A 57,671-nucleotide genomic window follows, 5' to 3' on the forward strand; every position below is an offset into this window, starting at 1 on the left:
AAATAAAACAATACATCACTTATTACAACAACGACAGAATACGATTAAATCTAAATGGAAAGAGCCCGGTACAGTACCGAACTCTTTTCTTTAATAATTTTGTCTAAACTTTTGGGTGCAGTCTAAAATGATGGGTTTTATTTATTGCAAGAGATTTGTTTTAATATCCTTCAGCTGAATATCCATCATTAATTAAGGCTAAAGCGGAAGAAGTTCCGATTCGTTTAACACCCATTGTAATCATTTTCTCGGCATCATCGGGAGTTCTTACTCCACCTGCAGCTTTTACGGGAAGTTTTCCTGCATTATCAAGCATTATTTTGATTCCTTCATAAGTTGCTCCGTTAGGCTTTCCGTTTTCAGTTTCAAAAAATCCCGTTGAAGATTTTATAAAAATATTTTTTAAATCCTTTTCATTGAAATTCTCCTCCGCCCAAGTAGAAATATACTGAGTGATATCTGCAATTTGCTGATCTGTCATTGCAGCAATTTCAATAATCCATTTAGCAACTTTCTGATGATGAATGCACAGTTCAGTACATTTTAGAAATTCTTCTTTTATCAAATCTAAATCTCCTTTTAGATAAGCTTCATAATTGATTACGAAATCTAATTCATCTGCTCCATCATGAATTGCTTTTTCAGCTTCGGCCAATTTTTCTTCAACAGAGTAAGTTCCTTCATGAAAACCAATTACAGTTCCCAGCACAACATGGGATTTTTTTTCATTAAAAAACTTTTTAATTTCTGAGACAAAATCAGGACGAATCATCACGGCGAAAATTTTATGATCGATTGCTTCTTGAGCTAAATCTTTTACCTTCTGTAATGTCTCTTTTTCGGATAAGCCCGATTGATGTGGTGTTTTTAAATAAGTTGAATCTAAGTATTGTGCAATGTTCATGGTAATTATACTTTCAGTTGTCTATAGATACCTTGTTCCAAAGATATGAAAGTTTCGGTTCTTGTTACGCCTTTCAGCTTTTGAAGTTTGCTTAAAATCTGCATTAAGTGATCATTGTCTTTACATAATACCTTCAGAAAAATTGTGTAATTTCCTGTAGTGTAATGTGCTTCCACAACTTCATTCACTTCTTTTAAAGATTTAACAACATCATTATAATGACTTGGCTGATCTAAAAACATTCCAATGTATGAAACTACTTTATATCCTATTTTTCTTGGGTTCAGAAATGATATCGAATTTTCAATGACACCGGCTTGTTCCAGTTTTTTGATTCTTTGGTGCACAGCTGTTGTAGAAATTCCTACTTGTTTGGAAATATAAGCTAAGGAACTTTTAGAATTATCCATTAACATATAGATAATTTCCTTATCCAGAGGGTCTAACTGATAAACTGTGTTGTTTGTGTTTTTCATCTTAATATTTATTTTTTAACTCAAATCTTTTCTTTAAAAGTTACAAAAACCGGAAAATGATCACTGAATCCGCCGAGATATCTTGTTCCTGCATAAGTTCTGAACGGTCTGCCTTCGAAACCTTTGTTTCGGGTACTCATACTTTCGGGGCTAAAAATTTTAGCTTCCTGAAAAGATAATGCCGCACCGATTCTGAAAAAAGAATCTGAGAGCATAATCTGGTCAAACAGTAATCCGGATTTATAATGAAAAGTTGAATATTTTTTAGTTGAAAACAGCTTTTGAAAAGGATTGTGTAAGATCTTTTGCTGTGAATCGTCGTAAAGAATGTTAATTAAATTTTCATCATCCGGGTTTTGATTAAAATCACCGCACAAAATGACATTTTCCAGATCTTTGTTAATAATGTTTATAATTCTGTTCCGAATTTCATTTATTATAAAGTTCCGTTTGGGCTGATTGATGTCTTTTTCTCTTTTTGAGGGCAGGTGAGCTACAAAAACATTGATCGGTTCTCCTTTGCATTTTAGTTTTGCATAGAGTACATCCCTTGTTGTGTCATAATTATCCGGTCTGTTATCTACAATTTCAAAAAAGAAGGTGATTGCCTCAGAATCTATGATCTCAACTTTAGACTTGTCGTATAAAAGAGCAACATCTACCTTTCGTTCATCGAGGGAATTATAATGTACAATTCCGTACTTAGAATCGAAAGGATCAAGCTGTACAAGATCTTCAAGAACTTTCTTTCCGGAGATTTCACATAAACCTATAATGGCGGGTAAAACTCCGTTTTCTTCCTTCATCAAACGAAAAACATGCGCAATTTTCGAAAGCTTTACTCTGTATTTCCTATCGTCCCAATTTCTTAATCCTGATTTGGTAGGATCGAGTTTGTGAGTCTGTGGCGGATCAGGTAAAAATAAATTTTCAACATTGTAAAAAGCAAAAAGCTCCATCAACACATTTTTCTAATTGCAGTAAACTTAATATTTCATTTGTCTTCATTAAATATATTAAAAATTTTACTATAAAGATAACATTTAGGTTAAATTATAATTAAAATCTTAAGGTATTATTATAAAGACAAATAAGTCGCAAATCTACAACATAAAATTCAAAAAAAATCATAGATTAAAGATGAAAAAATAATCCATGTAAAAGTGATATAGATAGAATGAAAATCTATCCAAAGAAATAAAAAATGTAAATTTTTAAACAAAAACTATTCGTTGTGAAAGGTTTTAAAGTTACTGTAAAAGATCAGGCCGCTTTTCCGAGGTTATTTTTAGGGCTTGTTCGTGTCTCCATTCTTCTATTTTGGCAAAATTTCCGCTGAGAAGAATCTTCGGAACGTCAAGGCCTTTATACGACTCGGGTCTTGTATAGATTGGTGGTGAAAGCAAATCATCCTGGAAACTGTCTGTCAGAGCGCTTTGCTCGTCATTCAAAACTCCGGGAACCAGACGAATGATAGCATCTGCCAAAACACATGCCGCCAGTTCACCGCCTGTCAGAACAAAATCTCCAATAGAAATTTCTTTTGTAATATGTAAGTCTCTTACACGCTGGTCAATACCTTTATAATGACCGCACAAAAAAATCAGATTTTTCTTTATAGAAAGTGTGTTGGCAATTTTCTGGTTTAAAGTTTCTCCATCGGGTGTCAGATAAATAATTTCATCATAATCTCTTTGAGATTTAAGCTCAGAAATACATTTATCCAAAGGCTCAATCATCATCACCATTCCTGCGCCACCTCCGTAAGGCTCGTCATCAATCTGACGATGTTTGTTGATTGACCAGTCTCTCAACTGATGAAAATGTACTTCTACGATTCCTTTATCTACTGCTCTCTTCAAAATAGAAGCTTTAAACGGACTTTCCATCAATTCCGGAAGCACGCTTATAATGTCAATTCTCATTGCTGCGTATTGTTTTTTTTGTTTGGCGCTATAATTAATCGGAGCGATGAATCTTTATTGAAATAACTCCACATCCAGTTAAAAAATATTGCCAGTTTATTTCGGACGCTCAAAATAAGCATTAAATGTAAGAACATCCAAAAATACCAGGCTAAAAATCCCTGAAATTTTATAAATGGTAAGTCTACTACGGCTCTGTGCTTTCCGATGGTAGCAAGAGAACCCTGGTCTTTGTATTCGTATTCAACCCATTCGTTTTTCCCCTTCTTTAAAAAGTTTTTGCCTAAATTTTTTGCCTGATTAATAGCTACGTTGGCAACTTGCGGATGGCCTTGCGGATATTTCGGAGTTTCCATGTAGGCAATATCTCCGACTGCATAAATATTTTCGTATCCTTTTACTTTGTTATAACGGTCGACAATATATCGGTTTCTAACTAAATTTTCTGAAGGAAACCCATCAATTACATTTCCGGTAACTCCGGCTGCCCAAATTACATTGTTCGACGGAATTTCTTTTCCACTTTTTAAATAAACTTTGTCACCGTCATAATCGGTCACCACTTCTCCACTAAGAAATTTTACGCCTAATTCTTTTAAATATTTTTCAGATTTTTCCTGAGCTTCGGGACTCATTACGGCAAGAGGTTTTTCGGTAGAACTTACCAGAATAATTTCAAGCTGCTCAAAATTCATATAAGGATAATCACGCGGAAGAATTTCTTTTTTCATTTCTGAAAATGCTCCGGCTAATTCTACTCCGGTCGGTCCGCTTCCGACGATGACGATATTCCAGTTTCCGTTATCACTTCGGCTTTTTTCCAGAATCAATTTTTCGAAAGTCATTAAAACATGATTTCTGATGCTGATGGCTTCCTGGGTATTTTTCATGCCGAAAGCTTTACTTTCAAGTTCTTTGTTGCCAAAGAAATTGGTTTTGCAACCGGTGGCAATCACTAATTTATCATAAGTAAATTCTGCCTCATTAGTAATAACTTTGTTATTGGCAGTATCAATTGATTTCACATCGGTTAATCGGAACTGTGTATTTCTGGATTGCTGAAAGATCTTTCTGAAAGGAAAAGAAATATTGGAAGGCTCGATTCGTCCGCATGCAACCTGATAAAAAAGCGGCTGAAACATATGATGGTTTACTCTGTCGAGAACAATAACCTTTTTATTTTTATTGTTCAGCGTTTTTGCAAGCTGCAGTCCCGCAAAACCTCCTCCGATAATGATGATCTTTTCGCGTGTTTCCATAATACTCAAATTTAATGATTTTTTTAGTATTTTCAGACTTAAAAAGTTAGTTTTGCAAAACTTTATGAGTCCGAAAAAGTATACCAAAAAAACTGCCAGAAACCTTCATAAAACAAGGCGGAAGAACTATTTTTTCCGTCGTAGGATCCTGCTTGTCATTTTGGTAATTGCGCTTATCGGAACGGGTTTATATCTAAAGCAGTCAATCAGTTACTATTATGCTTTATATTTTAATAAGTTTACTCATAAGAAGCTAAAAAACAGTGAAAGTGAAACTTTGAGAATTCAGAAAATTATTTCAAATAATTTAGATAAAACGTATGGTTTTGATATTTCCCATTACCAAAATAAAGAAGATATAAAATGGGATAGTTTAAGTATTGGAAATAAAACAATTCCGCTTGAATTTGTGGTCATGAGAGCCACAATGGGTAATAGAAGTGCTGATAGAAATTTTGATGAATTTTGGGCTTCTGCGAAAGAGCATAATCTGATCCGTGGAGCATATCATTTTTACAGAGCTGATGAAGACCCGGTGATCCAGGCCAATAATTTTCTTGAAAATGTAAAGCTGGAAAGTGGTGATTTGCCACCTGTTTTAGACATTGAAAAAATGCCGAGAAGCAAATCGAATAAAAAGCTGATTGAAGATTTGAAAGTCTGGTGTAAAATTGTGGAAGAAACTTATGGCGAAAAACCAATTATTTATACGTATTATCATTACTACAAAGATTTTCTGAGAGGTGAGTTTGATGATTATCCGATCTGGCTTGCTAATTATAATGATGTTCCCGAACCTTCTCCTGAAGATCAATGGCAGTTTTGGCAATTTACAGAAAACGGAATTGTTTACGGAATTAATTCTAAAATAGATTTGAATATTTACAATGGCGGAATCTGGTCGTTAAAGAATCTGACTTTGGATTAACTGAATATTAATTCTTGTAATTTCATTAAAAATCACCCTTTTGGGTGATTTTTTTATTTATCAAAATTTCCAAAATTTGCTATAAACTAATAAACCTGGAAACTCGGCTATAATTATTGTATTTATAGTTGGTGTTTTTTGTGTGCAGTAAACCATAATTAAAACTAACTAACTATGAAAACAAAAATTCTATTGCTGTTTCTACTCGGATGGGTGGGAATGGTTTTGGGACAGACTAAGGAACAAATAAATGATGTTCCAGGGATGTCGGCAACTCTTGAGCCTGAAGACAAGGAAAATACAGACCCGGAAAAAGAAAAAAATAAGGAGATCGTTGATTTAGTGAAAAATGTCATTAAAAATAACGAGGGTTCAAAGACTTCAATTGGAGAAATTATCTTAAAATCTAATACAATTGTTTATGATGAAGCGCTTGCAGAAAAAATATCTAATGATGCAAAACAATCTGATAAAAAATTAAGATTACTATATCTAAAACTTTTAAAAAAGATAGAATCAACAAAAACTAGCTATAAAAAAATTGACATAATACTTGATCAGGGCGGTACATATTTTCTTCCTATTGTCAAAATAGATAGTGTAAAGTTTGATATTCAGGAAGGTATGCTCGAGTTTATCAAAGTATACCTTAATGATGGAACAACTTATACTAATAAGAAATCACCAATTGCTTTGCTTTATCTTGATAAAAGAGGAGAAGACAGACTCTATAATGCAGACGGAGATCAGTTTGTTCTTTTGAAGAATATTGTTACTTTCGAGCCAAATAAGAGGTTTGGTTTTCTTCCAAATGATGATACTTTTAGCATGAAAAATAATGGAAAAAATCCGGATAGAAGAATTCTTAAAAAGAATGATAATATCAATTCTCTTGTAAGTTTTACAGCATATTCTGATTTATTAGGACTTATTGGTGATGAAGCAAATGCCTTAGTGAATTTTGAAGGAAAGGGAAAATTTTTTCTTAATAGACATAATCTTCCAAACAAATTTATTTACCTATTTTCCTCTTTTCAGCCTTATCTTCATTATAATAAAGTAGATAGTAAATTTGAAACAATCGAGGTTAAGGAAGATAATCTTAATCCTATAGAAATTTTCAGAAGACACAATTTTGCTGTAGGTTGTGATCTTTCTGTTTTTAAGTGGGATTGGCGGCCGGCGAATTCTTTAGAGCTTAAGGCAGGATATATGTTTACATCAAGCAAAATTATTATAAATAATGAATCTACGACAGCAAATAACCATATAAGATATTTTGAAATCAATTTAAAGTCAAAAATAATAGAAAATTTTGGAATTGATTTTAACGGTAAATATATGTGGCAGAAATTGAATGATAATGAATTTTTTGATAGTATTCACGGAAAGATGTTACCACTAAGAGGAGGTATTTATTATGCTTCCCCAAAAGCAAAAGGAGATGATAAAGTTTTTATAAGATTTACAAATTATTTAATACTGGATGACCGGAAAAAAGATTTTTTTCAAATTCAGATTGGTTTTACAAAATCGCTTAATCTTTAAAAAAGTTATTATGAAATCTACTCTATATATATTATTAATTGTAATAGTGTTTTCATCTTGTAAACAGGAAGACTGTATTACCTGTATTGCAGAATCTCAATCTGGAAAAATAATAGAAACGCGATTGGCTTGCGATAGTGACAGTGAGTATTTACGCGGTTTTATTAATGGTTTTAAAGATAAACATAGTACTAATGATTCAACTACTGTTCATTGTGCATATAGTCAATAACAAAAAAACCTTCCGCACGGAAGGTTTTTTATTTTAAGTCGAATGCTTATTATTTAGTTAATGAAGCTGCATGAATCAGCATATCAACCAACTTATTTGAGTAACCCATTTCGTTGTCATACCAAGAAACAAGTTTTACGAAGTTTGGAGAAAGCATGATACCAGCATCTTTATCGAAGATTGAAGTTCTCTTGTCTCCGATGAAATCCTGAGAAACTACAGCATCTTCAGTGTATCCTAAAATACCTTTCAATTCACCTTCAGAAGCAGCTTTGATTACTGCACAGATTTCTTCATAAGAAGCAGCTTTTTCAATTCTTACCGTTAAATCTACTACAGAAACGTCAACTGTTGGTACTCTGAAAGACATACCCGTTAGTTTTCCATTCAAAGAAGGAATCACTTTTCCTACTGCTTTTGCAGCACCTGTAGAAGAAGGGATGATATTGTTTAGAGCAGCTCTACCACCTCTCCAGTCTTTCATTGAAGGACCGTCAACCGTTTTTTGAGTTGCAGTTGTAGCGTGTACTGTTGTCATCAAACCTTCTACGATTCCGAAGTTATCATGAATTACTTTAGCCAAAGGAGCTAAACAGTTTGTTGTACAAGAAGCGTTAGATAAGATTTTTACATCGTCAGTTAATTCTGTGTGGTTTACACCCATTACAAACATTGGCGTATCATCTTTTGATGGAGCAGAAAGAATTACTTTTTTCGCACCCGCTGCGATGTGTTTTGCAGCACTTTCTTTATCTAAAAATAAACCTGTAGATTCTACTACATAATCAGCACCAATTGCATCCCATTTAAGGTTACTTGGGTCTTTTTCAGCAGTTACTCTGATTTTTTTTCCGTTTACCACAAGGTCATTACCTTCTACAGAAACTTCACCTGGGAAAATCCCGTGAACTGAATCATATTTAAGCATGTAAGCCATGTATGTAGCATCGATAAGGTCATTAATTCCTACTACTTCAATGTTGTCTCTTTCAGTCATTGCTCTGAAAACAAGACGACCGATTCTACCAAACCCGTTAATACCTACTTTAATTGTTGACATAGTGTTTTGATTTTTTTAAAATTATATAAAATATTAGATTGCTAAAATTTCTGAAATCAACAAAAGATCTTTATTGATTTCATTATGTTTTTTAATGGCTTCTTCAATCGGAGTGTACGTGAGATCATTCGAACGCATTCCTGCCATTACATTAGTTTGTCCGTCCATTAATCCTACAACGGCACCGTAACCCAGTCTGCTTGCTAAAACTCTGTCTGCACAGCTTGGAGAACCTCCTCTTTGAATATGACCTAAAATGGCAACACGGATGTCATAATCCGGAAATTCTGCTTTTGTTTTTTCGGCCAATTCATAGATATTTGCCAGCTTTTCACCTTCAGCTACGACAACGATGCTTGATGCTTTTCCTGTTTTTTCAGCATTTCGGAATTTAGTGAACAAATCTTCGATACTGTCTTTTCTTTCAGGAATTAAAATATCCAGAGCTCCGGTTGCCAAACCGCTGTTTAAAGCAATAAAGCCTGCATCACGTCCCATTACTTCCACAAAGAAAACCCTGTTGTGCGAAGTTGCGGTATCACGAATTTTATCGATGGCATCCATTGCGGTGTTTAGAGCGGTATCATATCCGATTGTATTATCAGTACCGAAAATATCGTTGTCGATGGTTCCCGGTACACCGATTACTCTGATCCCGAATTCTTCATTGAAGATTTTGGCTCCGGTGAAAGTACCGTCTCCGCCAATGCAAACCAAGCCGTCAATTCCTAATTTCTGACAGTTTTCAAAAGCTTTCTGGCGACCTTCTTGGGTTCTGAATTCCTGGGAGCGGGCAGATTTTAGAATAGTTCCACCCTGGTTGATTATATTTTTTACGGAACGAGGTCCCATTTTAAGGAAATCATTGTGAATAAGGCCATTATAGCCTTCTCTTACTCCGTAACATTCGATATGGTAATAGTTTGCGGTTCTTACTACCGCTCTTAATGCTGCGTTCATCCCCGGAGAATCACCTCCCGAAGTAAGAACTGCAATTTTTTTTACAGCACTTTCTTTCATTTAGTAAAAAATTTCAAACACAAATTTACGAAAACAAGTTCAGATAATCACAGATTCTTCGGAATAACTTTTGGCAACGGAAATTAATTATATGAAGTTGAAATTATGTCTAATTATAAGTTTAATAAATCTTTTTTGCGCACATGTTTACTAATTGAAAAATGTAAGTAGTGCACATGCAATTATTTCAAATGCATAATAACTATTCTGTACAGCATAGTAATAATGATGGTATGTCATTAGAAATTAATATCTTGTGATACCAAATTTAAAAATCTATTACTATGAAGAAATGTGTATTCTATGCACTCACGCTTTTTGTGCTGAGCTCATGTACCAGAGAAGAAATTCAGACCAATCAGGTTCAGGAAGAAATTGTGCAGACTAATCCTCTCACTGCGAGGCAAATCAATGAACAAATTAATGAAACCACAAAAACAAAAGGAAGGTTCAATTGGAATGAGGCATCTTCTCATTTTTTGTGGAGTGGAATCATGCAGGGAAATAAAATCGCTTCGATCGGTTTTGGTGATTCCAAAGATGATTTCGACAGAAGTAAATCTTCCAATTCTGAAGCTTTGCAGAACGAAATTTTAGAGGTAATTAAACAATATGAAGGTGAAAAAGAGAGAGTGCTTTTGGCTTCCGATGAATTTTTAAATCAAATTGATGTCTATATAGAAAAGCAGGAAACAGTCGTTGCATTGAGGAAACTTAAATCAATCCGTTATTTTGAACCTGCAGATTACCGATATTTTGAAAATGAAAATAAAATTAATGGAACTACAGCGAAATCAAGTGGAAGTTCTTCTGGTTGTGGTCTTGAATCTACAACATTAAATGCGGCAGATTATACGACTGTTTCTCCAAATGCAAAAGTGCCCTGGTCATTTGTCAAACATAATATTACAAACGCATGGAATTACAGCACCGGAGCGGGAGTTACTATTGGGTTGATTGATTCTGGAGTTTCTTTTAATCAAAGTTTATTGAGCGGAAGTTTTAATAATGGTTCATCTTCAGGCAGAACAATCAGTAAAAACGGAGTGTATGTAGATTCAGTCTGGCCATGGAGTTCAGGTTATGACGGAGCAGATGATAAATGCGGTCACGGAACGAGCATGGCTTCGGCAATGGCTGCTCCGAGAAATAATCAGGGACAACCTGTTGGTATTGCGTATAATGCAAATCTGATTTCTTATCGAGCAGCTTCAAATGTTGTTTTGGATGGTTATCATGAGCAAGAAGGGGTAAAAATAGCTTTCACAAACCTTGGCAATACGGCAAGCGTAAAAATTATATCGATGTCGATGGGACACATTTTCTCTGTGGGGAAAATTGAAGATGGAGTAAAATATGCTTATTCTAAAGGAAAACTGATTTTCTGCGCAGGTGGAACTTCAACAAGTTTTACCACATTTGTTGGCGTAATTTTCCCGGCCTGGATGCCCGAAACTCAGGCAATCACAGGAGTGAAAGAAAATACTTCGAATCAAAAATGCGATGTTTGCCATTCAGGAGCGGAAATTGATTTTACCTATCAGATGGAAAGAGCTTCAGGAAACAATATTCCGGTTTTAAGTTATTATAATGCGCAAACGGATTATGTAGGTGGTTCTTCTGTGGCAACTGCTTCTACAGCAGGAATTGCAGCTTTGGTCTGGTCTAAAAATCCTTCATGGACGAGAGATCAGATTTTAAATAAAATGAGGCAGTCTGCAACGTATTATCCAACGAAGAATGCAGATTACGGCTATGGAAACATCAATGTTTTACAGGCTGTACAATAAATTTTAATTGTATTAAACAAAAAAAGCTTCCAAAACGGAAGCTTTTTTTGTTTAAATTAATCTCCTAATTGATAATCTAAAGGAAGAAGAAACTCTATTTTGTTTTTGGTAAAATCTCCCTGAAACAAAAGATTGGTAGGGTTTGAATTGTTACCGTTGCTATAAATTTCAAAAGTTTCGTCATTAGAATGGATGTGGGTTGCTTGTTTTATAGGAAACTTGCTCTTTACGAAGTCTTTACCTTTAAGCTCATAATAATATTTGTCATGTCGCACTTCTAAAATATCTTTAAAATCAAGTATGACTTTTGAATCTTGCTTTTTGGTGTAATCTGTTTCAGTAAGATTTCGTCTTGTAACGGCGACTTTATATTTAGACTCGTTATTTTTACGGTTCATGATGTCCTGAATTTCATCAGGTATAACGATCGTTGTTTTAGGATTCGATTTCAGAACTTTTGTGTACTCTTTTAACTTTAATAATTCTTGTTCAGTAGGATATTTTTCATTGGGAAACTTTGTTACCTGATGAACGGTAAATCCCTCATCTTTCACATTACCTTTATAAAGACTTCTCATAAAATGAAACGCACTTCCGTCATAGGCATTCATTCTGTTGAGCTTTACTTTATCTGTATTTTTTGTTTCCTTGAAGAAGCTGGTTCCGAAGTAAGTGGTAACTTTATTTTCAAAATCTGCTGTAAATTCTTCCAGTTTGTAATCAATAGTGTACCCTAAATTCTTATTTTCAATAATTAAAGTCTGTGGAGCTTTTACCCTTAAAATCTTATTTTGTTTGTCATAAGAAAATTTCAGTGAACGTTGGTTCTTTATTTTAACATTGGATTGATCTTCACCAATGAAATTACTTAGAAAATAATGAATGTAATTTTTATAAGCCGTCTCAGTAAACGGAATGATCACGACTTCTTCGATTTCCTTTGCTTTTATCAGAACAACTTTCAGATTTTTATTGGCAACATCCGAGCTGTTTACTGTAAAAGATTCATAATCATCTTTTTTGAATACCACACTGTTGTTTGTTTTTGGAGGAATATCCAAAACGAAACTTCCATCAGCAGCAGAAACTGTTCCTGTTTTTGTTCCATCGAGATAAATGTTTACATTGGCAATCGGTTTTTCAATATCGTTTACGACTCTGCCTTTTATAACCTGTGAAAGTAGAAGCTGCAAAGGATAGAAAACAAAAAAAAGTAATATTGCGTTTTTCATGGTAAACAATATTACTAAATTTATAGTGATAAAAAAAGTATAGGTGAAAATTTAATTTATCCAATTTTTACACTGGTCATACTCAATGAGCCTCCAATCAAATCATCATTAAATAAAACAAGATCTTCAGATTTATTTTTCAGGCCTAAAGAATAGATCAACGGTAGATAATGATCCGGTGTTGGAACTGCATATTGCAAAGAAATGCCCTGTTTCTGGTAATCGATTAGATTCTGAAAGTTTCCGTCAAGAAGCCAGTTGTTGGTTTTTTCACGGGCTTCGATTGCCCATTCCCAACCCGCTCCAATAGTATCAATATTTTGCCAATCAATTAATCTTAAGTTATGAACTATGTTTCCGCTGCCAATAATTAAAATGCCTTTTTCTCTTAATTTTTCTAATTTTTTAGCCAGATCAAAATGATATTGTGGAGGTTTTGTATAATCAATACTCAACTGAATTACTGGAATATCTGCATGTGGATACATATGCTTAATTACTGACCAAGCTCCATGATCAAGACCCCAATGATGATCTTCTTCTACTAAAATTGGTTTTAGAAGTTCTGCCGTTTCATGAGCAAGTTCTGGATTTCCGGGAGCAGGATATTGTACATCAAACAATGCCTGTGGAAAGCCTCCGAAATCATGAATTGTTTTAGGCATATCCATCGCAGTAACTTTCGTACCACGGATAAACCAGTGCGCGGAAATACACAGAATGGCATTCGGTTTCGGAATTTCTTTAGCCACATTTCGGAATCCCTGAACAAATTGATTTTCCTCAATCGCATTCATCGGAGAGCCATGACCAAGAAATAAAACCGGCATTTTCTGCGAATTCTTAAATTCATTGCTGATATTCTGTAGATCGTTAAGATTCATTTTATTGAGATTAAAAAAGGTTCAAGGTTATTTAAAATCCCTGAACCTTTATGATTTAAAAAACAATGATTTCATTATTCTACGATACCGTAGCTTGTAGAAATCAATTAAATTAAGCTTGTTTTACAAACTGCAGTTCACCTGCAATTTTTACATCTTCACTTACCATTACACCACCTGCCTCAAGAGCTGCATTCCAGTTAAGACCAAAATCTTTTCTGTTGATCTTTCCTTCGAAAGAAAATCCAGCTTTTGTATTCCCCCAAGGATCTACATTGATACCCCCAAAGTCTACATCCAAAGTTACAGGCTTAGTTATTCCATTGATGGTAAGATTTCCTGTTACAGAATTGTTCAAAGCAGTAGATTCGAAAGTAATGGTAGGGTTTGCTTCTGCGTTGAAAAATTCTGCAGATTTTAAGTGGTTGTCTCTGTCTGTATTATGGGTAGAAATAGAATCTACCTGAATTGTTGCCGTAGTTTTTGCGTTGGCAAAAGTATCGTCTTCAGCATCAATTTCTGCGTTGAAATTGGTGAAGTTACCTTTAATATTAGAGATCATCATGTGTTTTACTTTAAAAGTAATTTCACTGTGAGCCGGGTCTAAATTCCATTTTGTAGCCATTGTTGTTGTTTTTTATGTTGTTATTTATTGAAGCAAATCTACGGCAACTATGATACCCAAACCATTGATTTAGGATAAGAAAAACATTTTAGCATAAATTTAATAATTCTTATTGCTAATTTACTCGTTACATATTTTATTAGGAGCTATTTCCCGCTTTCGCTACTCGCTTTTTCAAATGTTTCATTGCGGCGGCGAAGCCGCCGCAATGAAACATTTGAAAAGAGCTCAGACATGCCGCTCAATCGGGGCTAAAACTTATGTAATCTTAAAATATATGTCATTTAAAAAGAAGAAATCATGAGTCTTTTCAGAAGAAACCTTATAGGTTTTCAAAACTTATGAGGTTTAATAATAAACTTTAAGATAAAAATCATACATTATCAATGTTTTATTTTAACATTTCTTAACGTGTGCATTTTATTTCTTACTTTTGACAGATTCAATTTTGTACAATGAAACTACATCAATTTTCTTTATTTATGGTACTTTTGGGCGGAGCAGCTTTTGCTCAAACTCAGAAGTTTACCATGGCGGAAGCTGTAAACGGAATGAGAACCAATCTTGCTGTGAAAAATATTTCGCAGTTTTCCTGGTCCAGTGACAGCAAATCTTACATCCAGGCAGTGAAAGGAGGCTATCTTGCAACTGATATTAAAACAAACAAGCAGGATACTTTAATCTCACTGAATCAGGTTAACAAAAATTTTGCTGATAAAAAGCTGAAAGGGCTTCCTCCGGTAAAATTCATTACCAATTCTGAAGCCTATTTTACAGCCAATAACCAAATGTATTGGGTTGAAAAATCAGGTAATGACTGGAAAGTGAAGCGCTCTGTAGCTTTAGGGGATCAAGCTGAAAATGTGAAAACATTGGCAGATAATCAGACTTTAGTATATACAAAAGGAAATAATTTATTCATTAACAAAAACGGACAGGAAGTTGCGGTAACGAATGATTCTAATACAAATATTCTGAATGGAGCTTCCAATGTTCACCGAAACGAATTCGGAATCGATACCGGAATTTTCCCGTCTCCCAATTCTGAAAATGTAGCATTCTACAGAATGGATCAAACGATGGTTGCAGATTATCCTATTATCGATTGGTCTGTAACTCCTGCAGTAAATACGAATATAAAATATCCGATGGCAGGAAAAACGTCTCATGAAGTAACGCTGGGTGTTTATAATATTAAAAATCAATCAACAACATTTTTGAAAATTGATGGCGAAAAAGACCAATATTTAACGGCAGTTACATGGAGTCCTGATTCTAAATTCATCTTCGTGGGCGTTTTAAACAGAGGTCAGAATCATTTAAGAATGAATAAATATGATGCTGTTACAGGAAATTTCATCAATACCTTATTTGAAGAAACCAGTGATAAGTATGTAGAACCACAACATCCGCTTACATTTTTCCCCAATTCAAATACAGATTTTATCTGGCAAAGTCAGAGAACGGGATACAATCATTTGTTTCATTACAGTTTAGAAAAAGGTCTGATTGCTCAGATTACAAAAGGTGATTGGCTGGTTACCGATATTTTAGGTTTTAATGAAAAAACAAAGGATATTTATTATACTTCTACACAAGAAACTCCGACTGAAAAGCATTTATACAGAATCAACTGGAATACTTTCAAAACCCAGAGATTAGACAATGCAGAAGGTGTGCATTCAGGAGTATTAAGCGGTGATGGTAATTATCTATATGATTCTTACAGCAATGCAACGGCTCCAAGGGTTGCAGATATTTTGAATACAACAACTTTAAAGGCTACTAATCTTTTGAAATCAGATAATCCGCTGAAAAACTACGACCGTCCGGAAGTTAAGAACATCACTTTAAAGGCTGATGACGGAACGGTTTTATATGGAAAGATTATTCTTCCGACCAATTTCGATCCGAATAAAAAATATCCTGCTATTGTTTATTTGTACAATGGTCCGCATTTACAGCTTGTAACCAATTCTTTCCCGGCTTCAGGAAATCTTTGGTATGAATATATGGCTCAGAACGGATACATTATTTTTACAATGGACGGAAGGGGGTCAGCAAACCGTGGGCTTAAATTTGAGCAGGCTGTTTTTAGAAATCTAGGAACGACAGAAATGAATGACCAGATGAAAGGTGTTAACTACCTGAAATCGCTTCCATATGTAGATTCAGAAAGAATGGGAATTCACGGCTGGAGTTTTGGCGGGTTTATGACGACGAGCTTCATGCTTCGTCAGCCTGATGTTTTCAAAGTAGGTGTTGCAGGTGGTCCGGTAATCGACTGGAGCATGTACGAGATTATGTACGGCGAAAGATATATGGATACTCCACAGGAAAATCCTCAAGGATATGCCGCTTCCAATCTTTTGGATAAAGTCCAGAATTTGAAAGGGAAATTACTGATGATTCATGGTGCTCAGGATGATGTTGTGGTTTGGCAGCACTCGATGAAATTCATCAAATCTGCAGTAGACCACGGTATTCAGATGGATTATTTTGTGTACCCGGGACATCCGCATAATGTGATCGGAAAAGACAGAGTACATTTGATGCAGAAAGTCACCGATTATTTTGATTTATATTTAAAGAAATAATAAAAAATCCAGTCCAACATTAGACTGGATTTTTTGTTTTTATAGCTCTTGTGAATTTTTCTCTCGCAGAGTAAGGAGATTGAGCAGATTTAAAATGTAGAAAATAAATCTGCGTCATCAGCAAAATCAGCGAGAGCTTTAAAAATAAATTATTCAGGAATCCAAACACTCACATTCCCAGCCGGAACCGGAAAATCTGCCCATCCGTCTTCCCTGATTTCTACTTTTTCTTCTGATCTTCCCAAAACATCATAAAAAGTTTTTCCGATGTATCTTTCTCCCATCTCCATAGGTTTTGTGTAAGCATCTTTATTGCTTAAAACAACGGCGCAACCTTCGTGTTCATTGTCTCCTTCACGAACCCAGCCCAAGCAATTGGCATGCTCAAAATAATCTCTCTGAATTCCGTAAGCATTTTCTTTTCTTGCTTTAAGCAATTCTTCAATACCATCAACTTTTTCTAAGAAAATTTCATGTTCATTGCCTTCGCGGTCGGTATCTTTATAATTCGCTCCATATAAATCGGGGTAAAAAACACATGGATAACCGCTTTCTCTTAACAGAATTAAAGCATACGCAATCGGTTTGAACCAAGGTTCTACCGGTGCTTCGAGATCCTGAAGCGGTTGTGTGTCGTGATTATCAACCAGTGTTACCGAATGCAATGGGTCAGCATCTGTTAACGTTTCAGAAAAAATATGTCGTAAATCATAAGAATTTCCCTCTTTGGATGCTGTGTGGAAATTATTGTGTAATGAACTGTCAAAAAGACTCATACAACCTTCTGTGGCTTCAATATATTTCTGTAATAAATTGAGCTGCCCGGGAGCCCAATATTCACCTACAGCAAAAATATTCTTGCCTGCATTTGAGCGTAATAAAGTCAGCCATTCTTTATAGAAATCAAACGAAATATGTTTTAAAGCGTCTAATCTCACACCGTCAAAGCCTGTTTCATCAAAATACCATTTTGCCCAATGATTTAACTCTTCACGAACGTGAGGGTTTCTATGTTCAATGTCGTTAAACATCAGATAGTCATAATTTCCTTTTTCATCATCAATCATTTCTTCCCAGTCGTCACCGTATTCAGATTTGATTTTATATATATGAGAATCTCTGCCTTCAGCATAATCGGTTCCGCTAAAACAGGTGAAATTCCATTCAAATTCCGAGTATTTTTTATTTCTTCCCGGAAATGTAAATTTAGTATACGATTCAATTTCTATTTCTCCCGAAATTACTTTATCACGGTTGTTTTCATCAACCTTTACAACTTTAAATTTCTCAAGTTCATCGCCACCGCCTTTATGGCCCAAAACAATATCCACAATAACATCAATGTTATAAGACTGTAAAGTTTTAATAGAATCGATGTACTCTTCTTTAGTTCCGTATTTTGTACGGACGGAGTTTTTCTGGTCGAATTCGCCAAGGTCGAAAAGGTCATAAGAGTCATATCCTACAGAATTTTCACCGTCCGTTCCCTTGTAAGCGGGAGGAAACCAAACGGAAGTGATTCCTAAATCGGATAAATATTTTGCCTGTTCTTTGGCGTGATTCCACAGTGTTCCGTTTCCTTCGGAATACCAATGGAAAAATTGTATCATGGTCGGATTCATAGTAAAAGTAAATTTTGTGATATCAATTGATTGATTTTGTAATTATTCAAAATCCTCAAATGGAATTTTAAGCTGAACCGAAATCTGCTTTTTTTCTTCTGTGTTGAGGTGTGATAATGACAGTCCCAATAATCGTACCGCTTTATCGAAAGGTCTGAGTTCCCATAGTTTTTTTGCGGTGGTAAAATATTGCTCGGGCGAGCTGAAGTATTCTTCTTTCGTAAAACTGCGGGTAAACAGTGAGAAATCTTTGTATTTTATTTTCAGCGTTAAAGACCGTCCGAAAATATTATTTCTCTGAAGCCGATTATGAAGTTCTTCGCTTAAATTCTGAAGCTTTTCGTTAATCTGCTGCTCATCAAAGAGGTCTTCAAAAAAAGTACGTTCTACGGCAACACTTTTCTGAATGCGATGAGGTTTCACTTCCGAAAGATGAATTCCCCGTACTACATTATAATAATACGCTCCTGATTTTCCGAAAAGTCTTGTTAAATCCTCCAGCGATCTGTTTTTTAAATCTTTTCCTTTAAAAATTGCCAGACTGAACATTTTATTGGCGGTCACTTTACCCACACCGTAAAATTTTTCAACCGGTAAATCTTCAAGAAATTTTTCTATTTTGTCAGGGTGGATCGTTTTCTGTCCGTTCGGTTTATTAATATCTGAAGCTACTTTTGCTAAAAATTTATTGATCGAAATTCCTGCAGAAGCGGTCAAGCCGGTTTGCTCAAATATTTTCTGACGAATTTCCTTTGCAATCTGATTCGCAGATTCAATGCTTTTTTTATTTTCTGTGACATCCAGATAGGCTTCATCCAAAGAAAGCGGTTCTACCAAGTCGGTGTATTCGTAAAATATCTCACGTATTTTTTTAGAAATTTCTTTATATCGTGCAAATCTTGGCGGAACAAAGATAAGATGCGGGCATTTTTCTTTGGCTGTTTTACTTGGCATTGCAGAACGCACACCGAATTTTCTCGCTTCATAGCTCGCTGCTGAAACCACACCACGATGACCGCCTCCAACTGCAATGGCCTTTCCCCGCAGAGAAGGATCATCATGCTGTTCTACGGAAGCATAAAATGCATCCATATCAACATGAATTATTTTGCGGAGCGGAAACGGAAAATCCATATCACAAAGATATGGATTCTAAGATTTGTTGGTTCAAAGTTCTATGTTTAAGGTTTGAAGTTTAATCATAAAAGCTAAATTCTTGGTTCTAAATTTAGAGATGTAATAACCGTGATTAAAGAGCATTTAAGTCTATTGAAAACCTTTGATTTTCATGCTTTGTGAACTTCTGTTTTCAAAGTTTAAAGCTTAAAAAACTTTTGTGACTTTTGTGGTTTAATAATGAGATAATTACAAAGGTTTTGTCAGTCTAAATTATCCTTAACCTCAATCTCAACCTTATTTTGAAAGTCTGTCAATCGTTGCCTGAATTTCCGGATCTTCGGGAGAAATTGCATAATATTTTGCAATGCCGGATTTTTGATCGATCACCATGTATCGCGGAATCCAGTTGAGGTCAATGTAATTGTTGAAATCGTTTTCCCAGCCTTTAGCAAACCAATAATTTTCTTTTTCTTTCATATTGAATCTTTCCAAACTGCTGTCGAATTTCTCTTTTGATCTTTCCAGAGAAAAAAATACAAAATCAATGTTAGGATTATTTTTCTCCAATTCTTCTGCTTTCGGTAGAGCTTTAAGACAATCTCGGCACCAACCTGCCCAAAAATCAATGACCAAGATTTTTCCTTTATGTTGGTCTAATATTTCCTGAACGCTAATGTTTTTCCCGTTTTCATCTTCCAACTTCTGGTGTAATGCCTCTTTTGAAAATTGAGTTTTTGAAACTTCAGGGGCTTTCTGCGCACATCCCAAAGTGAAAATACCCAACATCATGACAATCATTATCTGCTTCATATCTAAAATTTTTTACAAATCTAAACAATGAAAGGTGAAATCAGAATGAAATAAAATGAATTGGCAGAAATTTAAGAATTGAAATAATCTATATTAGAATTTTTAACGCTAAGAGCGCAGAAGGATTCTAAATAATAGATAATTTTTTCGTTCGCAGGCACTTCGTTCAGCAAATGATCGTTTTTCTTATTGCTGAGTGGGACGCCTTTGCGAACGGAAAATGTACAAGATTTAGAACAATATGCGGTCATAGCGTTTAATTAAGCTATCTAAACAAAAAATCTGCAACGATTGCTGCAGATTTCTCTTATTTTTTATTCACATAATTCATAATCGTCTGATTGAATTCTTCTTTTTTATCAATGACCACATTGATTGGCCAGTAATACACCAAATCACGCAGATAATCGAAAGTTTTCAGACGAACGTAATCTTTTTCAGTGGTGAGAATTAATTTGTATTCACCCAGTTTTTTATATTCAGCGAGAATATTTTTGATATCTGCTTCAGAAAAATTGTGATGGTCTCTGAATTTTAAATGTTTTACGCGCTGGGAAAATTTAGCCAAATGAGCCAAAAAGGGTTTCGGATTGGCAATTCCTGTAATTAAAAGAATATCGTAATAATTCAGATTGTTATCAGGAAGCATTTTATCTCTTGTACCATAAACATTTTCATCATAGCCGATCGAGGAGAAAAACACCTTTTGATTTTTTGTAGGACGAATTCTTGAAATATAATATTGTTTGGTTTCCTCAGTAAGTTCATCGGGACATTTGCTGACCATGATAATATCGGCACGGCTTGCTCCGGCTCTGGATTCTCTTAAATCTCCGGCAGGAAGAAGGTGATCTTTAAAATAAGGATCATTAAAATCAGTCATCAGAATATTGAATCCGGCTTTGATGGCTCGGTGTTGCATTGCATCATCAAGAATCAAAACATCAAGATCCATATCGTCGATTACTTTTCTTGCTCCGGGAACTCGGTCTTCGGAAACGGCAATCACAAAACGGTTCTTAAAACGCTCAAAAAGCTGCATCGCTTCATCACCCACAGTTTTGTAATTACTGTCGTAGTTGGTCACATCATATCCTTTCGTCAATCTTCCATAACCTCTGGAAAGTACACCTGTTCTATAATATTTAGATAGTGATTTTGCGAGATACATCACCATTGGTGATTTTCCGCTTCCGCCCACAGAAAGATTACCGACATTGATAATCGGAGTCTTGAATTTCGTAGATTTAAAAATTCCCAGATCATACATTGTGTTTCGGATCCCCGTAACCATATGATAACCTAAAGAAAAAGGATAGAGATACCATCTTTTCATACGTTTGCAAAAATAAGAATTTTCATAGGTTTACGGATGTTATTTTTGATGAGTTTTCAACAAAAATCTATATTTTTTTATCATCAAATTAAAGTATTTTTGCAGAAGGTTTAAAATACGATTAAACTTCAGCTGATTTATGATTTCGGTCATATTAGAAGATGGATTCGTTACATTCAAATAATATTATATTGAGATATTTTATAGAGTTTTCTTACAACGGTAAAAATTATTTTGGCTATCAGATTCAGCCGAAAGATATTTCTGTACAGGAAGAACTGGAAAAAGCACTTTCAACGATTTTAAGAGAAGAAATCAAAACAACTGGTGCCGGAAGAACCGATACTGGAGTTCATGCCAAGAGAATGTTTGCTCACTTTGACACAGAACAGGTTCTGAATGAAAAATTAGTTCATCAACTAAACAGTTTTTTACCTGCCGATATTGGTATAAGGAGAATTTTCCAGGTTAAAGATGATTTTCACGCCCGTTTTGATGCAACTTTCAGAACGTATGAATATTACATTTCCTTAGAAAAAAATCCTTTTACTCAGGATTCGGCTTGGCAACACTGGCGAAAATCTTTAGATATTAATAAAATGAATGAAGCATGTAAGATCTTATTTGAATACGAAGATTTTACAAGCTTTGCGAAGCTTCATACCGACAACAAAACCAATCTCTGCAAAATGTACAAAGCAGAATGGGAGCAAAACGGAACCGAATTGAAGTTTACCATTTCGGCAAACCGATTTTTAAGGAATATGGTAAGAGCAATTGTCGGAACAATGGTTGAGGTAGGTTCAGGAAAAATTCAGCCTGAAGATGTGAGAAAAGTAATAGAAAATAAAAACCGAAATTCTGCAGGAACTTCTGCGCCGGCTCATGCACTTTTTTTGGTAGACGTAGGTTATGATTTTAAATAAATCATTAATTTTATATCAAACTAAAAACAATGATGTCAATTATTATTCTTGTGGGAGCTTATCGTTATTATGCCGGTTTGGCTGAAAGATTTGGCAAAACGAAATGGTATTTCGGCCTTTTGGCAATAGGCATTTATTTGGGTTTTCAGATTTTCTTTTTGGTCACTTACGATATTTTCATGGTTTTTAGTAATCCGAATTACCTGAACGAAAATAATTATTCCGGTTTTTCAGGAATTAATATTATCAGTTGGCTGTTTGCCATTGGAGCAGTTTACGGGGTTTATAAAATTCTTGAAAATAAATTTAAAAAAGAAGTTTCAAAAAGTCAGGTTTGGGAAATTGAAGAAATCGGAGCTGAGGAGAAAAAGAATATTCTTTAACGGTATCTGTCAATCGAAATATATCTGTTATTTCTATCTCAGTTTTTTCAGCCTTTAAAATTATAAAGCCGTATTTTTGCAGAGAATTTTTTCAAACTAATTCTTTACGTCAATTTCTATAATGAAAAAACAAGATACGTGGGCAATTGTAAAAAGGCTGTTCTTCATTGGAATGAAGTTTCGTAGCTGGTTTATTTTTACCCTGATTATTTCCGTTATATTATCCGTTGTTTCTACTTACAGACCTTATCTCACAATGCAGATCGTAGATAATGATATTACAAAGCTGAAAGACAAAGCTTTGATGATGAAGCATATTTATGCTTTGGTAGGGTTGGTTTTTGCGGAAACTGTTTTAAACTTCTTTCTGGTTTATTTTTCCAACTACATTTCGCAGAATGTAATCAGAGATATTCGTGAGAGGTTGTACAATAAACTGATTTATTTCAGAACGGCTTTTTTCGATAAAACACCGATCGGGCAATTGGTAACAAGAGCGGTTGGAGATGTTGAAACCATTGCAACGGTTTATACAGATGGTTTTCTGATGGTTTTCGGAGACGTTTTGAGAATTATTTTTGTTCTCTTCATGATGTTTCAGGTGGATGTTCATCTAAGCTATATTTCTCTTGCGATTTTACCTTTAATGGTTGTAATCACAAGATTTTTTCAGAAAAGATTAAAAAAAGCTTTTGGAGACGAAAGAAACTGGACTTCCACACAAAATTCATTTGTTCAGGAGAGATTAGCGGGAATGCCGATTATTCAGGTATTTAACAGACAGCAGGCTGAATTTAAAAAGTTTGATGAAATTAATATTACTTTAAAAAGTGCTTTACTCAGAACAGTATTTATTTTTTCACTGTTTTTTCCTGTCGTCGAATTGATTTCGTCATTGTTCATCGGATTTGTACTCTTCTACGGAGGATATATTACGATCAGTGCAGGTGTTGTGATTGCTTTTATTCAGTTTATTTCAATGTTGATTCGTCCGTTGAGGCAGATTGCAGACCGTTTTAATAATATTCAGCGTGGAATTGTAGGGGCAGAAAGAGTTTTGGGTATCATGGACGAAGATTACGCGATGCCGAATACGGGAACTGTAAAAAAAGATCACTTCGACGGTAAGATAGAATTCAAAAACGTGCGTTTTTCTTATGATGAAAAGCAGGAGGTTTTGAAGGGGATCGATTTTAAAGTAAATCCTGGAGAAACTGTTGCGATTGTCGGTGCAACCGGAGCCGGAAAATCTACCATTATCAGCTTGATTACTAGATTGTATGATATCAATTCAGGAGAAATTTTTATTGATGATGTTGAATTAAAAGATTACGAGCTGTATAATCTGAGAAGTCATATCGGTGTGGTTTTGCAGGATGTTTTCCTTTTTCACGGAAGCATTTATGAAAATCTTGCTTTCGGCGATGATGAGATCACTTTAGAAAAAATAAAAGCGGGAGCCAAAGAAATTGAAGTTGATCAATTTATCGAGCAGCTTCCGGGAGGTTATGAATATGTTGTTAGCGAAAGAGGTTCTTCGATTTCATTGGGACAAAGACAATTGTTGTCCTTCTTAAGAGCATATCTATCAGACCCGAAAATTCTTATTCTCGATGAAGCAACCTCATCAATAGACCACGAAAGTGAGAAATTAATTCAGAGAGCAACTGAGAAAATTACCAAAAACAGGACTTCCATTATCATTGCACACCGACTTTCGACCATAGAAAAAGCCGACAAAATCATCGTGATGGAGTACGGTAAAATCGTTGAAGAAGGTAGACATCTTGAACTCCTTGATAAAAATGGCTATTACTCTACTTTATATAAAGCACAGCTAAGACATGAGATTGAAGTGGAAGAACAGCAGAATTTATAATCCGTAAGGAACTATTTCTAAATCTTTTTTCCAGCTTTCGCCATATTTTTCGTTTAAATATCGAGCGGTTTCCTGATTGTTCTTCTTTGCTTTTTCAGACATATAGGCAGTGATAACGCAGTTTTCGTAAACGACAGATACTCCGTATTTGTCTTTAAATTTCTCATGGTTTTTAGACATGATACCAAACTGTAAGAAATATCTGGTATTTTCTTTTTTGTCTGATGTATTCTTGCTTTCATCTCCTTTTTTAGCTTCAAGAATAACAGGCTCGTATTTTTGAGCAAAATTTAAGGTTGAAAACATTATTAATCCTAACAAGAATGTTGCTTTGATGAAATTCATAAGAAAGTGATTTCTTTTTTGATGGTCAGATAAGCTTAAAGTTAAAAAAATATTAAAAATTTTTAAGCTAATTTATTAAACCGGTTCGGAATTTATTTTAAATGATTCAGTAAGAAACAATTATGCAAAGCATCATTAATACTGCATTTGTTAACATTAAATTAATATTAAATTCACTTTTGATTCACAATTACGGACTTAGGTACGGTTTTTGTAATTTACTATAACTACAAAAAATATGATCAACCCCATGGTTATTTCAAATAGAATTGCTAAATTTATTAAAAAATTAGCTTTTTGTTGTTTTTAGCAGGGGTTAGTTATGTGAATTTTATTATTTTTTTAATCAAAAACAAAAATATAAAGATGAATAATATACAAGACGAATTTCAGGTCTTAAAAGATGAATTGAAAAAACTGAACATTGATGTTCAGAAAATTGTAAAAGTGGGTAACGGGAGTATGGATTTCCATGAAGTGTTTTACAAATCTCCAAGGTATGAAGAGGTGAAAACGGTTTATGTACAGCGTCATACTCTGGATAATCTTATTTCGAGATTCAAAGAATGCTACAGCAGCTAAAATATAAAACGCCTTCAACTGATGAAGGCGTTTTTTAGTTCTTAAAATCTATAACCGAGAGAAAACCCGCTTCTGAATCCTGCCCAAGGACCGTCTACTTTTATTCTTGCACCATTAGCATTGGTTTCTACGGTGTATTCTACAAATGGAATATCAAGATTTTCAATTTCCTTTTTTAGCTGTGCCTGCATATCGGGAGTTAAAACTACATCACTTGATAAGCTAAAGTCACCATTTCCGGAGCCGTAATGTGCTCCCGCAATCCAGAAATCCAAAACAAGATTATGTTGTTTATTCAGGAAGAATTGTGCGCCGATCATGAGTCCGCCGCTATTTCCGCTTGCCTCTCCGTTTCCTTTCAGCGGAATAGGATAGGTATTGTTCAATGCGGTATAATCATAAGTGAAATCAAAAGTATTGGATGATACCTTAGAGTAACGGTAGTAAGGAGCAAAATAAAATCCTTTCCCGTAGCCTTCCCCGATATAAAATCTCGGCTCAATGGTAAAATTCGTAGCTTTAATTCTCAGATTCTGAAAATCTTTTTCATCTTCGTCGCTCAGAAAAGCATTCATAAAAGGAACTTTGCCTTCTGCAACTGTTCCGAAACCTACATTAATTGCAAACCAACGGTTGATTGATCTTTCATATGATAAATTGATGTTTCTGAAAGCGTAACCCGTAATATTGGTTTTTATAATGTTCATCTTATCTTCAGGAGTAAAATTTGCCGGTGGGTTCGAACCTAATTCCTGAGCAATGATTTCTGTAAACAGAAAACAAGGGACAAGTAGCAATATTTTTTTCATAGCTTCAAAGTTTTGGGTGATTTGGTGGTTATGTTAAATAAACAAGGTTTACAGAAGCGATCAATCAAAAACCGTTCTAAAATGTAGAACGGTTAAAAATTTTATAAAAATAATTTTATTTCTTTATGAATTTAGTAGTTGCTTTGGATGTCTTTGAACCTGAAACTTCAATGAAATAAACAGCAGAAGCTAACTCTGAAATTTCAATTTTGCCGGATTTTGAATCGGTGGTTTTAATTAATTTTCCGTCTATTCCGTAAATGTTGATTTTAGCATCTTTTTCAATTTCACCTTTAATTTGAATGAAATTCTGCGCCGGATTTGGATAAATGCTTAATTTCTCTTTTAATTTTAAGTCTGAAGCTGCAAGAAAAGCTTCATTCAGAGCCTGTGCCATATTCGTGGTCTGTGGGTTTCCCTGTACGGTAATCACTGCGTTGGTCGTACTTAATAATGGAGACTTGTGCAGACTGTCATAATAAGCATATGATGTATTTGCTACAGTTCCTACAGGAAAGCCGAATACAGTAAGTGTGAAATTCTGTACGGATTTTATCCTTAAAACATTGGGATAGGTTTTAGCTCCGATAAGAAGCGTTCCCGATGCATCTGCAGAAATAGTAATAGTCCCGGAGAAGTTTCCTGAACCTGCCGTTGCCGTAAATGTTCCTGCTGCTGTATCGTTTTCGGAATAGCCAAAAGCAGCCGGATAACTGATGAATGTTCCGTTGTTGGCAGAAAAATTCAATGTTGCATCCGGAGTTACCAATCCTGTGATTTCAAGTTTTGTTGCAGTCTGTTTATAGTAAGCCGTATTTCCGCCACCTGTCATTTTTATGGTTGAGCCCGGAAATGTAGAAATTTCAGACGGAGTAGGAGCAGAGTAGTTTGCTACTGATGCAGAACCAGCTGTCAAACTTGCATTGTTGAAGGTGACATTGCTTCCCGTTGCTGAATTATCAACTGTTCCGATGACATTGACATTATTAACAGCTTCTCCGATAACAGGATCGTTAAATGCTTTTGTGATCGTAGTTTGTGCAGATAATAAATTGCCTGTAGAGATTAAAATCAATAGAGTTTTTTTCATTTCTCATTTTTGTTAAAGATATATCATTTGTGAAATATTTTTATAATTATTTGATTACGAATAAAAAAAATCCACTCAAGTAAAACCCGAACGGACTGTTTCTGTACGTTAAACCCTTTTTTTAGTTACTTAAAATCATTGTACGATAGGTATGAATATCTTCAATGGTAACTACGGTCATATTTCTCTTTTCCGCAAAATCTATAATTTCCGGAAGCCTTGCCATCGTTCCGTCTTCGTTGGTTAATTCACAAAGTACGGCGTCATCGCCAAGATTGGCCATTTTTACCAGATCTACGCTTCCTTCCGTATGACCGCGTCTTTCAAGAACTCCGTTTTTTCTGGCAATTAGCGGGAACACATGTCCGGGACTTGCGATGTGCTCTGCCAAAGCATTTTCAGCAATTGCAGTTCGGATGGTTGTTACACGGTCTTTCGCTGAGACTCCGGATTCTACACCTTCTTTAGCTTCAATCGAAATCGTAAATGCAGTTTGATTTTTAGAATTGTTGGTTTCCACCATCGGGCGAAGATTAAGGTGTCTGCTTTTCTCTTCAGAAATACATAAGCAGACAATTCCACTGCATTCGCGGATTAGAAGTGCCATGTCTTTTTCTGTGATGGTAGAGGCGGGAAAGATGATGTCGCCCTCATTTTCACGGTTTTCATCATCTACTAAAAGGATTCCTTTGCCTTGTTGTAATTTCAGCAGTGCATTTTCTACACGCTCTTTCGGACTTACTCCGAATTTTTCTAATAATTTTTCCATGTTATTTTACTTTTAAAAGTTAAAATACACTTCGGTACATGGAAATGAAATACAATACGACGAGTCTACCGAAATAGTCTCACCGATTGTTTCATTTTCTTCTCCCATCCAGACTCTAACTGTCGGTTTTGGAATTTCACCAAATCAGTCCTCTCAAAAAAGAAAGGAGTCGCGGACTGTAACCGCCGGTAGGGAATTTCACCCTGCCCCGAAGAAAACTTATGCTAAGTTTTACTGTATGTTCTGTTTAAATTTTTTTAATTCATTAATTTTTGTTTAACGTACAGGTTGTAAATTTCGGAAAGTTTTTTGAAATGGGGAAGGGGTTTTTGATGATTTGATGAAGCGGATGATGTAGGATGGATGTTATTGAAGTACAAAAACTTCAATTTATCTTTTTATTAGTTTTAAATTGACAAAAGATATTTTTCCGGCTTTTTCTCAGAAAAATCGAGTGCTTAAGGACTTTAATTCTTTTTGAGTGGGATGATTTTTAAAATCAATAAAAGTCCGGAATTCAGGAGTGTCGTCACAGAAAATAATGTCAAAAGTAAAACGGTTGTTTCCGTAAAGTCCACGATGAATCATGTTGGCGGAGAAAATTAACAGATCACCGCGATCTAAGCTGATTATTTTTCCTCGCTGAAGATTGTCACTTGGTTTTCTGCCATTCATAGAAAGTCTGGTTTCCTCTTCTTCTTTTAAGTCCCAGTTTTTATGGGTCGTTGGAATTAATTCAATTCCTAGTTCAGATTGTAATGGAATTCTGAAATGAAGAACGTTTTGCGTTTTGATTTTTTCTTTCTGTTCGTCAATACTCATTCCGGTGTACTGAATATCGCGATGCCAGTAATTGTTCTGATTTTTATTGAAAGGATCGAAAAACAACTGGGTATTGAGAAATATAGCTTTCCCTGGAATAATGGTTTGAATAATCTTTGAAATTTTATCCTGAGCAATGAATTTGAAAATTTCCAAGCGTTCTTCATGACTAATGAATTTACTTGAAGTAAGACTGTGACTGTTGATTAATCCCGACTGATAATCTTTTTCGTTTGCTTTCAGCCAATTTTCATGGAACTTCTTTAAAATAACTTCAATTTGCTGTAGTTCTTTATCTGAAAAAAAGTTTTCTGAATGTATGTAGCCGAAATCGTTGTAATATTGTGAGATATTATTTTTCATAAAATAATGTTTATTGTCTAAAAGCTACTTACATTTTAATAAATCTCTTTTAAAAAGATTTTGAGAATCTAGTTTTATAATTTCTTTTTTAATCATCTTATCTAACTTTACAATTTTTAGATTGTTGTTGTATTGATAATTTATATTCGGGTCATCAGAATCATTGGATAAATTGTGTATGTCAAAATGATTATAAATTTCAATATTTGACTTGACAATCAAAAATTGTTTGAAAGTGGAGTGATCTATGATTGAAACCATATTTTTATCTGTACGGTAGTACTTTATCTTTTCAGATTTAATGATTTTAAAATTTTTGCTAACAAAATCTGCAATTTTAGAATCGTTTAATTCCAAAGGGAAGTATTCTCCGCAATTATCAAACTTTTGAATCCAAGTTTTACCGTTTTCATTCCAAAATAAAAAAAGAGGATAGTCAGGATTACAATTTGGGCAAGTGCCGGAATCTATTTTGTTTAATATTACGCTTCCGATAGAATAGCTTTTGTAGGCGATAAAGTCAGTTTTCCGAGCGCGAAGTTCATTTGCTTTGGTAATCATATTCACGTCATTAATGTATTCCAGTTTACTTTCCTCATGGAGTTTTACATATTCTCCAAAAGGAATAACTTTTTTTGTGCTACAATTGCTAAGTAGAATAAAAATAATTACTGTTGAAATTTTCTTGCTTAATGATTTCATTTATTTCCTCAAAATCATGTCCATTGCTTTTCCTTTTGCCAACTCATCAATCAGCTTGTCGAGATAGCGGATGTTTCGCATCAGCTCGTCTTCAATGTCTTCTACCCGATAACCACAAATTACTCCTTTAATCAGTGAAACATTTGGGTTAATGTTTGGAGCCTGCTCAAAAAAATCTTTAAAATTGGTTTTGTTTTCCAGAATTTCCCGAAAACTGTTCTCATTATACCCAGTCAGCCAAAAAATAATTTCATGCACTTCTTCTTTTGTGCGCCCTTTTTTCTCTGCTTTTTCAATATAATGCGGATAAACTCCCGCAAAAGACATTTTGTAAACTCTTTCGAAATTCTTCATAATGCTGAATTGAAATCTTTTAAAAAGCTGAAATTACTAAATTATTTTAATTTGTAAACTTGGAGATGGGAAATAGGAGAAACGTTTTTTTGATTTATTATTCCTGAATTTTATCATAAACAGAAATGTTTACAGGAATTTGTTTCTCTTTTCTAGTTTTATTGGGCATTTCAAATTCTATCGTGATAAACCCTGTAAGCTTTTCGAAATTTTTGTTGAGCTTTAGAGGAATTCCTACATTTTGATATAAAATATGGTTGTTTTCCCAAAGTGGATATTCTTGTAGATAATTCGCTTTGCCATTGTCTACAAGCTTTAAATCTTCACCTTTTTCATTCGTAAGTTTGTACTCTTTTATCGTATAAGTTGCGAAATCTGATATATCATCATCTCTGTTGGTTAAGGTTGCGTTGTTTTTACGGTATTCTTCTAATCTCTTTTTAGGTAAAGGATATCGTGTGATTATTTCAAATTCGTCTGTTGGTTGTTTCTTAATTTCAGTAATATCGGTGATTGAGACTTTTGCATTCTTCGAAATATCTTCCAAAAACTGTAAAGTTTCTTTATCAGAATATTTAAAATCAGAGTTTTGACAGGAAAGTAACAACGGTAAAATTGTAAATAGAATGAGTTTTTTCATGATTTATGAATAAAATTTAATTGAGCTTATTAATTGGTCAATTCTAAGTCATCTAAAGTTCCTTTCAAACTTTTCAATTCATTAATTTTTTCTTGCCTAGTTTTAATTTCTAAATTGATCTGATTGCTATTTGCTTTTGGCAGAGATATTTTTTTGCCGTTTATCATTAAGCTTAAAACAGTTACTTTCAGTTCCAAATCATAGTTGTTAAGATTTGGGTTTTCAATAGGGTATTCTGAAGCATTCCATAATTGGGGATTGGTTTCTTTTGTCTGGCTTAAAATAAGATTTTCTGTAATAATGTCTCCACTTTCCAAAATACTTTCATTGTCTCCGTTAGTGATAATTTCAGATTTTAAAACTTCCTGAGTTGATTTTTTCAACAGTTTAAAACCAATTTCTTTTGGACCGATAAGGTTGGTTTTTCCTATATACTGACAATCAATTTCTAATTGTGGAACCAATTCATCAAAAAAGTCTTCTTTTTTAATTTTTATTGAGCTTACTTTGAAGAGGTTAAGTTTTTTTTCGGCTGCTGAGAGTTCTTTTATTTGTGTCTTTAAACTATCAATTTCTGTACTTAATTCAGTAATTTTCTTTTTGTTTCTTTCTTTGAGAATATCTTCAGCCAAATCGATCAGAGATGAATAAGACAAGCCATTGATCATTTCCAGAGAAATTTTATTAAAAGATTTTCCTTCGTACTTTTCGGGTTCCTGCCACTTTAGCCTCATTGCTTCTGTAAGCACAACACGCAACGCTTTTTCTAAATTTGTTTTTTCTTTTTCGTCGAGCTCTTTTTCAACTTTTTCTCTTGAAAGCTTAAAACTCTGCTCATCTTTTCCGTTAAATTTTTCACTACATGAACTAAGAAATAGGATCAATGTAAGAAGTAATAATACGTTTTTCATTGTGATAATTAAAGTGCTGTAATTTAATCTTAAATTTAAGTGTAATACCGAAAACCTTTATTTCAAAAGCTGTATATCTACTACAAATTGCGCCAGCCAATCTTCTTTTGATTCTTGGCTGCAGGAAAAGAATGGTAGCAATAAGAGGAATATTATAATTCGAAGCATCTGATATAAATTTAATCTAAGTTATGTGAAATATTAAACACTCGCAATATAATTACACAAAAAAAGTTCTGTTACTGCCAAGCAATCTTTAGATATCAACGATTAGAATTATATATGTAAATTGATACACGTAATTCTCTGGGATAAAATAGTCTGTTATAAAAAATAATAAAATAGAAGCCTGATTGAGCAAAGCAGAAATCTTAAACAGTTTTATATTTCAAATAGAGGTTCTCCATTCGAATCCGTAGTTAATACTTCGCTCATATAATCAAAAAAAGGACGCATGGCTAATAAGGTGAGAACAGCTTCTTTCTGAAAATCATCGGACAGAACTTCCTTATCCGTAAATTTTCTCATGACTACATATTGCTTTTTTCTGATGAGGTCTATGGCAGGATGATCTTTCCTAAAACCTCTGGGAGCAGTTCTTACGGCATCGCCTTTAATTTCTCCAAAATATTTTATGAATGTTTTGTCTGAAGTAATTTTCTCAATTTCTGCAGTACTGATTTCAAATTCTTTACGGATGCGGAGCAGGTCTTTAGCATCCGGTCCCCAGAATCCACCTCCCACAAAACTGTTGCCGGGCTCTAGATGAATATAATATCCACCTCTCAACATAGGTTTTGAACGGGAATATCCAACCCCAAAATTAGTTTTATAGGGCGTCTGATCTTTGGAAAAGCGGACATCTCTGTAAATTCTGAAAATATGGATTCCTTTTAAATTATCATATTCCTGAAGCTCAGCATAAATCTTATTAAACAATGTTTTGTTTTCTTTTACAACCGAATCATATTCTGCTTTGTGCTGGGCAAACCATTCACGATTGTTATTTTTTTCTAATTGTTTAAGGAATTCAAAGGTTTTTTTCATTGGTGATGTTTTATAGAGTATTGCGATTTGCAATTCTAATTGATAATTTCAGCGTTGGGGTTTTCCCGAAGCTTGGCAATTCTTTCCCGCCAGTTTTGGAGCTCTTCGTCTGTTAGCCGGATCCAGTCTGTTACTTCACCGACGATTCTCACAGGTTTTGTGCTGCGATAAGATCGGGTAGGGTTTCCCGGAAACTTTTTATCGGTTACGTTGGGATCATTTTCAAATTCTCCTGTCGGTTCCACGATATAAATCCGTTCACGGCCATCACCTCTTGCCAGTGCAGCAGCTAATCCTGCGCCATTTTGCAATGCGGTAAAATAGATGTGATTCATGATGATCTCAGAGTAATAATTCGATTTGAATCCGGCAGTCAGTAAATCTCCGATTTGAAGATCTGCTTTTGTACCGTGATAGAATGGGCCATTGTCCAGAATATTTTCATCTTTTTTGTTTTCCATTGTAGAGACTTTTGAGGTTGAAAGAAGCTGTAAACTTAAGAATTTGTTTTAATATAAAACCGCTCTGATGATAGAACGGTTACCTATTTAAATTGTTTAATTCAACTCACAGTTACATCTGCATCCTTGTAAATATTCCAGAAATTGTAATCGGTCATCGGTGCATCGGTGATTCCGACATTTCGTCCCATCGTTACAATTTGTCCTCTGTGATACGTTCCGTGCAAAACGATATGCTGAATGTATTCATACTTTGAAAAATCACACTGAAACCATTGTGATTCGATTTTTACATTTTTTGCAAGATCTTCTTCGGATAAACTTTCGACATATTCCATTAGTTTTTTTGAATTGTTTCTGATGCCGTTGAAAATTCCTTCTTTGTCGATAGTTGCAGAGGTTTTTGCAAAATCAAAATCATCATTTTCTCCAATGTGGCTCCACCAATATTCCTGTGTTTGCCAAATATGATGCAATGTTTTCAGGATGGTCGGAAAACTTGAAATAACTTCCTGATTAAGCTGTTCGTCGGACTTTGTCGAAAGCCAGTCAATGTACTTGTTGAATACCCAATTGTTGTACTGGGCGGTGTGCGTCATTAATGTTTTTAGATTCATGATATTTTATAGTTTGGTGTTATAAAATTAATGAAAAGTCTTTGACTGGGATTAAAGAAAAAAACTCTATTAATTAGAGAGCGGTATCTTATTTTGATGAATATCCATTTTTAATTTGATTAGTCACGAGCGGAAAGCACTTCTTCGCTAATATCTGCAACCTGAATGCTTTTAATAGCTGATTTGGTGGAAGATGCCGTACTTCCACCCATGATGTATAATTTATTGTTATATATTTCCGCAGCAGCATGTCTTCTGGGAATCATGTTGGATGATAATTGATGTAACTTGTTGGTTTCTGTATCAAAATAGGCCAAAAAATTTTGATTGTTATAACCACCTGCAATAAAAATCTTAGTACCGGATACCGCTAATGAATGACCTGATATTGCTGCAGGCATCGTGTATTGCTCAGTCCACTCATTTTTATTGAGGTCGAACACGTTGACAAGGCGTGAGGATGTACCGTTAAAACCACCAATCACATAAAGCTTATCATTCACAATTTTGCCTCTTGCTTCTTTGGCTGTTGGCATATTCGGTAAGGGATGCCATGTATCTGAAGCAATGTCATAGTATTGGAATCTGTCAGAAAATATTGTGGTTGCTGCATTGTTTAGCCCACTTCCTCCGAACGTATATATTTTTCCGTTATGTATGGCAGAACCGGCATTTCCTGTGTAGGCACGATTAACAGCTCCTTTCGTTTTTTGATGCGTTTCAAGGTCTATAATTTCAAGATGACTGTTTCCCCAACCGTTAAAAACATAAATTTTATTACCGTAAGTCTCTGAATTGGCGAATCTTTTAGGAACCAGACTAGAGTTGATTACACTCCAACGATTATCTTTAATACTGTATTTTTCAATAATAGTGGCATTACCATCCGAATCTTTATACCCATTGCTCACATAGATATTTCCATCTGCAATAGCACTGGTTATCGCTCCTCTGCGAACAGACATATCTGAAAGATGTTTAAAGTTTAAGGTTTGCGCATTCGCTAAACATAAACCGAAAAGTGAAAGGAGGAATAATTTTGTTTTCAAGGGTGTGGAGGTTTGGGTTGAAAAATATGTTTTAAATATAGGGAAAAGTAGTGGATTGGAAATTTGGCACATCAGGAAAAGTGAAAACCGCTTGTTGGAAGCGGTTTTTTTGTTGTTCATTGCTCAAAGTCGGGAGACTTTGCGCAGCGGGGCGTTGAGGTTTGGGTTGAAAAATACGTTTTAAATATAGGGAAAAGTGATGGATTGGAAATCTGTGATGTTGAGTTTGTTTTGAAATGGAAAACCGCTCGGATGTGAGCGGTTTTGTTTATCATTATTGCACAAAGTCATGAGACTTTGCGTAGCTGGCGGAAATACATTAAATTAATTTATAACTCGTTCCCATAAATAATTTGAAAATAAATTAATTATAATACTAATTACTATTGTAATAAAAATAAAGCCTAAAAAAAAGTTTCTTCTTCTTATCATTTTGTCATATTTTTCGATAAAATCCCCCCAATAAAATATTCTACTTGGAAAATATCGATTTGTTAATTTTCGTAAATCTTCAGCGAAAAGTGTTAGTAATAAAAAAGGTACAAAAATCATTAAAATATATTTGGACAAACTCATTGAATTGTGTGTTTCAATTTTACTCTTTTCAATCTTTACTATTGATGATAAAATATCCAAATCAGTACCTTTGGCTATACTTTTTTCAATATTATTTAAAGTTTTTAATGTGATATTATTATTAGAATCTTTGTCACCTAAAATAAAGGTTACATAACTTATCATACTTATCATAAAAATTGCGATAAAAATTGCAATAATTCTTCTGATCAAAAGAGATGTTACGTTATTTTTTGAAATACGATTTAATCTATCATCAATTAAAGAACTACTAATAATGGCCCAATCTCTTTCTTCGGACTTAATTGTGTACTTTATAGCCCTTTCTTCACCATTTCTATCAGAAAGGTTATTAGAAAATTTCAAAAAAATTGAATTACTTTCGTCTTCAGATATCGCAATTATTATTAGTTCGATAATTTGAGAGTTTCCAATATTTTCTGATTTTAGTAAATGCTCCAAATTATCAGTCTCTTCAACTAATCCATTAAAATTCTTAATAGTGTAATTATATTTTGCTTTTTTGTTCTCTCCCAGTTTATCAAACTGTTCTGAGATTACATCTATTATACGCTTTAATTCTTGTTCGTTTAGTAAAAAACCTTTGTTTAGTGATCTAGTCAATTCAGAATAATTCTTCACCATATGATTATTAGTTTGGATAATTAATATTATATAAATTTAATTTACGTAAATATAAGTTTACTAAATTATCAATTTAAATTAAAACCGCTCAGATTTTCTGAGCGGTTTATATATTTAAGATGAGATTGCTTCGTACCTCGCAATGACGCTACTACATCATTCCTGGCATTCCACCACCCATTGGCATAGCTGGTTCTGCGCTCTTCACTTCAGTGATTACACATTCAGTTGTAAGAAGCATTCCAGAAACAGAAGCTGCGTTTTCAAGAGCAACTCTTGTTACTTTAGTTGGGTCGATGATTCCTGCTTCAAGCATGTTTACGAATTCGTCAGTTTTAGCGTTGTATCCGAAGTCTCCGCTTCCTTCTGCTACTTTAGCAACGATTACGGAACCTTCTCCACCTGCGTTGGCAACGATTTGTCTCAATGGCTCCTCGATTGCTCTTTTTACGATTTTAATACCTGTATTTTCGTCAGCGTTTGATCCGGAAAGGTTTTCCAAAGAAGCGATCGCTCTTACCAAAGCAACACCACCACCAGCAACGATACCTTCTTCAACTGCTGCTCTTGTAGCGTGAAGAGCATCATCCACTCTGTCTTTTTTCTCCTTCATTTCAACTTCAGAAGCTGCACCTACGTAAAGAACTGCAACACCACCAGCTAATTTAGCCAATCTTTCCTGTAATTTTTCTTTATCATAATCAGAAGTAGAAGTCTCCATCTGAGCTTTGATCTGAGCCACTCTACCTTTGATTTTGCTTTCTTCACCACCACCGTTTACGATCGTCGTGTTGTCTTTATCAATAGATACTTTCTCAGCAGTTCCCAACATATCCATTGTGATGTTTTCCATTGTGAAACCTTGCTCTTCAGAAATAACAGTACCACCTGTAAGGATTGCGATATCTTCCAACATTGCTTTTCTTCTGTCTCCAAATCCAGGCGCTTTTACAGCAGCAATTTTAAGAGAACCTCTCAATTTGTTTACCACTAAAGTTGCCAAAGCTTCACCTTCAACTTCTTCAGAGATAATTAATAAAGACTTACCACCTTGAGCGATTGGTTCAAGAACAGGAAGCAATTCTTTCATTGAAGAGATTTTTTTCTCTACTAAAAGGATGTATGGATTTTCTAGTTCAGCTAACATTTTTTCAGGGTTCGTCACGAAATATGGTGACTGGTACCCTCTGTCAAACTGCATACCTTCTACAACATCAACCGTTGTATCGATACCTTTAGCTTCTTCTACAGTGATAACTCCTTCTTTACCTACTTTTCCGAAAGCTTCAGCGATCAAAGCACCAATTGTTTCATCGTTGTTAGCAGATACAGAAGCAACTTGCTTTACTTTATCTGTAGAATCTCCAACAGCCTGAGATTGAGTTTTTAAGTTTTCAACAACTGCAGTTACCGCTTTGTCGATCCCTCTTTTCAAGTCCATTGGATTTGCACCTGCAGCTACGTTTTTAAGACCTTCTCTTACGATAGCCTGTGCCAAAACAGTAGCGGTAGTCGTACCGTCTCCTGCAATATCATTAGTTTTGGAAGCAACTTCTTTTACCATTTGTGCCCCCATGTTTTCTACTCTGTCTTCAAGTTCGATTTCTTTTGCAACTGAAACACCGTCTTTAGTTACGTGAGGGGCACCGAAAGATTTTTCGATTACCACGTTTCTACCTTTTGGTCCTAAAGTTACTTTTACTGCATTAGCCAATGCATCAACACCTCTTTTTAAAGCGTCTCTTGATTCAATATCGAATTTTATTTCTTTTGCCATATTGTTTAGCTTTTGGCGAATGGCTTTTAGCTTTTGGCTTTAGCAATTCGCGGTTTTGATTTTATAATTTGATTTTAATTTCCGTTAAGCCTGTTCCAAAGCGTTACAAGCTTCTTTTTTAAGATAGTTAATTCATTTAAATGATTTTGATAATCATTTTCATTAATGTAACCTAAATCTTTAGCAAGAATTAATTGGTTTTCAGCTTCATTGGACGATCCTAGCGCAATATTGATAAAATTAGCAAATTCTTTATCCGAATTTCTTCCGCTTCCTTCCGAAATATTATATCCGATAGAAGCAAATGATCTTCTGATTTGAGAGGTTAAACCGAAGATTTCTTCCTTTGGAAAACTTTGACTGGTTTTATAAATTTTTAAAGTTAATTGATGACTCAGTTGCCAAACTTCAAATTTTTTAAAATCTCTCATTTACTATTTTCAATGCTGTAAAGCCATCTGCCAGAAGCAAAAAGCTATTAACCAATTATTCCCAATAAATCTCCTTCTTTTACAATTAAATAATCCTTTCCTTCCAATTTTAATTCAGAACCTGAATATTTTCCATAAAGAACTTTGTCACCCACTTTTACAGTTGTAGGCTCATCTTTTTTACCTGGACCAACTGCCACAACCGTACCTTCCTGTGGTTTTTCTTTTGCGGTGTCCGGAATAATAATACCTGAAGCTGTCTTAGTTTCTGCAGCGATTGGTTCTACCAAAACTCTGTCTGCTAATGGTTTAAAGTTTACTGACATAATATATTTAATTTTTTAATTATTTCTGTCTTGAAATTCTCTAATTGTGTGCCAAGGAGCCGATGCTGAAATTTTGTCAGATTTTTTAGCCAAACGCTAAAAAATTGGCAGAAAAAAAGTTCACTTTTGGTAAGTGAACTTAAAATTTATAGGCAAGAGCTGTCGTAATCCCTCAGTAATTTTTTATACATATTAATGTACAAATCTGTTTTGTATTTCATGTTTATTTTGGCGGCCGCTGCACCTTTTTTCCCTGCAATCTCTTCCTTTCTTGCAGCTTCACCGGCTTTTTTGTTCTCTTTAAATGTTTTGTTCGAGAAGTATTCGTTTTTTCTTGCTTCGTCTACTTTTGCCAAAAATTCAGGGCAGTCGGCACCTACAACCTCGTAGGCTTTATAAAATTTCTTGTACAAAGATTTCATATTAAATAAATCCAGCGGTGTAAGCTTGTTGTAATCTACGGGCGCAACAGCAATTTTATCGTCTGGCTTACTCAGATAGATCATTACGTGCTGCAATTGGCAATCATCATTATTGGCATTGGAACCTGCTGCAAAATTATCTCCGAAATCAGCCTTACAAAACATACTTCTATAACCGTAAAGATTGATTTTTCCCTTTTCCATTAATGGTAACATTAATACTCTTCCTTCAGATTCCAGCTCCATATTGTTGTCGATCTCTTTCACAATACGTTTATCCAACTGGAATTTTTCCTGAGTGTCTTCATTTGTATAAATCAAGCTTTTAATATCCGAAACAGAGATGAGCTGTACTGTTGTATCAGATTTGGAAGATTTGAACTTCACTTCCTTTCTGTTTAAATTAGCACTTTTTTCAGAACTCTTGGTCAAATAGCTAAAGGTTGCGACATCGGGAAGCATGAAATCCTGGGCGAATCCGGTTTTTATAGTTCCGTCCTCCATGAGAATTTCGATAGGTAAAAAATCTCTTTTACCTGTATAAAATTGTAATGATTGTGCAAAATAAGATGATGTTGACGCAATAAGCAACAGTAAAGCTGCAAGTTTTTTCATGTTGGTTAATTAGTTTGTTTTATGATTAAATTAATTGATTCTGAAGATTAATTTAGTTTTTCTTCCCTGCAGCCTGCATCGGGTTTACTTTTCCGTTGGCACCTCCTCTCACTGCCGCTTTTTGTTTTTCTTTAAACACCTGGAATCTTGAGATTTCAGAAGAGCCTCCGTCGTTGCTCCAGAAATTGTTGGATGTATCAATATCCGCCGTTTCTCTCATTGGGTCAAGCTGAACTGACTTTAATTTTTTATCAAAATAGAAAGTCTTCGAAACTTTCTTTTCATTATGTCTCCATATCTGTGCAGAAGATTTATCTCTTAATTTTGAACCGTCTTCAAAAGTGAATTCAAGAATAATTGGCATTACCAAACCTCCTTTATTTACAAAATCAATTTGATAAGCGTTGATGTTTTTTAATTTTTCCTGCTCTTTTTTGTCTAAAGCAACATTCGGTTCAGATTTTAAAGTGTATTCTTTATTGGTATCCACTTTTTCCTGGCCCCTGTCGTAACGGTAATAAAAATCCTGAAGATCTTTGTCTTTTTCTACTTCAAAACTGATCGTTTTATCTTCTCTGTTTCTGATTTTTGAGATGTCTTCAAACTCATTTTGCAAAGGTTTTTCCACTTTGTATTTGGTGTCGTTTGAAAAGTTAGCAACTTCAAAATCAGGATTGGCAACGGTTACTTTATCGATAGCAATATCTACAGGATCTGTACCGTAAAACCAGCCTCTCCAGAACCAGTCTAAATCTTCACCGCTTGCATCTTCCATGGTTCTGAAAAAATCTGCAGGTTCAGGATGTTTGAAAGCCCATCTTTTAGAATACGTTTTAAAAGCTTTATCGAAAAGCTCTCTTCCCATAATGGTTTCACGAAGAATATTTAAACCTGTAGCAGGTTTTGCATAAGCATTCGGACCAAACTGAATAATATTTTCAGAATTACTCATAATCGGTTCAAGCTGGTCTTTCGGAAGTTTCATGTAATCAACGATCGTCCAGGCCGGGCCACGTTTTGAAGGGAATTTATTGTCCCATTTTTCTTCCGTTAAATATTCGGTAAAGGTATTTAAACCTTCATCCATCCAGCTCCATTGTCTCTCGTCTGAATTGATAATCATCGGGAAAAAGTTGTGTCCCACTTCATGAATAATTACCCCGATCATTCCGTTTTTTACCCCTTCAGAATAGGTTCCGTCTTTTTCTGTTCTCCCGAAATTGAAACAAATCATCGGATATTCCATTCCGTTGGAAGCTTCTACTGATTGCGCCACCGGATATGGATAAGGTATTGTGAATTCTGAATAGGTTTTTATCGTGTGCGCAACGGCTTTCGTAGAATATTTTCTATATAAACCATAAGCTTCTTTCGGATAGAAGCTCATCGCCATTACTTTATTGTTGTTTTCAGGAATGGTAACGCCCATCGCATCCCAAACGAATTTTCTGGAAGCAGTCCATGCAAAATCTCTCACATCTTTTGCTTCAAAAATCCATGTTTTTCTCTGTTTAGAATGATTTTTTTCTGCTTTTTTAGCCTCTTCCAAAGTCACAATTTCTACAGGTTCATTTGAGGTCTGAGCTTTTTTATATCTCGCTAATTGTTCTGATGTTAAAACCTGTTCGTAATTTTTACATTCTCCCGTTCCGCCAATTACATGATCTGCAGGAACGTTCATCGAAACTTTATAGTTTCCGAAAACCAAAGCAAATTCGCCCCTTCCTGTAAACTGATGATTCTGCCATCCCTGAAAATCGCTGTACACACACATTCTCGGAAACCATTGGGTAATCGTGTATAAATCGTTGCCGTCTTCTGCGAAATTTTCATAACCACCACGACCTCCCATTTTTATTCGGTTCGGAATATTATAATTCCAGTCGATTTTAAAAATGAATTTTTCGCCTTTCTTTAAAACTTTAGGTAAATCGATGCGCATCATCGTTTTGTTGACTGTATATTTCAACGGGTTTCCTGATGCATCCGTCACTTTTTCAAGATTTACACCATAACCATTATCTTTTACAGGCAGTTCTGAAACTTTCAGCTGCTGGTCATTCAAAGATTTCGGAAGGGTAGAAGAGAACGGGTAATCTGCTTTTTTTACTGTTGACTGCTGGTTTTCGTCCAGCTGTAGCCAAATATAATCCAGATCATCAGGAGAATTGTTGTGATACGTAACGGTTTCCGAACCCTTCAGATTTCTTTTGTCTTCATCCAGATAAGCCGTGATGTCATAGTCGGCTCTGTTTTGCCAATATGCTTGTCCTGGAGCTCCTGAAGCAGTTCTGTAAACATTTGGCGTAGGAAGAATTGTTCCCAACTGTTCAAATCGGTTTCCGTGATTGCTTCCCGGATTGTTTTGAATATTTTGAGCAAAAGCGCTTGTAAAGAATAGAACTGAAAGTGCAGAAATTGTAAATTTCATTTCGGATGATTTAATAATCTTCAAATATAATAATAACTCGTTGAAAATATAGCAGATTTTTTTAGAATGGCAGTCTCTCTAAAGTCATTTTCAGTGACAATGCAAAGACACCCGATGAAACAAATAAAACCCAGTCTTTTTTATTGACTTTGAATATATTTAAAAGAATAAAAAGTAAAACTAATATTATCAGAACAATCATAATTTGACCGACTTCCAGACCAATATTAAATCCTAAAAGTGGCAATGCGATACTCTGACTTTTAGCAATCATGATTCTTGCAGTGTTGGCAAATCCCATTCCGTGAATCAATCCGAAAAATAATGCTAAATAATAATTGGTTTTATTCTGTGACTGCTTTTTGTTTTTCGTTAAAATATTTCCGAGTGCGGTTAAAACAATCGTCAAAGGAATCAGAAATTCAACCCAAGCGGAAGGAACTCTCACAATATCCAAGATACTCAATGCTAAAGTTACGGAATGACCGATCGTAAAAGCCGTTACCAAAACCAAGATTTTCTTCCAGTCACTGTAAGAGTAAATGGCAATTAAAGCGAGTACAAAAAGTTGATGGTCAAGCGCATCTATCGAAATAATGTGTTCCCAGCCGAGATTCAGATAAAATAAAAAGTCCTGCATTTCTAATATTTTTTAGGAAATGCGATGATACAAAATTTATTTTAACTTTGTATAAATTTCAACGTCATGATTGTTAATATAGAATTGGAAAATTCTGAGGACTTTGCGTTTATCAAACAGCTTTTAGAGAAATTAAAAGGGGTGAAGTCGGTTTCTGTGCAGGGAGAAGAAGAGTATGAAATGATAGAAGGTGTTCCTGCTCATGTATTTGAGGCGATTGAAAAGTATGCGGATTATGTAAAAGAGGACGACTGTATATCTTCAGAAGAATTTTTTGAGAATGCCAGAAAAAAAGTATGCGAGTTATATTCACGAAAGTAGCTGAAAGAACCTATGAAGATATACTTTGGTTTCTTTCTGAAGTATGGACTCAAAAAGAAATTAATGTTTTTGTGCGAGATACTGAGAGTATTGTTAATCAATTGATAGCCGGAAAGTATTTTATGTTTCAAAAATCAATTAACAGTACAAGAAGTGCTCTCATTGGCAAGAGACACATCAGAATGTACTTCCGAAAAGAAAAGGAAAACCAGATAAAAGTTCTTCTATTCTTTGATATGAGACAAAATCCTGAAAAAATTATCGACCTGCTGAAATGAAAAAATATTTTGTCTTCTTTATTATTTCCCTTTTTTTTATCGTTTCATTCAGTGGAAAGCACCCTTATCATGTTGGTTCGGTAGAAATCAATTACAATTCGAAATCTAAAAACTTTGAGATTACCGGAAGATTTTTTTTGGATGATTTAGAAAACGGATTATCAAAAAAATACGGAAAACCTTTTCGTTTTAATGACCCAAAATACAAAACCCAACTTAATGAGTCTCTGAAAAATTACAGTTCAGAGTATTTTAAACTGAAAACCAACAATCAATTCACAAAAGTAAATTTTATCGGATATGAAGAGGATAATGAATCGGTGAATATTTATCTTGAATCTGAATCTGTTTCTAATCCTCAAAAAGTGGAGGCTGCGGTAAGCTTTTTATACAATTTGTTTGATGATCAGATTAATTTGGTTCATATTGTTGTTAACGGAAATCGGAAAAGTGAAAAACTTACGTATCCTAATCGTTATTTGTTTCAGCAGTTTTAAATTACATCTCTAACTGTAAAAGAGCATTCTCAGCTTTTGCATGAGCTAATAAATCAGGAAAAAAATCATCATAACATTTCTGCAAAATATCTTTATGATCTAAAAAAGCCTGAAAAACAGGAATATCTTTATCTAAATATTTCGCTTTATTCAAAACATTCTGCATGCTGAATTTTATTCCCCAATCTTCACGATAATTATATAGCCAGTCATCATATTCCATTTTCTCCAGCATTCTTCTGAAATTTTCAGGAAAATATTCCAGATTTTCATTTAAAACTTTATAAACATTCAGTGAATGGTTTTTCCAGCCCGGCAAAGAATTTTGAGAAAAATCGGTTGCAAGAAAATAATCCATCGAAACATCCACAAAAGCTCCTGAATACAGTCTCACAAGAGGACTAAAAACTTTTTTTGCCTCATGAATCGCAGGGTGAGCATCGGTAAAAGTATCAATCGCTCTGTGCATCGTGATTCCGTCCTGAATGTCTTTTGGGAAAGAAAAACGCTGCTTGTTTCGGATGTGATCTTCAAGAAACTGCCCGACAATCTGTCCGTCAGAAAAAGAGAGAAAAGAGTGAGCGAGATAGTTCATTGCTTAAAGATATTAATATACTTCGAATTGTAAAATAGTAATTAATTTCATTTGTCAATAATACACATTTAGAATTCATCAGGAGAATCTTTTTTAATTAAAATAATCTCTCATGGAAATCTTCAACCTTACTCACTTCTTCAATCTTGATTGCGAATTTTCTTTTTGGAAGTTTATTTAAGTTAGAAATAAAAATCTTTTCATAGCCCAATTTTTCTGCTTCTGTAATTCTCTGCTCAGCCTGCGCAATCGGACGAATTTCTCCACTTAAACCTATTTCGCCGGCAAAACAATAATGTTCTGAGATGGCGATGTCTTCATTGGAAGAAAGAATTGAGGCAACAACCGCCAAATCCAAAGCGGGATCGTCAGTTTTAATTCCACCTGTGATATTCAGAAAAACGTCTTTGGCTCCTAACTGAAAACCTGCTCTTTTTTCTAAAACAGCCAAGAGCATATTTAATCTTTTTGAATCAAAACCGGTGCAGCTTCTTTGTGGTGTTCCATAAACAGCTGTACTTACCAAAGCCTGAATTTCTAAAAGCATCGGTCGGTTTCCTTCTAAAGTTACGGCAACAGAATTTCCGGAAAGCTCTTCTGATTTTTTAGTAATTAAAATTTCTGATGGATTTTTAATTTCCTTTAAACCTTGTGAAATCATTTCATAAATTCCGATTTCTGAAGTTGAACCAAAACGGTTTTTATTAGCTCTTAAAAGTCTGAAAAGATGATTTCTGTCTCCGTCGAAATTTAAAACAACATCAACCATGTGCTCCAAAACTTTCGGACCGGCAATTTGTCCGTCTTTCGTAATGTGACCCACTAAAAATACAGGAACATTGTTCTCTTTGGCGTATTTAATAATTTCATTAGAACATTCTCGGATTTGGGAAACGGTTCCTGGCGAACTTTCAATTAATTGCGATTGTAAAGTCTGAATAGAATCAATAATTACAAAATCGGGCTCCAGCTTTTTTGCTTCGTGAAGAATTTTTTCCAAATTGGTTTCAGTGTATAGAAAACAGTTCGGATTTTTAATTTCCGCTAAACGGTCGGCTCTCATTTTAATCTGTGAAGCACTTTCTTCACCTGAAACGTAGAAGATTTTCTTCTTCATTTTCAAAGCAAGCTGAAGAAGCAATGTCGACTTTCCGATTCCGGGTTCACCACCGATTAATGTAACAGAACCTAAAACAATTCCTCCTCCCAAAACCCGGTTTAGCTCATCAGAAGGAGTTTTTATTCTGGGTTCTTCAATCGCTTCAACTTCTATAATATTGATGACGTGTTGTTTCGATTTTGAAAAAGGAGGAGTTTTAGATGTGGTTTTTTCTACGACTTCTTCCACTAAAGTATTCCATTCACCGCAGTTTTTACACTGTCCTGTCCATTGAGGGTATTGTGAACCGCAATTCTGACAGAAGTATGCTGTTTTGAGTTTTGCCATGATGTAAAATTATGAAAATATGCTTTAATTTTATATCTTATCATAGGTCAACACTTAATAAAAATATACTGTCTATATTTGTCAATATAAATTTTAAAAATGAAAAAAATAGTATTAAGTTTTGCTTTTGCTCTGGTAAGCATATTTACTTTTGCACAGACTGCTTGGTCTGTTGATCAGGCACACTCATCAATCAACTTCAGTATTAAACATATGGGGATTAGTTTCGTACAGGGAAGATTTGATAGATTCAAAGGTGATGTAGAGTCTCCGAGTGCTAATTTAGATAATGGTTACTTCAATTTTGTGGTAATGACTGGATTTATAAATACAGGCGTTGATATGAGAGATGATCACTTAAAGAGTGCAGATTTCTTTAATGCTGAAAAATTTCCTGAAATACGTTTTCAAAGTGGGGCTTTTACAAAAGAAAAAGGCAATAATTATACTTTAAAGGGTAAATTGACGATTAAAGATGTAACTAAAGAAATTAGTATTCCGGTTACTTTTGGTGGGATTACAAAAAACCAGAAAGGTCAAGAAGTTGCGGGATTACAGGCAAAGTTTACAATAAATCGTCTAGATTACAATATAAAATATGATCCAACAGGGGCTGGTGTTGCAAAAGATGTTGAGGTAAATGCATATTTTGAATTGGTAAAACAATAATTTTCATATATATAATTTGGTTTAGGTGAAGGTTTCTCAAAGTTTTTTTGGGAAGCCTTTTTTCTTATTAATCATAGGCTTTTCGATTAAAATAAACTTAAATTCAAAATTTAAAAGGGAAACAAAATTGCTTTGCATTTCTTTTTCCCCTAACTTTGCACAAACCTAATCTAATGAGTAAAAAGAATACAAAGTACATCTTTGTGACAGGAGGTGTAACTTCATCTTTGGGAAAGGGAATCGTTTCTGCTTCTCTGGGGCTTCTGCTAAAATCGCGCGGCTTTAATGTAACCATCCAAAAACTGGATCCTTATATTAACATCGATCCAGGAACATTAAACCCTTATGAACACGGAGAATGCTATGTAACCGAAGATGGTGCGGAGACGGATCTGGATTTAGGTCACTACGAGCGTTATCTTGATGCGCCAACTTCTCAAAACAACAACGTTACCACAGGGAAAATCTATCAGACTGTTATTGAAAAAGAAAGAAAAGGAGATTTCCTTGGAAAAACAGTACAGGTAATTCCTCACATTACAAACGAAATCAAGCGTAGAATTAAAATTTTATCTAAACAGAACTACGATATCATCATTACAGAGATCGGTGGAACTGTTGGGGATATTGAGTCTTTACCATACATCGAAACTGTTCGCCAGTTGAAATGGGAGTTAGGTGAAAATAATTCTATGGTCATTCACTTAACATTGTTACCATATTTGGCTTCAAGTGGAGAATTAAAAACAAAACCTTCTCAACATTCTGTTCGTCAGTTGATGGAAAGCGGAATTATGGCGGATGTTTTGGTTTGCCGTACCGAACATAAAATCCCGAAAGATCAGAGAGCAAAACTGGCTCAGTTCTGTAATGTTCCTTTGGATAATGTGATTGAATGTAAAGATCTGGAAACTATTTATGAAGTTCCGATGTACCTTCAGAAACAAAACTTTGATGATGTAGTTCTTAAAGAATTGGATCTGAAAAGTGATAAAGAAGCAGACTTAAAAGACTGGAAAACTTTCCTGAAGAAATTCCAGAATCCTAAGAAAACTGTAGAGATTGCTTTGGTTGGAAAATACGTTTCTCTTCAGGATTCATATATTTCAATTGCTGAAGCTTTCAAACATGCAGGTGCAGATTTGGAAACTGAAGTAAAAGTAAGATGGGTTTACAGTGGAGATTTAACCAAAGAAAATATTAAGGAATCTTTAGACGGGGTTTCTGGTATTTTGGTTGCACCAGGATTTGGAGACAGAGGAATTGAAGGAAAAATCCTTACCGCTCAATATGCAAGAGAAAATAAAGTTCCAATGTTGGGAATTTGTCTGGGTATGCAGATTATGACTGTAGAATTTGCAAGAAATGTTCTTGGATATTCTAAAGCAAACTCAATGGAATTTGATACTTCTACACAACATCCTGTTATTTCATTAATGGAAGAACAGAAAAATGTTGTAGACAAAGGGGGGACAATGCGTTTGGGAGCCTGGAAGTGTACTTTGAAAAACGGTTCAAAATTAAACGATATTTATGGAGCGAAAAATATTACCGAAAGACATCGTCACCGATATGAATTCAATAGTGATTACATCGGAGAATTTGAATCTAACGGTTTCCTTGCAACAGGTAGAAACCCGGAAACAGGATTGGTAGAAGCATTAGAAATGCCTGATCATCCTTTCTACGTTGGAGTACAATATCACCCTGAATATAAGAGTACGGTTGCAACACCGCATCCTTTGTTCAGAGCTTTCATTAAAGCATGTTCGTCAAAATAAAGTAATTCTGAAATTACAAACGTCATAGATAAACTCAGACTGATTATTCTCAGCCTGAGTTTATTATATAGTAACACATTATAGTATAGAGTTTTGATAAAAAAACAGTATTTTTGTCGACTCCAAAATATATATCAATTGTTATATATTTAAATAGGTAAAAATTTAATAAAAATAAAATGCAACAGAACAACGGACTCGATAAAAGTCAGATTATCAGTTTTGCGGTTTTATGTTTGGTTCTTTTCGGATTCATGTTTTATTTCCAGAGAAATAGCGCTGAAGAAGAAAAACTGAAAGCTGAACAACAGAAAACAGAACAGGCTAAAAAAGCAGTAACACCTACTCCTGCAGCCAATATCAATCCCAATGTAACTCCGAATTCTATTCAGGTTTCCAATTTGGCAAACAATGAATTGAAACTTGAGTTTTCAAGTTTGGGTGGGCAAGTCTCAAAAGTAGAGCTTCTGAAATACAAAGCTTACGACCACAAAACCGATCAGGCAGATCTTCCGCTTTATTTAATCAATAAAAACAATTCGAGCTACGGTTTTCAGTTTAAAGATAAAACAGGAAAAGTATTCAATACCAAAGATTTAGTGTTCTCTCCGGTGGTTAACGGAAACGTTGCTACTTTAACGGCTAATTACAACGGAGCTACCATTCAGTTTATTTATACTTTAAATAATAATCCAAATGCAGAACTTAAAGATCAATATACTTTAGATTTTAAAGTAAGAACTCAAGGTTTAGCGAATGTAACTTCTGATAATAAAGCAGATTTTATTTGGGATTATAGTGTAAGAAATGTAGAAAAGGGTAGAGCTCAGGAACAGTCTCATTCGGAATTTGCCTATGCTTTCAATAATTATAAAGATTATGATTATGATGGAAGAACAACAATGGAGGAAGACAAAGAAACACTTAACTGGATTGGTGTAAAACAACAGTTTTTCTCTTCTGTCATTGAATCTAAAACAGGTTTCACGCAAAGTAAAGGAAATCAGGAAACGATTGAAGAAGGCGAATATCTGAAAAAATTAAACTTCGAAGGTTTTGTTACCATGAACGGGGGAGAGTTTAATCAGGACTTCACGTGGTATTTTATGCCTTTAGATTTGCCGTTATTAAAGTCTTACGATAAAAACTTTGACGAAATTCTTCCGTTAGGTTGGTCTTTCATCGGGGCCATGAACCGTTATTTCTTCATGTGGTTATATAGTATCATTGCGGGATGGGGATTAACAGCAGGTTGGGTAATTTTCATTATGACAATTATTGTGAAATTAATCTTGTCACCGATTATGTATAAGCAGCATAAATTGAGTGCGATGATGAGAGTGATCCGTCCGGAAATTGATGAGGTCAATGCTAAATTCAAGGACGCAGATCCTATGAAAAAGCAACAGGCTACGATGGAAGTATATAGAAAAGCTGGGGTAAATCAAATGGCTGGATGTCTTCCGGCGTTGGTGCAGATTCCTATTTTCTATGCATTATTCAGATTCTTCCCGAACTTTATCGACTTGAGAGGACAAGGGTTCTGGTTTGCAAAAGATCTTACGGCTTATGATGATTTGATTAAATTACCATTTAAAATTCCTTTCCTGGGAGATCATTTAAGTGTTTTTGCATTGGCTTGTACAGTTGTGATTTTAATTTATACGGTAATGACTTCAGGAAATATGCAGCAACCACAGCAGGAAGGAATGCCAAATATGAAAGTGATTATGTACATTTTCCCAATCACCTTCTTATTCTTCCTGAATACTTCTGCATCAGGTCTATCATGGTATTATTTTGTTTCGAATGCAATCAACATTTTAATCATTCTTGTCATTAAATATGTGATTTTGGATGAGAAGAAAATTCACGCCCAGATTCAGGCGAATAAAGAAAAGCCTAAAGCTGAAGGAAAGTTCCAGAAACGAATGAGAGAAATGATGGAGAAGGCTCAGGAACAGCAGAAAGCACAAGAGCAGAGAAGTAAAAAGAAATAATATTATATTGTAAAAGAGAGAGAAGCTACATAGCTTCTCTTTTTTTATACCATTCTTATCATAGAAAACGAAATTTAGCTTGATTCTTTTAAATAAGATTTTAATCTTGAATTTGAGCTGAAAGTAAAATCTATTTGTAAGTTTAAGTAAATCAATAATTTAATTTCCAATTTGTAACATTTGTTTATTATTTAGAATGATTTTAAATTTCAGTATGAACAATTTTTAACATGACAATTTTCGCTTATGGAAATTTAATCATACTTAAGCCTGAAAGAATGTCTGTGATATTTGGTTATTCCATGCTTTATCAGAGCTTCCTGATGTTTTTTCGTTGCATAACCGAAATTGGTATTCCATCCATATTCGGGATGCTCTTCATGCAGTTTTATCATCAGCTTGTCACGGTAATTTTTTGCTAAAATAGATGCGGCTGCAATTGACAAAACCTTAGAATCTCCTTTAATAATGCATTGGTGAGGAATAAAGTTATAAGGATGAAATTTATTTCCATCAACCAAAATAAGCTCCGGTCTTACTGTCAGTTTATCTAATGCATTGTGCATTGCATGAATGCTCGCATTCAATATGTTATGCTCATCAATGAAAGCGGGAGGAAGTTCTGCAATGGCAAAACACTTCACATTATCTCTGATATAATGATCAAGATCCATCCTTGTTTTGAAGCTTAATTTTTTCGAATCATTTACAAGATTTTGCTCAAACTCTTCATCCAAAATTACAGCCGCAGCAACTACAGGTCCGCTTAAACAACCTCTACCTACTTCATCGCAACCAGCTTCGATGTAATTTTCTGACCATTTTTTTATTAAATCCATAAATTTTAACAGTTTGTCTTTTTAGAAACCGATTAAAAAGGCAAATATTATGTTAACAATAATAATTTTTTTAAATTTTAACAGTTTTATAAAAGAAGTTTTTACAACTTTGTCTTCACAAAATTAAGTATTAATATGAAAAAACTCACATCAGGTGTACTACTTGTAGTACTTTCCTCGTCTTTTGTGGTTGCCCAAGCGCAAGAAACAAAACCGGGAGATACTTTAAAAACACAGGAAATAGAGGGTGTAGTCGTTACTGCACTCGGAATAAAAAGAGAGAAAAAGGCACTTGGTTACGCTTCTCAAGAAATCAAAGGTGATATAATTTCAGATGCAGGACAGACGAATGCGGTAAGTGCATTGTCTGGTAATGTTGCGGGTGTTCAGGTAACTGCACCAAGCACCATGGGAGGATCAACAAGGATCACAATGCGTGGAATCAGTTCAATTACAGGAGAAAACAGACCGTTAATTATTGTAGATGGTGTTCCTTTAGATAACTCCAACGTAAATGATATTGACACACAGAGAGGTGCGGGAGGTAGGGACTATGGAGATGCATCTTTCGATATCAATCCGGATGACATCGAAAGTGTAACGGTTTTAAAAGGTGGACCTGCGGCAGCATTATATGGTTCAAGAGCAGGTAACGGAGCAATTCTTTATACAACAAAATCAGCCAAGAAAGGTCGTACGGACATCCAACTTAATACAGGTGTAGCATTTGAAGATATTTATATTCGTCCAAAACTTCAGAATCTTTACGGTGGCGGTTCTCAGTTTACCTTGCCCACCCAAGATATAAATGGTACAACCTATAATATTCAGGAATATCAAACTGATGCATCTTGGGGCCCAAGATACAATCCGAGCTTGATGTATCTTCCTTGGTATGCATTCGATCCAGAATTTTCCAATGATTATTTAAAACCAGTACCTTTTGTTGCTCCTAATAAAGATGTGGATTCTTTTTTCAATACGGGTGTTGCATATACTAATAACTTATCTGTAGCAAAATCTTTTGGTGACACCAATGTCCGCTTATCTTACACAAATACGAATATTTCCGGGATTGTACCTACATCTAAGATTAAAAAAGATAATTTTAGTATGAATATCAATTCCAAGCTATCAGATAAATTAAAAGCAGATGCAGTACTAAACTATGTCCATACAGAAGGATTTAACCGTCCTGAAATTGGATATGGTGATAACTCAGTAGCGCAGAAGTTTTATCAGTTTGGACAGAGAAATTTGGATTTCGAAAAGCTAAAAGAATACAAATTGGCGGATGGCAGCCAAAGGACATGGAACAGGACTTCGTGGGATAATGCTGCTCCTAAATATTCAGACAACCCATATTGGACTATATATGAAAATACTTCTGCAGACAGTAGACATCGCTTCTTTGGAAATGCAGGATTAACTTATAATTTTGATAAGCATTTTTATGTAACCGGAAAAGTTTATGCTGACACTTATAGCCAAAATATCAGTACTAGGGTAGCTGTAGGTTCCCAAGCAATTTCCAATTATACGATTGAAAAGAGAAATGTTTCAGAATTTAATTACGAAGGTAGAGCACATTATAATAATAATTTTGGCGACTTTAGTTTAAATGCGTTTGCAGGTTTTAATATTAGGGATAACAAAATGAGCTGGCTGAATGGAACTACGGTTGGTGGTCTCATTATCCCTGGTTTGTATAATTTGAATAATGGTGTAGAGAACTCATTAGCTACGAACCGTGAATTTCACTCATCTATTAAAAGTATATTTGGTTCAATATCATTAGGGTATAAAGATATGTTGTTCTTGGAAGCTACAGGAAGAAATGACTGGTTTTCGATGTTAAATGATGATCAATTTTATCCATCTTTAACAGGAAGCTTTGTTTTCTCGCGAGTTTTGAAGACAGATTGGTTATCATTCGGAAAAATTCGTGCAGGGTGGTCTAGTATTGCTTTGGGCACCGATCCTTACAGCAGACTGACTTATACAGAAATTGGTCTTCCTTTTAATGGTTCTCCTCAGTATTCAAATCCAAGTATAAGAAATGATGTAAATATTAAACCTGAACTTAAAGTTACACAAGAATTTGGTGTTGAAGCAAGTTTATTTAAAAATAGATTGAGCTTCGATGTTACTTATTATTCTACTAAATCGAAAGATCTGATTATTGCATTACCGATCGATCCGTCTACGGGTTTCTTGTATCAGAGAATTAATGCAGGGGAAATGACGAACAAAGGTATTGAGGCAATGGTAACGGTTGCACCTGTGCGAAATGAAAATTTTTCTTGGGATTTAACTTGGAATTTTGCTAGAAACCGAAATAAGCTTGTTAATTTATATGGAGACCTTCAAAATTATGTCCTTACTAATGCACCATTTAGAGCTCAGCTCGTTGCTCAAGTAGGGCAGGCTTATGGTACTATACTAGGTACAGATTATGTATACGATGCAAATGGCAACAAAGTGGTAGATGAAAATGGATTTTATAAGGCATCAGAACTCACTTCTCTGGGCTCTATTCTACCTAAGTATAACATGGGTTTTAGAAATACTTTAAAGTATAAATCATTGAGTTTATCATTCCTAATTGATATTCAACAGGGCGGAAAATATTTTTCTACAACAAATATGTGGGGAATGTATTCAGGTATGCTTGAAGAAACTGCACTTGGAGGAAATAGAGAAGCAGGAATTGTTCTTTCCGGCGTGAAAGAAGATGGTACTCCTAACGATATACTTCTTGATGCGCAAACATGGGGAAGTACATACTATAATACTGTTGATGCTCAAAACGTTTTTGACGCAAGTTATGTAAAGTTAAGAGATGTTACAATTGGGTACGACCTTCCGAAATCTTTGATTGGAAATGTCTTCCAAGGAGTACGAATTTCGGCATTTGCCCGAAATTTATTTGCCTGGAATTTAGCAAATAAAGGCATAGATCCTGAAAATACTTCTTATGGTTCTGGAAACATACAGGGAATGGAAGGAGGTTCACTTCCTTCAACAAGAACATTTGGTTTCAATGTTAACTTTAAATTTTAATTAGAATGAAAAAAATAGTTTTAATCTTATCAGTTTCAGCATTTGCATTAATCTCAAATAGTTGCTCAGATCAATTTGATGAAATAGATGTTAATCCCAACTCAACAGATAAACCACTTACATATGGTATTTTCAATAGTGCTAATAAAGAGCTAATGGATAATACCAGAGATGAATGGCAATCAGGTCGAATCGTTTTGCCATGGGTACAATATTCTGCGCAAACCGGCTATACAGAGGAGGATAGATACCAGTATCGGCTTTCAACAGGAGTATCTTTATGGAGCTTTTCGTATAGAGTCGCACAGGATTATAAACAGATTCTGGATTTGAATACCGATCCAACAACTTCAGCACAGATGTCAGCTTATGGTCCTAACAATAATCAAATTGCCGCCGCTAGAGTTATGCTTTCGTACGTTTTTTTAAATTTAGCAGATTCTTTTGGTGATATTCCTTATTATTCTTATGGAAACAAGGATTCTGATTTCCAAGCTTTAAATATAGACGCTACATTACAGCCAAAGTTTGCCAGTCAGCAAAAAGTATATACTGATATTCTTAAGGAATTAAAAGAAGCTTCTGAAATGATCGATGAAAGCAAAGTGGTTTTTACTACAGGAGACGCTCTTTTTGGTTCCGGTGAGAAATTAAAAAAGTTTGCCAATTCTCTTCGTTTACGAGTTGCAACTCGAGTTAAAAATGTGATACCTTCTGCCGCTGGTCACATCACCGATGCGATTGCTTCGGGTGTAATGACATCAAATGATGATACTGTAGGTTTAACCTATGAAAATAATCTAGTAAATCCATCTCCTTTATTTAATGATTTTAGAGAGAGATCAGATTTTGCCATTTCTAAAACCTTTGTCAATTTATTAAAAGGAACTACAGGAAGTTTTGGTTTAGATAAAAGACTTTTCAAATATGCAAGTCCTGTCGGAGCAACACAGACGATGATTTTAAATAATAATGTAACAGAGTCTACGGATCCTGCAGATTATAATGGAATGCCATATGGAATTCCAAGTTCATTGACGGCAAGCCAGACAGCCTCTTCTAATTTTTTTAGTACCAATGTCTTGAAACCTGCATACACTGAAATTTTAATGGAATATGCTGAAGTACAATTCTTATTGGCTGAAGCAAATGGTTGGTCGCAGACAAACTATGTGAATGGAGTAACCGCTTCAATGCAAAGATGGGGTGTAGCCCCTGCAGATATTACTGCTTATGTAAACAATTTGCCACCAGCAAACCAGGCAAATGTGCTTACACAAAAATATATTGCACTATTTATGCAACCGTATGAAGCGTGGGCAGAATACAGAAGAACAGGGTACCCAAATACTTTATTGAAACCTGGCCAAACTGCGAATTTAAATGTGCCGACAACAAGTGGACAAACAACATACACATTTACATCTTTGATTGCCGGACTGACAGATTTGCCAACAAGATTATTTTATCCAACTTCGGTTCAGACTTTGAACACCGCCAACTATCAAGCTGCATCAAGCGCAATTGGCGGCGATAAAATGGATACTAAACTAATTTGGGATACAAATTAATAAACACACCTATTTTAACATTCATATTAAAACCGCCTTAGTGCGGTTTTTTATTTCCGTATATTTGCAATTCAAATTAGAATAATGAATATTAAAGATATCATAGAACAGAAACTGACAGAGGTTATCCTTAATGTCTATCAGCTGAAAGATATAAAGCTTGAAATTCAGGAGAATAAAACCGAGTTTGAAGGCGATTTTACTATTGTTACCTTTCCTTTGGTAAAACAATTGAAAAAAAATCCTGAAAGTATTGGCGTGGAACTAGGAGAAGCTTTAACAACTCAGACCGACTTGTTGGAAAGCTTCAATGTGGTAAAAGGTTTTTTAAATGTAAAAGTTAAAAATCAGTTTTTTGTTGATCAGTTTAAAACGGTAACAGATCAGTTTTCAACGATTGAAAAGAAAAATGCTGCTGTAATGGTAGAATATTCTTCACCGAATACCAATAAACCGCTTCACTTAGGACATGTTAGAAATAATTTATTAGGTTTTTCGGTTGCTCAAATTTTGGAAGAAGCAGGTTATGATGTGATTAAAACACAGATTATCAACGACAGAGGAATACACATCTGTAAATCGATGCTGGCCTGGGAGAAATTTGGAAAAGGAGAAACTCCGGAATCTACTGATACAAAAGGAGACCATTTCGTTGGAAAATATTATGTAGAGTTTGACAAGGAATTGAAAAAGCAGACCAATATTATCTTTAATGATTTTAGAGTAAATAATTTTGAACGTTTTGATACTCCTAAAAAAGAAGAAGTCAAAAGTTTAAACGAAAAAATAGATCTTCTTGAAAATAAGAAAAAAGAAGCCATTCAGATAGCAGATGTATCGGAATTATCTACATTGCATGAAGAGTTTAAAAAACAATTTCAGGCAGCTTTGGATAACGATTCATTGATTTCTGCGGTTCCTAAAAAAGTGGAAGAAATTATTTCTAAAAATGTAGAAGAGAAAATTTCCGATGAAAAAGAAATGGAAATTGTCAGAGCACAGACTAAAACATTTACAGGTTTATTTAAAGAAATCATAGAAATTGAAAGCAAGCTTGAATCTGAAAAATCAAATCTAAAAGAAATCTGCAAGCCGCTTACTGAGATCATGAAAGAAGCTCAGAAAATGTTGTTGGATTGGGAAAACGGAGATGAAAAAGTAAGAAACCTCTGGAACGAAATGAATTCTTGGGTTTATAAAGGTTTCAACGAAACATATAATAGATTAGGAGTAGATTTCGATCAGGTTCAGTACGAAAGCAATACGTATATTTTAGGAAAAGACCTTATTCAGGAAGGCTTAGATAAGGGTGTTCTGTATCAGAAAGAGGATGGCTCGGTGTGGTGTGATTTAACGGATGAAGGTTTAGATCAGAAATTGTTGCTTCGTTCAGACGGAACTTCTGTATATATGACACAAGATTTGGGAACGGCCGTAGAACGTTTCAAAGAAAATAATATTCAGAAATTAATTTATACGGTAGGAAACGAGCAGGATTATCACTTCCAGGTTTTATTTAAAATTTTAGGAAAATTGGGATATGAATGGGCAGATCAGCTATATCATTTATCTTACGGAATGGTTGAGCTTCCGAATGGAAAAATGAAATCCCGTGAAGGAACAGTTGTAGA

The 57,671-nt window shown here is 34.7% G+C and carries 56 protein-coding genes and 1 riboswitch (1 of these 57 running past the window's edge); of the genes, 19 read left to right on the forward strand and 37 right to left on the reverse strand.

Annotation, left to right across the window (positions count from 1 at the left end):
- Positions 1–14: 14 nt before the first annotated feature.
- On the forward strand, positions 15–107 hold the full coding sequence (locus ACR1PN_RS16770; protein WP_371868422.1) for an IS3 family transposase: 93 nt from the start codon (positions 15–17) through the stop codon (positions 105–107).
- A gap of 53 nt (positions 108–160) precedes the next feature.
- Here the strand turns inward: ACR1PN_RS16770 and deoC are convergent, their stop codons facing one another.
- The 5 genes from deoC to ACR1PN_RS16795 all read right to left on the reverse strand — a co-directional run bounded on the left by deoC (position 161) and on the right by ACR1PN_RS16795 (position 4,564).
- Positions 161–904, reverse strand: coding sequence for a deoxyribose-phosphate aldolase (gene deoC, locus ACR1PN_RS16775; RefSeq protein WP_433980956.1), 744 nt, complete (start codon positions 902–904; stop codon positions 161–163).
- Between the two features lie 5 nt (positions 905–909).
- Positions 910–1,380 (reverse strand): Lrp/AsnC ligand binding domain-containing protein, encoded by a 471-nt coding sequence (locus ACR1PN_RS16780; RefSeq protein WP_433980957.1) that lies wholly within the window; start codon positions 1,378–1,380, stop codon positions 910–912.
- A gap of 20 nt (positions 1,381–1,400) precedes the next feature.
- Positions 1,401–2,339 carry an endonuclease gene (locus ACR1PN_RS16785; protein ID WP_433980958.1) on the reverse strand — a complete coding sequence of 313 codons (939 nt, stop codon included), beginning with the start codon at positions 2,337–2,339 and terminating at the stop codon, positions 1,401–1,403.
- A gap of 291 nt (positions 2,340–2,630) precedes the next feature.
- Positions 2,631–3,305: a tRNA (guanosine(37)-N1)-methyltransferase TrmD gene (gene trmD / locus ACR1PN_RS16790; protein ID WP_378183030.1), complete on the reverse strand. Its 675-nt coding sequence runs from the start codon at positions 3,303–3,305 to the stop codon at positions 2,631–2,633.
- Complete coding sequence (locus tag ACR1PN_RS16795) at positions 3,302–4,564, reverse strand: NAD(P)/FAD-dependent oxidoreductase (RefSeq protein WP_433980959.1); 1,263 nt, start codon at positions 4,562–4,564, stop codon at positions 3,302–3,304. Before ACR1PN_RS16795 ends, trmD begins: the two co-directional genes overlap by 4 nt.
- Positions 4,565–4,628: 64 nt before the next feature.
- Between ACR1PN_RS16795 and ACR1PN_RS16800 the strand changes: the two genes are divergently transcribed.
- The 3 genes from ACR1PN_RS16800 (at position 4,629) to ACR1PN_RS16810 (ending at position 7,272) form a co-directional block, all read left to right on the forward strand.
- Positions 4,629–5,492 (forward strand): glycoside hydrolase family 25 protein, encoded by an 864-nt coding sequence (locus tag ACR1PN_RS16800; RefSeq protein ID WP_378183024.1) that lies wholly within the window; start codon positions 4,629–4,631, stop codon positions 5,490–5,492.
- Positions 5,493–5,666: 174 nt separating this feature from the next.
- On the forward strand, positions 5,667–7,040 hold the full coding sequence (locus tag ACR1PN_RS16805; RefSeq protein WP_378183021.1) for a hypothetical protein: 1,374 nt from the start codon (positions 5,667–5,669) through the stop codon (positions 7,038–7,040).
- 10 nt (positions 7,041–7,050) lie between these two features.
- A complete protein-coding gene (locus ACR1PN_RS16810; protein ID WP_378183018.1) occupies positions 7,051–7,272 on the forward strand; it encodes a hypothetical protein in 222 nt (73 codons plus the stop codon).
- Positions 7,273–7,321: 49 nt separating this feature from the next.
- On the opposite strand, the gene gap is transcribed toward ACR1PN_RS16810, so the two are convergent.
- Positions 7,322–8,332: a type I glyceraldehyde-3-phosphate dehydrogenase gene (gene gap / locus ACR1PN_RS16815; protein WP_378183015.1), complete on the reverse strand. Its 1,011-nt coding sequence runs from the start codon at positions 8,330–8,332 to the stop codon at positions 7,322–7,324.
- A 33-nt stretch (positions 8,333–8,365) separates the two neighbouring features.
- Positions 8,366–9,352, reverse strand: a complete 987-nt coding sequence (pfkA, locus tag ACR1PN_RS16820) for a 6-phosphofructokinase (protein ID WP_378183012.1) — start codon at positions 9,350–9,352, stop codon at positions 8,366–8,368.
- 284 nt (positions 9,353–9,636) lie between these two features.
- Between pfkA and ACR1PN_RS16825 the strand changes: the two genes are divergently transcribed.
- The gene (locus ACR1PN_RS16825; RefSeq protein WP_433980960.1) at positions 9,637–11,142 is read left to right on the forward strand and encodes a S8 family serine peptidase; all 1,506 of its coding nucleotides are present in this window, start codon (positions 9,637–9,639) and stop codon (positions 11,140–11,142) included.
- A gap of 56 nt (positions 11,143–11,198) precedes the next feature.
- Here ACR1PN_RS16825 and ACR1PN_RS16830 read toward each other — a convergent pair whose 3' ends face one another.
- The 3 genes from ACR1PN_RS16830 to ACR1PN_RS16840 all read right to left on the reverse strand — a co-directional run bounded on the left by ACR1PN_RS16830 (position 11,199) and on the right by ACR1PN_RS16840 (position 13,883).
- Positions 11,199–12,374 (reverse strand): carboxypeptidase-like regulatory domain-containing protein, encoded by a 1,176-nt coding sequence (locus tag ACR1PN_RS16830; protein ID WP_433980961.1) that lies wholly within the window; start codon positions 12,372–12,374, stop codon positions 11,199–11,201.
- Positions 12,375–12,430: 56 nt separating this feature from the next.
- The gene (gene ygiD / locus ACR1PN_RS16835) at positions 12,431–13,258 is read right to left on the reverse strand and encodes a 4,5-DOPA dioxygenase extradiol (RefSeq protein WP_433980962.1); all 828 of its coding nucleotides are present in this window, start codon (positions 13,256–13,258) and stop codon (positions 12,431–12,433) included.
- Positions 13,259–13,370: 112 nt separating this feature from the next.
- Positions 13,371–13,883 carry a YceI family protein gene (locus tag ACR1PN_RS16840; protein ID WP_378183000.1) on the reverse strand — a complete coding sequence of 171 codons (513 nt, stop codon included), beginning with the start codon at positions 13,881–13,883 and terminating at the stop codon, positions 13,371–13,373.
- 455 nt (positions 13,884–14,338) lie between these two features.
- On the opposite strand from ACR1PN_RS16840, the gene ACR1PN_RS16845 reads away from it, so the two are divergent.
- Positions 14,339–16,480: a DPP IV N-terminal domain-containing protein gene (locus ACR1PN_RS16845; protein ID WP_433980963.1), complete on the forward strand. Its 2,142-nt coding sequence runs from the start codon at positions 14,339–14,341 to the stop codon at positions 16,478–16,480.
- Positions 16,481–16,629: 149 nt separating this feature from the next.
- On the opposite strand, the gene ACR1PN_RS16850 is transcribed toward ACR1PN_RS16845, so the two are convergent.
- The 4 genes from ACR1PN_RS16850 to lpxK all read right to left on the reverse strand — a co-directional run bounded on the left by ACR1PN_RS16850 (position 16,630) and on the right by lpxK (position 21,367).
- Positions 16,630–18,102, reverse strand: a complete 1,473-nt coding sequence (locus ACR1PN_RS16850) for an alpha-amylase (RefSeq protein ID WP_433980964.1) — start codon at positions 18,100–18,102, stop codon at positions 16,630–16,632.
- Between the two features lie 42 nt (positions 18,103–18,144).
- Entirely contained in the window at positions 18,145–19,236 is a 1,092-nt protein-coding gene (gene dinB / locus ACR1PN_RS16855) for a DNA polymerase IV (protein WP_433980965.1), read from the reverse strand.
- A gap of 279 nt (positions 19,237–19,515) precedes the next feature.
- A complete protein-coding gene (locus tag ACR1PN_RS16860) occupies positions 19,516–20,031 on the reverse strand; it encodes a TlpA family protein disulfide reductase (protein WP_433980966.1) in 516 nt (171 codons plus the stop codon).
- A gap of 307 nt (positions 20,032–20,338) precedes the next feature.
- Positions 20,339–21,367: a tetraacyldisaccharide 4'-kinase gene (gene lpxK, locus ACR1PN_RS16865; protein ID WP_433980967.1), complete on the reverse strand. Its 1,029-nt coding sequence runs from the start codon at positions 21,365–21,367 to the stop codon at positions 20,339–20,341.
- A 161-nt stretch (positions 21,368–21,528) separates the two neighbouring features.
- Between lpxK and truA the strand changes: the two genes are divergently transcribed.
- From truA to ACR1PN_RS16880, 3 genes are all read left to right on the forward strand, one after another.
- Positions 21,529–22,293, forward strand: coding sequence for a tRNA pseudouridine(38-40) synthase TruA (gene truA, locus ACR1PN_RS16870; protein ID WP_433980968.1), 765 nt, complete (start codon positions 21,529–21,531; stop codon positions 22,291–22,293).
- A gap of 29 nt (positions 22,294–22,322) precedes the next feature.
- On the forward strand, positions 22,323–22,676 hold the full coding sequence (locus ACR1PN_RS16875; RefSeq protein WP_433980969.1) for a hypothetical protein: 354 nt from the start codon (positions 22,323–22,325) through the stop codon (positions 22,674–22,676).
- Between the two features lie 121 nt (positions 22,677–22,797).
- Positions 22,798–24,555, forward strand: coding sequence for an ABC transporter ATP-binding protein (locus ACR1PN_RS16880; RefSeq protein WP_433980970.1), 1,758 nt, complete (start codon positions 22,798–22,800; stop codon positions 24,553–24,555).
- Here the strand turns inward: ACR1PN_RS16880 and ACR1PN_RS16885 are convergent.
- Positions 24,550–24,900 carry a hypothetical protein gene (locus ACR1PN_RS16885; RefSeq protein ID WP_433980971.1) on the reverse strand — a complete coding sequence of 117 codons (351 nt, stop codon included), beginning with the start codon at positions 24,898–24,900 and terminating at the stop codon, positions 24,550–24,552. The genes ACR1PN_RS16880 and ACR1PN_RS16885 overlap by 6 nt on opposite strands.
- Before the next feature lie 366 nt (positions 24,901–25,266).
- Here ACR1PN_RS16885 and ACR1PN_RS16890 point away from each other — a divergent pair, with 366 nt between their 5' ends.
- On the forward strand, positions 25,267–25,482 hold the full coding sequence (locus ACR1PN_RS16890) for a hypothetical protein (RefSeq protein ID WP_378182967.1): 216 nt from the start codon (positions 25,267–25,269) through the stop codon (positions 25,480–25,482).
- Between the two features lie 41 nt (positions 25,483–25,523).
- Here the strand turns inward: ACR1PN_RS16890 and ACR1PN_RS16895 are convergent, their stop codons facing one another.
- The 19 genes from ACR1PN_RS16895 to ACR1PN_RS16985 all read right to left on the reverse strand — a co-directional run bounded on the left by ACR1PN_RS16895 (position 25,524) and on the right by ACR1PN_RS16985 (position 42,979).
- The gene (locus ACR1PN_RS16895) at positions 25,524–26,291 is read right to left on the reverse strand and encodes a DUF3575 domain-containing protein (protein WP_433980972.1); all 768 of its coding nucleotides are present in this window, start codon (positions 26,289–26,291) and stop codon (positions 25,524–25,526) included.
- 115 nt (positions 26,292–26,406) lie between these two features.
- Complete coding sequence (locus ACR1PN_RS16900) at positions 26,407–27,381, reverse strand: T9SS type A sorting domain-containing protein (RefSeq protein ID WP_433980973.1); 975 nt, start codon at positions 27,379–27,381, stop codon at positions 26,407–26,409.
- Between the two features lie 121 nt (positions 27,382–27,502).
- On the reverse strand, positions 27,503–28,150 hold the full coding sequence (gene ribB / locus ACR1PN_RS16905) for a 3,4-dihydroxy-2-butanone-4-phosphate synthase (protein WP_378182957.1): 648 nt from the start codon (positions 28,148–28,150) through the stop codon (positions 27,503–27,505).
- Positions 28,151–28,242: 92 nt separating this feature from the next.
- A riboswitch (FMN riboswitch) is annotated at positions 28,243–28,370 on the reverse strand.
- A gap of 221 nt (positions 28,371–28,591) precedes the next feature.
- On the reverse strand, positions 28,592–29,335 hold the full coding sequence (locus ACR1PN_RS16910; protein ID WP_433980974.1) for a phytanoyl-CoA dioxygenase family protein: 744 nt from the start codon (positions 29,333–29,335) through the stop codon (positions 28,592–28,594).
- Between the two features lie 24 nt (positions 29,336–29,359).
- Complete coding sequence (locus ACR1PN_RS16915; RefSeq protein ID WP_433980975.1) at positions 29,360–29,896, reverse strand: hypothetical protein; 537 nt, start codon at positions 29,894–29,896, stop codon at positions 29,360–29,362.
- A 141-nt stretch (positions 29,897–30,037) separates the two neighbouring features.
- Positions 30,038–30,391 carry a DUF2200 domain-containing protein gene (locus tag ACR1PN_RS16920; RefSeq protein ID WP_433980976.1) on the reverse strand — a complete coding sequence of 118 codons (354 nt, stop codon included), beginning with the start codon at positions 30,389–30,391 and terminating at the stop codon, positions 30,038–30,040.
- A gap of 97 nt (positions 30,392–30,488) precedes the next feature.
- Positions 30,489–31,031, reverse strand: coding sequence for a hypothetical protein (locus ACR1PN_RS16925; RefSeq protein ID WP_433980977.1), 543 nt, complete (start codon positions 31,029–31,031; stop codon positions 30,489–30,491).
- 29 nt (positions 31,032–31,060) lie between these two features.
- Positions 31,061–31,942 carry a DUF6694 family lipoprotein gene (locus tag ACR1PN_RS16930; RefSeq protein WP_433980978.1) on the reverse strand — a complete coding sequence of 294 codons (882 nt, stop codon included), beginning with the start codon at positions 31,940–31,942 and terminating at the stop codon, positions 31,061–31,063.
- 381 nt (positions 31,943–32,323) lie between these two features.
- A complete protein-coding gene (locus tag ACR1PN_RS16935; protein ID WP_433980979.1) occupies positions 32,324–32,989 on the reverse strand; it encodes a DUF2461 domain-containing protein in 666 nt (221 codons plus the stop codon).
- A gap of 35 nt (positions 32,990–33,024) precedes the next feature.
- On the reverse strand, positions 33,025–33,450 hold the full coding sequence (arr, locus tag ACR1PN_RS16940) for an NAD(+)--rifampin ADP-ribosyltransferase (protein WP_433980980.1): 426 nt from the start codon (positions 33,448–33,450) through the stop codon (positions 33,025–33,027).
- A 101-nt stretch (positions 33,451–33,551) separates the two neighbouring features.
- Positions 33,552–34,067, reverse strand: coding sequence for a DinB family protein (locus ACR1PN_RS16945; protein ID WP_433980981.1), 516 nt, complete (start codon positions 34,065–34,067; stop codon positions 33,552–33,554).
- A gap of 119 nt (positions 34,068–34,186) precedes the next feature.
- On the reverse strand, positions 34,187–35,116 hold the full coding sequence (locus ACR1PN_RS16950; RefSeq protein WP_433980982.1) for a Kelch repeat-containing protein: 930 nt from the start codon (positions 35,114–35,116) through the stop codon (positions 34,187–34,189).
- Between the two features lie 324 nt (positions 35,117–35,440).
- Positions 35,441–36,337 (reverse strand): hypothetical protein, encoded by an 897-nt coding sequence (locus ACR1PN_RS16955; RefSeq protein WP_433980983.1) that lies wholly within the window; start codon positions 36,335–36,337, stop codon positions 35,441–35,443.
- Between the two features lie 151 nt (positions 36,338–36,488).
- On the reverse strand, positions 36,489–38,114 hold the full coding sequence (groL, locus tag ACR1PN_RS16960) for a chaperonin GroEL (protein WP_433980984.1): 1,626 nt from the start codon (positions 38,112–38,114) through the stop codon (positions 36,489–36,491).
- 74 nt (positions 38,115–38,188) lie between these two features.
- Positions 38,189–38,545, reverse strand: coding sequence for a four helix bundle protein (locus ACR1PN_RS16965; protein WP_433980985.1), 357 nt, complete (start codon positions 38,543–38,545; stop codon positions 38,189–38,191).
- Positions 38,546–38,592: 47 nt separating this feature from the next.
- Positions 38,593–38,871: a co-chaperone GroES gene (locus ACR1PN_RS16970; protein WP_039369684.1), complete on the reverse strand. Its 279-nt coding sequence runs from the start codon at positions 38,869–38,871 to the stop codon at positions 38,593–38,595.
- Positions 38,872–39,017: 146 nt separating this feature from the next.
- Positions 39,018–39,908, reverse strand: coding sequence for a hypothetical protein (locus tag ACR1PN_RS16975; RefSeq protein ID WP_433980986.1), 891 nt, complete (start codon positions 39,906–39,908; stop codon positions 39,018–39,020).
- 52 nt (positions 39,909–39,960) lie between these two features.
- The gene (locus ACR1PN_RS16980; RefSeq protein WP_433980987.1) at positions 39,961–42,339 is read right to left on the reverse strand and encodes a M1 family metallopeptidase; all 2,379 of its coding nucleotides are present in this window, start codon (positions 42,337–42,339) and stop codon (positions 39,961–39,963) included.
- Between the two features lie 61 nt (positions 42,340–42,400).
- On the reverse strand, positions 42,401–42,979 hold the full coding sequence (locus ACR1PN_RS16985) for a HupE/UreJ family protein (protein WP_433980988.1): 579 nt from the start codon (positions 42,977–42,979) through the stop codon (positions 42,401–42,403).
- A 66-nt stretch (positions 42,980–43,045) separates the two neighbouring features.
- On the opposite strand from ACR1PN_RS16985, the gene ACR1PN_RS16990 reads away from it, so the two are divergent.
- The 3 genes from ACR1PN_RS16990 to ACR1PN_RS17000 are packed head-to-tail and all read left to right on the forward strand — an operon-like array spanning position 43,046 to position 44,075.
- Complete coding sequence (locus tag ACR1PN_RS16990) at positions 43,046–43,300, forward strand: hypothetical protein (protein WP_433980989.1); 255 nt, start codon at positions 43,046–43,048, stop codon at positions 43,298–43,300.
- Positions 43,276–43,578, forward strand: a complete 303-nt coding sequence (locus ACR1PN_RS16995) for a hypothetical protein (RefSeq protein ID WP_433980990.1) — start codon at positions 43,276–43,278, stop codon at positions 43,576–43,578. Before ACR1PN_RS16990 ends, ACR1PN_RS16995 begins: the two co-directional genes overlap by 25 nt.
- Positions 43,575–44,075, forward strand: coding sequence for a DUF6702 family protein (locus ACR1PN_RS17000; RefSeq protein ID WP_433980991.1), 501 nt, complete (start codon positions 43,575–43,577; stop codon positions 44,073–44,075). Before ACR1PN_RS16995 ends, ACR1PN_RS17000 begins: the two co-directional genes overlap by 4 nt.
- 1 nt (position 44,076) lies before the next feature.
- On the opposite strand, the gene ACR1PN_RS17005 is transcribed toward ACR1PN_RS17000, so the two are convergent.
- Complete coding sequence (locus ACR1PN_RS17005) at positions 44,077–44,670, reverse strand: ACP phosphodiesterase (protein WP_433980992.1); 594 nt, start codon at positions 44,668–44,670, stop codon at positions 44,077–44,079.
- Positions 44,671–44,767: 97 nt separating this feature from the next.
- Positions 44,768–46,117, reverse strand: coding sequence for a DNA repair protein RadA (radA, locus tag ACR1PN_RS17010; protein ID WP_433980993.1), 1,350 nt, complete (start codon positions 46,115–46,117; stop codon positions 44,768–44,770).
- Positions 46,118–46,216: 99 nt separating this feature from the next.
- On the opposite strand from radA, the gene ACR1PN_RS17015 reads away from it, so the two are divergent.
- The 3 genes from ACR1PN_RS17015 to yidC all read left to right on the forward strand — a co-directional run bounded on the left by ACR1PN_RS17015 (position 46,217) and on the right by yidC (position 50,567).
- Positions 46,217–46,786: a YceI family protein gene (locus ACR1PN_RS17015; protein ID WP_433980994.1), complete on the forward strand. Its 570-nt coding sequence runs from the start codon at positions 46,217–46,219 to the stop codon at positions 46,784–46,786.
- A 173-nt stretch (positions 46,787–46,959) separates the two neighbouring features.
- Positions 46,960–48,567, forward strand: a complete 1,608-nt coding sequence (locus ACR1PN_RS17020) for a CTP synthase (protein WP_378182880.1) — start codon at positions 46,960–46,962, stop codon at positions 48,565–48,567.
- 179 nt (positions 48,568–48,746) lie between these two features.
- Complete coding sequence (yidC, locus tag ACR1PN_RS17025) at positions 48,747–50,567, forward strand: membrane protein insertase YidC (protein WP_433980995.1); 1,821 nt, start codon at positions 48,747–48,749, stop codon at positions 50,565–50,567.
- A gap of 254 nt (positions 50,568–50,821) precedes the next feature.
- Here the strand turns inward: yidC and ACR1PN_RS17030 are convergent, their stop codons facing one another.
- Positions 50,822–51,406, reverse strand: coding sequence for a ribonuclease HII (locus ACR1PN_RS17030; protein WP_433980996.1), 585 nt, complete (start codon positions 51,404–51,406; stop codon positions 50,822–50,824).
- A gap of 135 nt (positions 51,407–51,541) precedes the next feature.
- On the opposite strand from ACR1PN_RS17030, the gene ACR1PN_RS17035 reads away from it, so the two are divergent.
- From ACR1PN_RS17035 to argS, 3 genes are all read left to right on the forward strand, one after another.
- Positions 51,542–54,469, forward strand: coding sequence for a SusC/RagA family TonB-linked outer membrane protein (locus ACR1PN_RS17035; protein WP_433980997.1), 2,928 nt, complete (start codon positions 51,542–51,544; stop codon positions 54,467–54,469).
- 5 nt (positions 54,470–54,474) lie between these two features.
- A complete protein-coding gene (locus ACR1PN_RS17040) occupies positions 54,475–56,040 on the forward strand; it encodes a SusD/RagB family nutrient-binding outer membrane lipoprotein (RefSeq protein WP_433980998.1) in 1,566 nt (521 codons plus the stop codon).
- Between the two features lie 84 nt (positions 56,041–56,124).
- Positions 56,125–57,671, forward strand: the 5' portion of a protein-coding gene (gene argS / locus ACR1PN_RS17045; protein ID WP_433980999.1) for an arginine--tRNA ligase. It continues 565 nt past the right edge of the window; only the first 1,547 of its 2,112 coding nucleotides appear in the window; the start codon lies at positions 56,125–56,127; its stop codon lies beyond the right edge, outside the window.

Source organism: Chryseobacterium sp. RLHN22 (assembly GCF_051011795.1).
GTDB classification, from domain to species: Bacteria; Bacteroidota; Bacteroidia; order Flavobacteriales; family Weeksellaceae; genus Chryseobacterium; species Chryseobacterium zhengzhouense.

What these genes read in the sequence shown, in the direction of transcription:
- ACR1PN_RS16900 (WP_433980973.1), bottom strand. Translation starts at nt 27,381, where the DNA reads ATGAAAAAAACTCTATTGATTTTAATCTCTACAGGCAATTTATTATCT.
- ACR1PN_RS16840 (WP_378183000.1), bottom strand. Translation starts at nt 13,883, where the DNA reads ATGGCTACAAAATGGAATTTAGACCCGGCTCACAGTGAAATTACTTTT.
- ACR1PN_RS16990 (WP_433980989.1), top strand. Translation starts at nt 43,046, where the DNA reads ATGATTGTTAATATAGAATTGGAAAATTCTGAGGACTTTGCGTTTATC.
- ACR1PN_RS17015 (WP_433980994.1), top strand. Translation starts at nt 46,217, where the DNA reads ATGAAAAAAATAGTATTAAGTTTTGCTTTTGCTCTGGTAAGCATATTT.
- ACR1PN_RS17000 (WP_433980991.1), top strand. Translation starts at nt 43,575, where the DNA reads ATGAAAAAATATTTTGTCTTCTTTATTATTTCCCTTTTTTTTATCGTT.
- ACR1PN_RS16845 (WP_433980963.1), top strand. Translation starts at nt 14,339, where the DNA reads ATGAAACTACATCAATTTTCTTTATTTATGGTACTTTTGGGCGGAGCA.
- deoC (WP_433980956.1), bottom strand. Translation starts at nt 904, where the DNA reads ATGAACATTGCACAATACTTAGATTCAACTTATTTAAAAACACCACAT.
- radA (WP_433980993.1), bottom strand. Translation starts at nt 46,117, where the DNA reads ATGGCAAAACTCAAAACAGCATACTTCTGTCAGAATTGCGGTTCACAA.
- ACR1PN_RS16935 (WP_433980979.1), bottom strand. Translation starts at nt 32,989, where the DNA reads ATGAAAAAAACCTTTGAATTCCTTAAACAATTAGAAAAAAATAACAAT.
- ACR1PN_RS17020 (WP_378182880.1), top strand. Translation starts at nt 46,960, where the DNA reads ATGAGTAAAAAGAATACAAAGTACATCTTTGTGACAGGAGGTGTAACT.
- ACR1PN_RS16995 (WP_433980990.1), top strand. Translation starts at nt 43,276, where the DNA reads ATGCGAGTTATATTCACGAAAGTAGCTGAAAGAACCTATGAAGATATA.
- pfkA (WP_378183012.1), bottom strand. Translation starts at nt 9,352, where the DNA reads ATGAAAGAAAGTGCTGTAAAAAAAATTGCAGTTCTTACTTCGGGAGGT.
- ACR1PN_RS16850 (WP_433980964.1), bottom strand. Translation starts at nt 18,102, where the DNA reads ATGAATCCGACCATGATACAATTTTTCCATTGGTATTCCGAAGGAAAC.
- ACR1PN_RS16930 (WP_433980978.1), bottom strand. Translation starts at nt 31,942, where the DNA reads ATGAAAAACGTATTATTACTTCTTACATTGATCCTATTTCTTAGTTCA.
- ACR1PN_RS16805 (WP_378183021.1), top strand. Translation starts at nt 5,667, where the DNA reads ATGAAAACAAAAATTCTATTGCTGTTTCTACTCGGATGGGTGGGAATG.
- ACR1PN_RS16915 (WP_433980975.1), bottom strand. Translation starts at nt 29,896, where the DNA reads ATGATTACCAAAGCAAATGAACTTCGCGCTCGGAAAACTGACTTTATC.
- ACR1PN_RS17035 (WP_433980997.1), top strand. Translation starts at nt 51,542, where the DNA reads ATGAAAAAACTCACATCAGGTGTACTACTTGTAGTACTTTCCTCGTCT.
- ACR1PN_RS16860 (WP_433980966.1), bottom strand. Translation starts at nt 20,031, where the DNA reads ATGAAGCAGATAATGATTGTCATGATGTTGGGTATTTTCACTTTGGGA.
- ACR1PN_RS16825 (WP_433980960.1), top strand. Translation starts at nt 9,637, where the DNA reads ATGAAGAAATGTGTATTCTATGCACTCACGCTTTTTGTGCTGAGCTCA.
- ACR1PN_RS16910 (WP_433980974.1), bottom strand. Translation starts at nt 29,335, where the DNA reads ATGAAAAATAATATCTCACAATATTACAACGATTTCGGCTACATACAT.
- groL (WP_433980984.1), bottom strand. Translation starts at nt 38,114, where the DNA reads ATGGCAAAAGAAATAAAATTCGATATTGAATCAAGAGACGCTTTAAAA.
- ACR1PN_RS17005 (WP_433980992.1), bottom strand. Translation starts at nt 44,670, where the DNA reads ATGAACTATCTCGCTCACTCTTTTCTCTCTTTTTCTGACGGACAGATT.
- ACR1PN_RS16885 (WP_433980971.1), bottom strand. Translation starts at nt 24,900, where the DNA reads ATGAATTTCATCAAAGCAACATTCTTGTTAGGATTAATAATGTTTTCA.
- trmD (WP_378183030.1), bottom strand. Translation starts at nt 3,305, where the DNA reads ATGAGAATTGACATTATAAGCGTGCTTCCGGAATTGATGGAAAGTCCG.
- ACR1PN_RS16880 (WP_433980970.1), top strand. Translation starts at nt 22,798, where the DNA reads ATGAAAAAACAAGATACGTGGGCAATTGTAAAAAGGCTGTTCTTCATT.
- ribB (WP_378182957.1), bottom strand. Translation starts at nt 28,150, where the DNA reads ATGGAAAAATTATTAGAAAAATTCGGAGTAAGTCCGAAAGAGCGTGTA.
- ACR1PN_RS16830 (WP_433980961.1), bottom strand. Translation starts at nt 12,374, where the DNA reads ATGAAAAACGCAATATTACTTTTTTTTGTTTTCTATCCTTTGCAGCTT.
- ACR1PN_RS16780 (WP_433980957.1), bottom strand. Translation starts at nt 1,380, where the DNA reads ATGAAAAACACAAACAACACAGTTTATCAGTTAGACCCTCTGGATAAG.
- gap (WP_378183015.1), bottom strand. Translation starts at nt 8,332, where the DNA reads ATGTCAACAATTAAAGTAGGTATTAACGGGTTTGGTAGAATCGGTCGT.
- ACR1PN_RS16945 (WP_433980981.1), bottom strand. Translation starts at nt 34,067, where the DNA reads ATGAATCTAAAAACATTAATGACGCACACCGCCCAGTACAACAATTGG.
- ACR1PN_RS16920 (WP_433980976.1), bottom strand. Translation starts at nt 30,391, where the DNA reads ATGAAGAATTTCGAAAGAGTTTACAAAATGTCTTTTGCGGGAGTTTAT.
- ACR1PN_RS16955 (WP_433980983.1), bottom strand. Translation starts at nt 36,337, where the DNA reads ATGGTGAAGAATTATTCTGAATTGACTAGATCACTAAACAAAGGTTTT.
- ACR1PN_RS17040 (WP_433980998.1), top strand. Translation starts at nt 54,475, where the DNA reads ATGAAAAAAATAGTTTTAATCTTATCAGTTTCAGCATTTGCATTAATC.
- dinB (WP_433980965.1), bottom strand. Translation starts at nt 19,236, where the DNA reads ATGGATTTTCCGTTTCCGCTCCGCAAAATAATTCATGTTGATATGGAT.
- ACR1PN_RS16980 (WP_433980987.1), bottom strand. Translation starts at nt 42,339, where the DNA reads ATGAAATTTACAATTTCTGCACTTTCAGTTCTATTCTTTACAAGCGCT.
- yidC (WP_433980995.1), top strand. Translation starts at nt 48,747, where the DNA reads ATGCAACAGAACAACGGACTCGATAAAAGTCAGATTATCAGTTTTGCG.
- lpxK (WP_433980967.1), bottom strand. Translation starts at nt 21,367, where the DNA reads ATGAAAAGATGGTATCTCTATCCTTTTTCTTTAGGTTATCATATGGTT.
- arr (WP_433980980.1), bottom strand. Translation starts at nt 33,450, where the DNA reads ATGGAAAACAAAAAAGATGAAAATATTCTGGACAATGGCCCATTCTAT.
- ACR1PN_RS16985 (WP_433980988.1), bottom strand. Translation starts at nt 42,979, where the DNA reads ATGCAGGACTTTTTATTTTATCTGAATCTCGGCTGGGAACACATTATT.
- ACR1PN_RS16795 (WP_433980959.1), bottom strand. Translation starts at nt 4,564, where the DNA reads ATGGAAACACGCGAAAAGATCATCATTATCGGAGGAGGTTTTGCGGGA.
- ACR1PN_RS16925 (WP_433980977.1), bottom strand. Translation starts at nt 31,031, where the DNA reads ATGAAAAAACTCATTCTATTTACAATTTTACCGTTGTTACTTTCCTGT.
- ACR1PN_RS16800 (WP_378183024.1), top strand. Translation starts at nt 4,629, where the DNA reads ATGAGTCCGAAAAAGTATACCAAAAAAACTGCCAGAAACCTTCATAAA.
- ACR1PN_RS16875 (WP_433980969.1), top strand. Translation starts at nt 22,323, where the DNA reads ATGATGTCAATTATTATTCTTGTGGGAGCTTATCGTTATTATGCCGGT.
- ACR1PN_RS16810 (WP_378183018.1), top strand. Translation starts at nt 7,051, where the DNA reads ATGAAATCTACTCTATATATATTATTAATTGTAATAGTGTTTTCATCT.
- truA (WP_433980968.1), top strand. Translation starts at nt 21,529, where the DNA reads ATGGATTCGTTACATTCAAATAATATTATATTGAGATATTTTATAGAG.
- ACR1PN_RS16890 (WP_378182967.1), top strand. Translation starts at nt 25,267, where the DNA reads ATGAATAATATACAAGACGAATTTCAGGTCTTAAAAGATGAATTGAAA.
- ACR1PN_RS16785 (WP_433980958.1), bottom strand. Translation starts at nt 2,339, where the DNA reads ATGGAGCTTTTTGCTTTTTACAATGTTGAAAATTTATTTTTACCTGAT.
- ygiD (WP_433980962.1), bottom strand. Translation starts at nt 13,258, where the DNA reads ATGAATCTTAACGATCTACAGAATATCAGCAATGAATTTAAGAATTCG.
- ACR1PN_RS16970 (WP_039369684.1), bottom strand. Translation starts at nt 38,871, where the DNA reads ATGTCAGTAAACTTTAAACCATTAGCAGACAGAGTTTTGGTAGAACCA.
- ACR1PN_RS16895 (WP_433980972.1), bottom strand. Translation starts at nt 26,291, where the DNA reads ATGAAAAAAATATTGCTACTTGTCCCTTGTTTTCTGTTTACAGAAATC.
- ACR1PN_RS16965 (WP_433980985.1), bottom strand. Translation starts at nt 38,545, where the DNA reads ATGAGAGATTTTAAAAAATTTGAAGTTTGGCAACTGAGTCATCAATTA.
- ACR1PN_RS16975 (WP_433980986.1), bottom strand. Translation starts at nt 39,908, where the DNA reads ATGAAAAAACTTGCAGCTTTACTGTTGCTTATTGCGTCAACATCATCT.
- ACR1PN_RS17030 (WP_433980996.1), bottom strand. Translation starts at nt 51,406, where the DNA reads ATGGATTTAATAAAAAAATGGTCAGAAAATTACATCGAAGCTGGTTGC.